The organism is Acinetobacter sp. KH_038 (assembly GCF_057839405.1).
The window spans coordinates 1,383,744-1,441,414 of the sequence record NZ_CM174489.1; the positions used below are offsets into that span (position 1 = coordinate 1,383,744).

Annotated in this window: 55 protein-coding genes and 1 riboswitch (2 of these 56 cut by a window edge); of the genes, 30 read left to right on the plus strand and 25 right to left on the minus strand. The window is 44.7% G+C overall.

The features are described from left to right. Positions 1 to 209, minus strand: partial view of an ABC transporter ATP-binding protein gene (locus AC3IT7_RS06525; protein ID WP_489249811.1) — the start only. The gene continues 1,645 nt to the left of window position 1, outside the view; 209 of the gene's 1,854 nt are visible here — the first part of the coding sequence; it begins with the start codon at positions 207 to 209; the stop codon falls past the left edge of the window. A 207-nt stretch (positions 210 to 416) separates the two neighbouring features. Between AC3IT7_RS06525 and AC3IT7_RS06530 the strand changes: the two genes are divergently transcribed. After that, positions 417 to 1,073: a division plane positioning ATPase MipZ gene (locus AC3IT7_RS06530; RefSeq protein WP_489249812.1), complete on the plus strand. Its 657-nt coding sequence runs from the start codon at positions 417 to 419 to the stop codon at positions 1,071 to 1,073. Positions 1,074 to 1,204: 131 nt separating this feature from the next. Here the strand turns inward: AC3IT7_RS06530 and AC3IT7_RS06535 are convergent, their stop codons facing one another. The 6 genes from AC3IT7_RS06535 to AC3IT7_RS06560 form a co-directional block, all read right to left on the minus strand. Further along, positions 1,205 to 2,443: a mechanosensitive ion channel family protein gene (locus tag AC3IT7_RS06535; RefSeq protein ID WP_489249813.1), complete on the minus strand. Its 1,239-nt coding sequence runs from the start codon at positions 2,441 to 2,443 to the stop codon at positions 1,205 to 1,207. Between the two features lie 187 nt (positions 2,444 to 2,630). Then, on the minus strand, positions 2,631 to 3,167 hold the full coding sequence (locus AC3IT7_RS06540) for a DUF2058 domain-containing protein (RefSeq protein ID WP_180191437.1): 537 nt from the start codon (positions 3,165 to 3,167) through the stop codon (positions 2,631 to 2,633). A 15-nt stretch (positions 3,168 to 3,182) separates the two neighbouring features. After that, positions 3,183 to 3,857 (minus strand): YoaK family protein, encoded by a 675-nt coding sequence (locus AC3IT7_RS06545; protein WP_489249814.1) that lies wholly within the window; start codon positions 3,855 to 3,857, stop codon positions 3,183 to 3,185. A gap of 41 nt (positions 3,858 to 3,898) precedes the next feature. Further along, on the minus strand, positions 3,899 to 5,095 hold the full coding sequence (gene sstT / locus AC3IT7_RS06550) for a serine/threonine transporter SstT (protein WP_489249815.1): 1,197 nt from the start codon (positions 5,093 to 5,095) through the stop codon (positions 3,899 to 3,901). A 324-nt stretch (positions 5,096 to 5,419) separates the two neighbouring features. Further along, positions 5,420 to 7,168, minus strand: coding sequence for a SulP family inorganic anion transporter (locus tag AC3IT7_RS06555; RefSeq protein WP_489249816.1), 1,749 nt, complete (start codon positions 7,166 to 7,168; stop codon positions 5,420 to 5,422). Between the two features lie 224 nt (positions 7,169 to 7,392). Then, entirely contained in the window at positions 7,393 to 7,710 is a 318-nt protein-coding gene (locus tag AC3IT7_RS06560) for an ArsR/SmtB family transcription factor (protein ID WP_489249817.1), read from the minus strand. A gap of 280 nt (positions 7,711 to 7,990) precedes the next feature. Here AC3IT7_RS06560 and cysK point away from each other — a divergent pair, with 280 nt between their 5' ends. The 4 genes from cysK (at position 7,991) to AC3IT7_RS06580 (ending at position 12,549) form a co-directional block, all read left to right on the plus strand. Then, positions 7,991 to 8,989, plus strand: coding sequence for a cysteine synthase A (cysK, locus tag AC3IT7_RS06565; protein ID WP_475653738.1), 999 nt, complete (start codon positions 7,991 to 7,993; stop codon positions 8,987 to 8,989). Positions 8,990 to 9,170: 181 nt separating this feature from the next. Next, the gene (locus tag AC3IT7_RS06570) at positions 9,171 to 11,870 is read left to right on the plus strand and encodes a heavy metal translocating P-type ATPase (protein WP_489249818.1); all 2,700 of its coding nucleotides are present in this window, start codon (positions 9,171 to 9,173) and stop codon (positions 11,868 to 11,870) included. Next, positions 11,870 to 12,277 carry a Cu(I)-responsive transcriptional regulator gene (gene cueR, locus AC3IT7_RS06575; protein WP_489249819.1) on the plus strand — a complete coding sequence of 136 codons (408 nt, stop codon included), beginning with the start codon at positions 11,870 to 11,872 and terminating at the stop codon, positions 12,275 to 12,277. The genes AC3IT7_RS06570 and cueR overlap by 1 nt, the downstream gene beginning before the upstream one ends. Positions 12,278 to 12,354: 77 nt before the next feature. Then, on the plus strand, positions 12,355 to 12,549 hold the full coding sequence (locus AC3IT7_RS06580; RefSeq protein WP_475653735.1) for a heavy-metal-associated domain-containing protein: 195 nt from the start codon (positions 12,355 to 12,357) through the stop codon (positions 12,547 to 12,549). A gap of 61 nt (positions 12,550 to 12,610) precedes the next feature. Here AC3IT7_RS06580 and AC3IT7_RS06585 read toward each other — a convergent pair whose 3' ends face one another. Next, the gene (locus tag AC3IT7_RS06585) at positions 12,611 to 13,219 is read right to left on the minus strand and encodes a TetR/AcrR family transcriptional regulator (protein ID WP_475653757.1); all 609 of its coding nucleotides are present in this window, start codon (positions 13,217 to 13,219) and stop codon (positions 12,611 to 12,613) included. Positions 13,220 to 13,704: 485 nt separating this feature from the next. Here AC3IT7_RS06585 and AC3IT7_RS06590 point away from each other — a divergent pair, with 485 nt between their 5' ends. Then, positions 13,705 to 14,880, plus strand: coding sequence for a thiolase family protein (locus AC3IT7_RS06590; RefSeq protein WP_489249985.1), 1,176 nt, complete (start codon positions 13,705 to 13,707; stop codon positions 14,878 to 14,880). A gap of 277 nt (positions 14,881 to 15,157) precedes the next feature. On the opposite strand, the gene AC3IT7_RS06595 is transcribed toward AC3IT7_RS06590, so the two are convergent. Then, the gene (locus AC3IT7_RS06595) at positions 15,158 to 16,225 is read right to left on the minus strand and encodes a zinc-binding metallopeptidase family protein (protein ID WP_489249820.1); all 1,068 of its coding nucleotides are present in this window, start codon (positions 16,223 to 16,225) and stop codon (positions 15,158 to 15,160) included. Positions 16,226 to 16,501: 276 nt separating this feature from the next. Here AC3IT7_RS06595 and AC3IT7_RS06600 point away from each other — a divergent pair, with 276 nt between their 5' ends. The 11 genes from AC3IT7_RS06600 to AC3IT7_RS06650 all read left to right on the plus strand — a co-directional run bounded on the left by AC3IT7_RS06600 (position 16,502) and on the right by AC3IT7_RS06650 (position 25,566). After that, positions 16,502 to 16,945: a GNAT family N-acetyltransferase gene (locus AC3IT7_RS06600; RefSeq protein ID WP_489249821.1), complete on the plus strand. Its 444-nt coding sequence runs from the start codon at positions 16,502 to 16,504 to the stop codon at positions 16,943 to 16,945. A gap of 303 nt (positions 16,946 to 17,248) precedes the next feature. Further along, a complete protein-coding gene (locus tag AC3IT7_RS06605) occupies positions 17,249 to 18,133 on the plus strand; it encodes a SphA family protein (protein WP_489249822.1) in 885 nt (294 codons plus the stop codon). A 33-nt stretch (positions 18,134 to 18,166) separates the two neighbouring features. Beyond that, entirely contained in the window at positions 18,167 to 19,501 is a 1,335-nt protein-coding gene (locus AC3IT7_RS06610; RefSeq protein ID WP_489249823.1) for an acetamidase/formamidase family protein, read from the plus strand. An 89-nt stretch (positions 19,502 to 19,590) separates the two neighbouring features. After that, positions 19,591 to 20,793 (plus strand): aromatic ring-hydroxylating oxygenase subunit alpha, encoded by a 1,203-nt coding sequence (locus AC3IT7_RS06615; RefSeq protein ID WP_489249824.1) that lies wholly within the window; start codon positions 19,591 to 19,593, stop codon positions 20,791 to 20,793. 11 nt (positions 20,794 to 20,804) lie between these two features. Next, entirely contained in the window at positions 20,805 to 21,158 is a 354-nt protein-coding gene (locus tag AC3IT7_RS06620) for a hypothetical protein (RefSeq protein ID WP_489249825.1), read from the plus strand. A 12-nt stretch (positions 21,159 to 21,170) separates the two neighbouring features. Next, positions 21,171 to 21,632: a nuclear transport factor 2 family protein gene (locus AC3IT7_RS06625; protein WP_489249826.1), complete on the plus strand. Its 462-nt coding sequence runs from the start codon at positions 21,171 to 21,173 to the stop codon at positions 21,630 to 21,632. 56 nt (positions 21,633 to 21,688) lie between these two features. Continuing rightward, positions 21,689 to 22,960 carry a styrene monooxygenase/indole monooxygenase family protein gene (locus AC3IT7_RS06630; protein ID WP_489249827.1) on the plus strand — a complete coding sequence of 424 codons (1,272 nt, stop codon included), beginning with the start codon at positions 21,689 to 21,691 and terminating at the stop codon, positions 22,958 to 22,960. After that, entirely contained in the window at positions 22,947 to 23,471 is a 525-nt protein-coding gene (locus tag AC3IT7_RS06635) for a flavin reductase family protein (RefSeq protein ID WP_489249828.1), read from the plus strand. Before AC3IT7_RS06630 ends, AC3IT7_RS06635 begins: the two co-directional genes overlap by 14 nt. After that, positions 23,468 to 24,238 (plus strand): SDR family oxidoreductase, encoded by a 771-nt coding sequence (locus tag AC3IT7_RS06640; RefSeq protein ID WP_489249829.1) that lies wholly within the window; start codon positions 23,468 to 23,470, stop codon positions 24,236 to 24,238. Before AC3IT7_RS06635 ends, AC3IT7_RS06640 begins: the two co-directional genes overlap by 4 nt. Continuing rightward, on the plus strand, positions 24,235 to 24,567 hold the full coding sequence (locus AC3IT7_RS06645) for a non-heme iron oxygenase ferredoxin subunit (protein WP_489249830.1): 333 nt from the start codon (positions 24,235 to 24,237) through the stop codon (positions 24,565 to 24,567). The genes AC3IT7_RS06640 and AC3IT7_RS06645 overlap by 4 nt, the downstream gene beginning before the upstream one ends. Positions 24,568 to 24,573: 6 nt before the next feature. Beyond that, positions 24,574 to 25,566 (plus strand): 2Fe-2S iron-sulfur cluster-binding protein, encoded by a 993-nt coding sequence (locus AC3IT7_RS06650; protein WP_489249831.1) that lies wholly within the window; start codon positions 24,574 to 24,576, stop codon positions 25,564 to 25,566. Positions 25,567 to 25,596: 30 nt separating this feature from the next. Here the strand turns inward: AC3IT7_RS06650 and AC3IT7_RS06655 are convergent, their stop codons facing one another. Together AC3IT7_RS06655 and AC3IT7_RS06660 are read right to left on the minus strand one after the other, a co-directional pair. Next, positions 25,597 to 26,244: a response regulator transcription factor gene (locus tag AC3IT7_RS06655; protein ID WP_489249832.1), complete on the minus strand. Its 648-nt coding sequence runs from the start codon at positions 26,242 to 26,244 to the stop codon at positions 25,597 to 25,599. Then, positions 26,235 to 27,716, minus strand: a complete 1,482-nt coding sequence (locus AC3IT7_RS06660; RefSeq protein WP_489249833.1) for a PAS domain S-box protein — start codon at positions 27,714 to 27,716, stop codon at positions 26,235 to 26,237. The genes AC3IT7_RS06655 and AC3IT7_RS06660 overlap by 10 nt, the downstream gene beginning before the upstream one ends. Before the next feature lie 376 nt (positions 27,717 to 28,092). Here AC3IT7_RS06660 and AC3IT7_RS06665 point away from each other — a divergent pair, with 376 nt between their 5' ends. Continuing rightward, complete coding sequence (locus tag AC3IT7_RS06665; protein WP_489249834.1) at positions 28,093 to 28,980, plus strand: EamA family transporter; 888 nt, start codon at positions 28,093 to 28,095, stop codon at positions 28,978 to 28,980. Positions 28,981 to 29,043: 63 nt separating this feature from the next. Here AC3IT7_RS06665 and pcaD read toward each other — a convergent pair whose 3' ends face one another. The 12 genes from pcaD to AC3IT7_RS06725 form a co-directional block, all read right to left on the minus strand. Next, positions 29,044 to 29,823, minus strand: a complete 780-nt coding sequence (pcaD, locus tag AC3IT7_RS06670; RefSeq protein ID WP_489249835.1) for a 3-oxoadipate enol-lactonase — start codon at positions 29,821 to 29,823, stop codon at positions 29,044 to 29,046. A gap of 70 nt (positions 29,824 to 29,893) precedes the next feature. Then, positions 29,894 to 31,099, minus strand: a complete 1,206-nt coding sequence (gene pcaF / locus AC3IT7_RS06675) for a 3-oxoadipyl-CoA thiolase (RefSeq protein WP_489249836.1) — start codon at positions 31,097 to 31,099, stop codon at positions 29,894 to 29,896. 130 nt (positions 31,100 to 31,229) lie between these two features. Further along, positions 31,230 to 31,883 carry a 3-oxoacid CoA-transferase subunit B gene (locus AC3IT7_RS06680; protein WP_489249837.1) on the minus strand — a complete coding sequence of 218 codons (654 nt, stop codon included), beginning with the start codon at positions 31,881 to 31,883 and terminating at the stop codon, positions 31,230 to 31,232. 19 nt (positions 31,884 to 31,902) lie between these two features. Then, positions 31,903 to 32,574: a 3-oxoacid CoA-transferase subunit A gene (locus AC3IT7_RS06685; protein WP_489249838.1), complete on the minus strand. Its 672-nt coding sequence runs from the start codon at positions 32,572 to 32,574 to the stop codon at positions 31,903 to 31,905. Between the two features lie 43 nt (positions 32,575 to 32,617). Continuing rightward, complete coding sequence (benE, locus tag AC3IT7_RS06690) at positions 32,618 to 33,832, minus strand: benzoate/H(+) symporter BenE (protein ID WP_489249839.1); 1,215 nt, start codon at positions 33,830 to 33,832, stop codon at positions 32,618 to 32,620. Between the two features lie 58 nt (positions 33,833 to 33,890). Continuing rightward, positions 33,891 to 34,676, minus strand: a complete 786-nt coding sequence (benD, locus tag AC3IT7_RS06695; protein WP_489249840.1) for a benzoate diol dehydrogenase BenD — start codon at positions 34,674 to 34,676, stop codon at positions 33,891 to 33,893. 24 nt (positions 34,677 to 34,700) lie between these two features. After that, positions 34,701 to 35,717 carry a benzoate 1,2-dioxygenase electron transfer component BenC gene (gene benC / locus AC3IT7_RS06700; RefSeq protein ID WP_489249841.1) on the minus strand — a complete coding sequence of 339 codons (1,017 nt, stop codon included), beginning with the start codon at positions 35,715 to 35,717 and terminating at the stop codon, positions 34,701 to 34,703. 90 nt (positions 35,718 to 35,807) lie between these two features. Then, a complete protein-coding gene (benB, locus tag AC3IT7_RS06705; protein ID WP_313390233.1) occupies positions 35,808 to 36,299 on the minus strand; it encodes a benzoate 1,2-dioxygenase small subunit in 492 nt (163 codons plus the stop codon). Continuing rightward, positions 36,296 to 37,684, minus strand: a complete 1,389-nt coding sequence (gene benA, locus AC3IT7_RS06710) for a benzoate 1,2-dioxygenase large subunit (RefSeq protein ID WP_489249842.1) — start codon at positions 37,682 to 37,684, stop codon at positions 36,296 to 36,298. The genes benB and benA overlap by 4 nt, the downstream gene beginning before the upstream one ends. Positions 37,685 to 37,756: 72 nt before the next feature. After that, entirely contained in the window at positions 37,757 to 38,677 is a 921-nt protein-coding gene (catA, locus tag AC3IT7_RS06715) for a catechol 1,2-dioxygenase (protein ID WP_489249843.1), read from the minus strand. A 157-nt stretch (positions 38,678 to 38,834) separates the two neighbouring features. Next, positions 38,835 to 39,125, minus strand: coding sequence for a muconolactone Delta-isomerase (gene catC / locus AC3IT7_RS06720; RefSeq protein ID WP_489249844.1), 291 nt, complete (start codon positions 39,123 to 39,125; stop codon positions 38,835 to 38,837). Between the two features lie 15 nt (positions 39,126 to 39,140). Then, on the minus strand, positions 39,141 to 40,250 hold the full coding sequence (locus AC3IT7_RS06725; RefSeq protein WP_218209013.1) for a muconate/chloromuconate family cycloisomerase: 1,110 nt from the start codon (positions 40,248 to 40,250) through the stop codon (positions 39,141 to 39,143). 115 nt (positions 40,251 to 40,365) lie between these two features. Here AC3IT7_RS06725 and AC3IT7_RS06730 point away from each other — a divergent pair, with 115 nt between their 5' ends. From AC3IT7_RS06730 to AC3IT7_RS06740, 3 genes are all read left to right on the plus strand, one after another. Next, on the plus strand, positions 40,366 to 41,277 hold the full coding sequence (locus AC3IT7_RS06730; RefSeq protein ID WP_218209012.1) for a LysR family transcriptional regulator: 912 nt from the start codon (positions 40,366 to 40,368) through the stop codon (positions 41,275 to 41,277). Between the two features lie 230 nt (positions 41,278 to 41,507). Beyond that, positions 41,508 to 42,881: an aromatic acid/H+ symport family MFS transporter gene (locus AC3IT7_RS06735; protein ID WP_180076334.1), complete on the plus strand. Its 1,374-nt coding sequence runs from the start codon at positions 41,508 to 41,510 to the stop codon at positions 42,879 to 42,881. A 108-nt stretch (positions 42,882 to 42,989) separates the two neighbouring features. Next, positions 42,990 to 44,324: a DcaP family trimeric outer membrane transporter gene (locus tag AC3IT7_RS06740; protein ID WP_489249845.1), complete on the plus strand. Its 1,335-nt coding sequence runs from the start codon at positions 42,990 to 42,992 to the stop codon at positions 44,322 to 44,324. A gap of 47 nt (positions 44,325 to 44,371) precedes the next feature. On the opposite strand, the gene AC3IT7_RS06745 is transcribed toward AC3IT7_RS06740, so the two are convergent. Further along, a complete protein-coding gene (locus tag AC3IT7_RS06745; RefSeq protein WP_489249846.1) occupies positions 44,372 to 45,793 on the minus strand; it encodes an aminotransferase-like domain-containing protein in 1,422 nt (473 codons plus the stop codon). Positions 45,794 to 45,982: 189 nt separating this feature from the next. Here AC3IT7_RS06745 and AC3IT7_RS06750 point away from each other — a divergent pair, with 189 nt between their 5' ends. The 5 genes from AC3IT7_RS06750 to AC3IT7_RS06770 all read left to right on the plus strand — a co-directional run bounded on the left by AC3IT7_RS06750 (position 45,983) and on the right by AC3IT7_RS06770 (position 51,160). Further along, positions 45,983 to 46,147 (plus strand): hypothetical protein, encoded by a 165-nt coding sequence (locus AC3IT7_RS06750; protein WP_489249847.1) that lies wholly within the window; start codon positions 45,983 to 45,985, stop codon positions 46,145 to 46,147. Positions 46,148 to 46,394: 247 nt separating this feature from the next. Continuing rightward, positions 46,395 to 48,032: a long-chain-fatty-acid--CoA ligase gene (locus AC3IT7_RS06755; RefSeq protein WP_489249848.1), complete on the plus strand. Its 1,638-nt coding sequence runs from the start codon at positions 46,395 to 46,397 to the stop codon at positions 48,030 to 48,032. Between the two features lie 299 nt (positions 48,033 to 48,331). Next, positions 48,332 to 49,354 carry a flavin reductase family protein gene (locus AC3IT7_RS06760; protein ID WP_489249849.1) on the plus strand — a complete coding sequence of 341 codons (1,023 nt, stop codon included), beginning with the start codon at positions 48,332 to 48,334 and terminating at the stop codon, positions 49,352 to 49,354. 30 nt (positions 49,355 to 49,384) lie between these two features. Further along, positions 49,385 to 50,551 carry a fatty acid desaturase family protein gene (locus AC3IT7_RS06765; protein WP_489249850.1) on the plus strand — a complete coding sequence of 389 codons (1,167 nt, stop codon included), beginning with the start codon at positions 49,385 to 49,387 and terminating at the stop codon, positions 50,549 to 50,551. 258 nt (positions 50,552 to 50,809) lie between these two features. Continuing rightward, positions 50,810 to 51,160, plus strand: a complete 351-nt coding sequence (locus AC3IT7_RS06770) for a hypothetical protein (protein WP_489249851.1) — start codon at positions 50,810 to 50,812, stop codon at positions 51,158 to 51,160. 65 nt (positions 51,161 to 51,225) lie between these two features. Here AC3IT7_RS06770 and AC3IT7_RS06775 read toward each other — a convergent pair whose 3' ends face one another. Beyond that, positions 51,226 to 51,936, minus strand: a complete 711-nt coding sequence (locus AC3IT7_RS06775; protein WP_489249852.1) for an HAD family hydrolase — start codon at positions 51,934 to 51,936, stop codon at positions 51,226 to 51,228. A 284-nt stretch (positions 51,937 to 52,220) separates the two neighbouring features. On the opposite strand from AC3IT7_RS06775, the gene AC3IT7_RS06780 reads away from it, so the two are divergent. From AC3IT7_RS06780 to uca, 4 genes are all read left to right on the plus strand, one after another. After that, a complete protein-coding gene (locus AC3IT7_RS06780; RefSeq protein WP_475655359.1) occupies positions 52,221 to 53,114 on the plus strand; it encodes a LysR family transcriptional regulator in 894 nt (297 codons plus the stop codon). A gap of 203 nt (positions 53,115 to 53,317) precedes the next feature. Further along, a riboswitch (guanidine-I (ykkC/yxkD leader) is annotated at positions 53,318 to 53,434 on the plus strand. Positions 53,435 to 53,464: 30 nt separating this feature from the next. Next, positions 53,465 to 54,202 (plus strand): urea amidolyase associated protein UAAP1, encoded by a 738-nt coding sequence (locus AC3IT7_RS06785; RefSeq protein ID WP_489249853.1) that lies wholly within the window; start codon positions 53,465 to 53,467, stop codon positions 54,200 to 54,202. A gap of 13 nt (positions 54,203 to 54,215) precedes the next feature. Then, on the plus strand, positions 54,216 to 54,878 hold the full coding sequence (locus tag AC3IT7_RS06790) for an urea amidolyase associated protein UAAP2 (protein WP_489249854.1): 663 nt from the start codon (positions 54,216 to 54,218) through the stop codon (positions 54,876 to 54,878). 3 nt (positions 54,879 to 54,881) lie between these two features. Beyond that, positions 54,882 to 57,671, plus strand: partial view of an urea carboxylase gene (gene uca / locus AC3IT7_RS06795; RefSeq protein WP_489249855.1) — the 5' portion only. Its footprint extends 831 nt past the window's final position; the window shows 2,790 of its 3,621 coding nt (coding positions 1-2,790); its start codon is at positions 54,882 to 54,884; the stop codon falls past the right edge of the window.

A 57,671-nucleotide genomic window follows, 5' to 3' on the forward strand; every position in this document is an offset into this window, starting at 1 on the left:
TTACTGAGCCAATTGACCAGATCGCCAATTTTTGAGTAGAGTAAGGCCTCAAAGCTGGCGGCACCGGCCGTACACAGCACCAGAATCAGTAAATAACGGCGTACACCATAGGCGGCCTGCCAGACAAATGGAAAAAACTTGGTCGGTAAAGGTTGATTCAGGTTTTTGGTGGGATAGGGATCAACCAGTCTTTCAAGCCATCGAAACATCATCGTACTCTTATCAGGTATTTTGCTTTGTGGTGATTATAAAGGATTGAATTTTTTTAAGCCCGGGATTAGATGAAATCGCCACAAAATTATTATCAAAACCAGACTTTACTTTTCATGCCGGATAGGTAATTCTAAATCCATAATTATATTAAGGTTTAAACCGTTCTTCATAATTACAATGATCAGAAACGAGAGAAATGAGAGATGAGTATTTGGGTAGTGGCCAGCCGTAAACGAGGCTCAGGAAAAACCACGATTGCGATGTATATTACGGCATTATTACGTGAGAAAGGCGCTACCTTACTGATTGATGCCAATCTGGAGCCGAATGGCTATGAATGGGCAAACCTGAAAAATAAACAGTTTTCTTTCGAGCATCTGGATATCTTCAAACAAGACGTTCATAGTCTGGATCAGCGTCTGGACAGGCTCAAACAGCAGTTTAGCTACATTATTGTTGATATTGACGGGCAGGATACACCTGCCTTGCGTTCAGTCCTGAAACACGCAGATAAGCTGATTATTCCCAGTTCCATCCATCCGCAAGATGTCCAGCTTGAAACCGAACTGGTGCAATTGGCGATTGGCATTGCACAATATAATACTCAACTAAAAATTTATACGGTATTGAATAAGATGCCTGAACAGCAGCAACTTGCGGAAATACAACAGACACAGAATCTGCTCAAGAATATTTCCGGGACGCAGTTTCTGAACACGGTGATTTATGCGCATCAAAGCTGTCATCATTTATTATTAAACGGTGAAAGGGTCGGTGAAGAGCAGTTCGAATCAGCACATGATTTTTATAAAATGCTCCAAGAGCTGCTGGGACAGCAATCGTCTACACTCGCAGTCTGAGCATCTTCATGCCATATCCGATAGTGATTTAAATTCTGTTTTTTGATTTTTTTATTCAAACAGACCCCTAAAAAAGCCTGAAAATTATTCAAGTTTCAGGCTTGCTTTATTTAGCGACTGTGGCGGGATTTTCAGGAAACGCTAAAGGATTCCTTGAGATCGAAACCTGAAGGTGCCTGATACACTTTTAGGCCAAATTCAGGAATGATTGCCAGCAGGTGATCCAATATATCGGACTGGATATTTTCATATTCCGACCAGACCGTGGTATTGGTAAACGCATAAATTTCCAGAGGTAAACCTTCACTGGTCGGCTGTAACTGACGCACCATCAGTGAGTGATTTTTACTGATACCCGGATGCTGTTGCAGATAAAATTCTACATAGGCACGGAACGTCCCCAGATTGGTCAGACGGCGCTGGTTATATTGCGAATGATGACTCAATTGCAGGTTAAACTGCTCCAGTTCTTCGGTTTTAGTATTCAGATATTGATCCAGCAGAATAAAATCTTTCAGCTTGTTCTGTTCATCAGCCGACATGAAATGTACGCTGCTCTGGTCAATCTGAATGGAACGTTTAATCCGACGCGCACCGGCTTCCTGCATGCCACGCCAGTTTTTAAAGGTATCTGTCACCAGTTTGTTGGTCGGAATCGTGGTGACTGTTTTATCAAAGTTCTGCACGGTAATGGTATGCAATGACATATCAATTACATCGCCGTCCGCATTTAATGATGGCATTTCGATCCAGTCGCCAATGCGGACCATGTCATAAGATGAAATCTGAACTGACGCCACCAGTGACAAAATGGTATTTTGGAACACCAGCATCAGTACCGCAGCCATGGCACCAAAACCGGCCAGCAGGGTAAAGACGTCTTTTTTCAGGAAAGTGCCCAGAATCATCAGACCACAGACGATGAAGATAATCAGCTTGACCAGTTGCAAATAACCTTTAATCGGTTTGTTGCGTGACTTGGGATTGCGCTGATAAATCAGGTTGAAAATATTTAGCAATTCACCAATTGCCAGAGCAATGGTCAGGAAGATAAAGGCTTGTGCACCCATCTGGATAAAGGTTTCGACCTTGTCAGATAAATGCGGAACGGTGGTAATTCCGTTCATAATCACAATTGCTGGTACAATATTGGCGATACGGCGAATGACGCTATGCTCGGCAACAATTTCATTATGGGTAAAAGGCATTTTGGAAATCAGTTTGCGAATTCCACGAACAACGACTTGTTTGGCAAATAGATTTGCAATAATTGCCAGTAAAATCACGATGCTCAATGAAGAGAACATTTCTAGCCAGGGATACTGATCAGCCCATACTTGTATATTCTGGACAACCTTAAACTGTTCCAACTTAACTTTTCTCGCACTATTAAAATTGTTAAAGAGTTTATAGCTTTAACTTGGGTTTTTTAATTTTAATTAAACTTTTAATACATATCTTTGGGAAATATTGATCGGAAACCTGATTTGAATGAGTGTCTGGCATTAAAAAAACCGGCCTGAGCCGGTTTAATAACATGTTGAAGTTAAAAATAAATTACCACATCAGGTCATCTGGAATCACATACGCTGCATATGGATCTTCTTCATCGGTGATTTCTTCATTTTTCTCTGAATTATTCACAATGATAAAGCCCTGCATTTTAGCATTAATACGATCTCCCAGAGCTTTGGGCAAGAACACATAACTGTCATTTTCACGCGCAATCACCAGACTGCCTGCCACCAGCGCATTATAGATCTGCTGGTTCAGATAAACTTTCTTGATCTTGCTGTCATCAATAAACTGATATACCGCATCGCCATCCGTATCGCGGATTTTGTGCTGGTTAATCATCTGGATGATTGCTGCTTTCAGTTCTTTTTCCTGTAAAGCCGCTTTTTTCTCTAACTCGATGGCTTGATCTTTGGCCAGTTTCTGCTGCTTGTCTTGCTCGATTTTCGCCTTGATTTCAGCATCGGTGCTGTCACCGGTACGTTTTTCATGCACAGCCTGTTTAGACAGTTTTTTGGCTTTTTTATTATCGACCAAACCTGCCTTTAACAATTGTGCCTGCAATGCATTTTTAACCATGAGAATGTCCAGAAATTAATCGTGTTGATGTCGATAACGTAAATAAATCACCCAGTAGGTCAGGCTGAGAATCAGGCTCAGCACTGCCGGGATCAGGAATGCATTTAATTTTAAATAAGGATAAAGCCAGCTGGCAAGAATACCACCGCTTAAGAAACCGAGCAAAATAAGTAAATGTAAGACGACTCGTCGTGGCTCTACATCTAAGCCACGCAAACGATAGCCCAGCGCCAGGCCAAGGTCGGTCAGTACACCAGATAAATGCGTGGTGCGAATAATGGCACCTTTATAATGGCTGACCATGGCGTTTTGCACACCCATCGCAACACAGGCCCATAACAGGGCATAGCGTGGAAAATAGGGCAACAATAACCAGCAGATCAGAATAAAAAAAGCCACCAGGCTTAAAGGGTAACCATAAAGTCGTCCCAAGCGAAAGTGACTATTTCCAAGAATCAGCCCGCTATAGAGAGAGCCAATGACATAACAGAGGGTGACCAGCGTCAGATACAGCATCATGTCCGGTTGCCAGTCCAGCAGCGCCATCGCCAGCATGCTGACATTGCCGGTCATATGTGACACAGACTGGTGTAATACCGTCACCAGACCCAGGACGTTAATCATGCCGGCATTGACCGCAAGAAAGAACGCCCCCAATTGCACCCAGGTAGGTAAACGCTGTAATGGCATAACAACATCATTGGCAAAAATATTGATTATTCAATATAAAATCAATTTGATGCGCGGTCTACTGCTGCAGTAAATAAAACATCAGTCGATGAGTTTAAAGCAGTTTCGGTAGAATCCTGCAATACACTGATTACCATACCAATGGCAACGACTTGCATGGCGATATCTGAAGAAATCCCAAACAGACCACATGCCACAGGAATCAGCAATAATGAACCACCGGCAACCCCTGAGGCACCACAGGCCGAGATGGTGGCGACTACCGAAAGAATCAGCATGGTGGTGAAATCGACGCTGATACCCAAGGTATTTACCGTAGCCAAGGCCAATACGGTAATGGTGACAGATGCCCCAGCCATATTGATCGCAGCACCAAGTGGAATGGCGATACTTGAGGTAGATTCCTTGACACCCAGACGTTTGGCCAAGTCCAGGTTGACTGGGATGTTGGCTGCCGAACTACGGGTAAAGAAGGCGGTAATGCCACTTTCACGCAAGCAGGTAAAGACCAGTGGATACGGGTTATGACGTGTCACCACAGCAACCAGAATCGGGTTGACCACCAGTGCAACAAAAGCCATCGTACCTAATAATACTGCAAGTAAATGTGCATAACTGGTCAGTGTGTCCAGACCAGATTCAGCAAAAGTCACGGCAACCAGACCAAAAATACCGACAGGTGCAAAATTGATCACCAAGCGAATCACATAATTGACTGCAAAGGCGGCATCATTCAACAGTGTTTTGGTGCTGTCGGATGCATGACGAAAAGCGATTCCCAATGCCACTGACCAGGCCAGAATGCCAATAAAGTTTGCTTCAGCAATGGCAACCACGGGATTGGCGACAAAGCTGAGCAGTAAATTCTTCAGAATTTCTACCAGACTGCCAGGCGGCTGCAAATCGGCTTGTGCGGCAATATCCAGGAACAGCGTACTTGGAAATAAGGTACTTGAAATCACGGCACTGAGTGCAGCAAGGAACATCCCTGCCGCATACATCAGCATAATCGGTTTGATGGCAGTGTTGGATTGACCTACTTTAAAATTCGCGATAGAAGCTAATACTAAAATGAAAACCAGAATTGGTGCGACAGACTTTAGGGCCTTAATAAACAGGTCGCCTAATAGGCTTAATGAGGGAGTTGCTTGCGGAAATACCACAGCCACAGCCACACCTAAAATAATGGCGATGATGATTCGGGATACTAAGCTTATACGCGAAAGGGCAGAAAACATAAGGTTGCCTTGTGAAAATTACGAGGGCTAAATTCGGGAAAAAGTTGCGCTATTTTATACTTAATTTAAACCGGGCTTAAAATATATTTTTATATAAAAAATAAGTCGCTGAAAATCATTGTATTTAACAAGATTTGCACTTTTAAAACCAGAGTTTTAGTCGCTTAAAAAAGTTAAAAATGTGGAATAAAACAGCAAATTTTAAATTTCATTCATGAAATAAATATCAAATTTAAAAGTATAAATTGATATTATATTTCAAGCTGAAAAAGACCAGTATGGCCAGTTTGAAATGCCAGCCATAAGTCTTATCAACTGCTTTGTTTAAATTGCATAATCTTTATGCTGCTCAAAGATTTCTGGAGCCAGGTCCCGAATTGCCTGAAAATGAGTCAGATAAATCCGGCCACTCAGATGAGTCATTAGCTTCGAGGCGTGCAGTTTATCCATAACCGGTCCTTTCACTTCGGCAAAATGCAGTCGAATGTCCAGTTTGGCCAGTTCTGCATTCAGATCTTCCAGCATTTCCAGGGCGCTTAAATCAATGGCACTGATGCTGGAGCAATTCAAAATCACATGTTGCAGCTGCTCATTCAGGCTAATCTGATTGATCAGATAACCTTTGAAGCTATTGGCATTGAGAAAAGTCAGATTTTCATCAATCCGCAGTGAAAGCACCCGATCAGATGTGCTGACCTGGTGACGCTGAATATTGCGAAAATGCTGTGTGCCTTCGACCAGTCCCACCACTGCAATATGTGGACGGCTAATTCGCCATAACATTAGAATGAAGGTCGAGATGATCCCAATAATCAGGCCGGTGGAAATATCAATCAGTACCACGCCAAAGAAGGTAATCCACATGGCAATACCATCGGCCTTGGAATAACGCCAGGCATCAAAAAAAGGCCGGAAATCGACCAGTTTCCAGATTGAGACAATAATTGTAGCAGCCAGAATTGTCAGTGGCAGGTCTTCAAAAAAGCCGGTAAAGAACAGGCTCACAAAAATAATCAGGATCGAAGACAAAACACCGGCCATCGGCGATTTGGCACCGGCATCGGCATTGACCACGGTTCGTGACAGGCTGCCAGTGACCGGAAAGGCTGAACTGACACCTGCACTGATATTGGCAATCCCCAAGGCAATCAATTCCTGATTACTGTTTAAATGACTGCGTTGCTGTAAAGCGGTGGCCTGAGCAATTGACAGTGACTCCACAAAACTGATCATGGCGATCATGCTGGCGCCGGGCAACAGGGTCAGCACCAGTTCCCAGTTCCAGTGTGGAAAGGATAAGGGCGGGAAACCGGAAGGAATTTCTCCCACGGTTTTAATGCCCTGAAGCTTCAAATCCAGTACTACAATTGCCGCAATTCCGAGACAGACGAGAATGAGAGGCACCGCCCGTACCAGAAAATCTGTAGAGCCAATCCGGCTTTGTACTGCCTGAGATTTCAACAGCTTGGGCAGATAGACCAGTAAAGCGATAGACAGTAAGCCAAATACCAGACTCGGCAAATGCAAGAGCGGCAGATAGTGCAGAAGACTTGCAGCAAACTCTGGAATATTGTTGGCTTTTAGAGGGAGGTCAACCAAGAACTTCAATTGCCCAAAAGCAATCAATAAGGCAGAAGCAATAATGAAGCTCTGGATGACTGGATGACTGATCAGCTGGATCAAAAAACCAAAGCGGAATAAACCCAAGAGCAGGGAAATAATGCCGACCATGAGTGCCAATAAAGTTGCAGCTTCGATATAGACGGGTGAACCGACTTCAAATAATGGATTTAAAGTGGCAAAAGTCATCATGGAAATGATCGCCACCGGGCCAATCGACAAGGTAGAACTGCCGCCGAGCATGGCATAAATGATCATGGGCAGAATGCTGGCATACAGCCCCATCATCGGTGGCAAACCGGCCAGCATCGCATAGGCCATCCCTTGCGGTACCAGCATCGCTACCACGATCAAGGCAGCCAATACATCCGATTTGAATTTGACCGGCGTATATTGGCTTAACCATGCCCAGGCAGGCAGTCTATGTAGAAGTTTAGACTTGGAATTTGGCATACAAGAATCTAAATCACAAATATAGATATATTATGCACAAATTCTGCTAAGAAATCTTGAGTGATCGATTCAGTGATGATTCAATCTTTTAAAATAAATCATCAAAGTCAGGCATGCACTTGCATAACGCAAGTGATCACTCTCGTTTAAAAGACCGTTATTTATGCCAGACCAACAGCATAGAGAAGTGTATGGGGGGTATTAAATCGTTATTAAAAAATGAACTATTTAATTTTAGCTTTACAATACAGTTGATAAAGAGTGGTTAACACCACAATCAAATTTTGATCCTTAATCGAATAATAGATCTGTTTTCCATCACGACGGGTATTCACCACATCACTTTTACGCAGCATCATCAGTTGCTGGGAAAGCGTGGGCTGTTTGATGTCGGTAATTTCTTCAATTTGTGAAACATTCAGCTCAGCTTGAGAGAGGTGACATAAAATGAGAAGACGGTCGGTATTGGCCAGAGATTTTAAAATGCCGACGACTTGTTCTGCTGAATCGCGCATAGTCGTAATTTCAAAATCGGTTTTCATTTCATGTTTCCATTATAAAATTACAGCCCGCCAATTATACGGGTCTCGGGTATTAATACATTGATAAAATATTTAAATATAATCGTGTTTCATTTAGGTTAAATATTAACTAAAGTTATATTTTAATTATTGATAAATAATAAAAATATGTTAAATTTTTAAAAAAATGTTTTGGTTTAAATTAATGCTATCAAGTGCAAATTCCATCAAATATCTACAAACGAAAAAAATGCTTGTATGATGTTGAAGCACTTGAGCAAATCACATCAGGGATATCATTATGAGTACAGATGCAGCTTTTCCAACACCAAATAATTTAGGGATTGCGGTTTATAGTAATAATGCAGAGGCAATTGGAAATACACCACTTGTTCGTATTAATCGTGTAATTTCAACTCCCGCGACTGTACTTGCCAAAATTGAAAGCCGAAATCCGGCCTTTTCAGTCAAATGCCGGATTGGTGCAGCATTAATTGATGATGCTGAAAAATCCGGAAAACTTAAGCCGGGCATGCATATTGTCGAGCCAACCAGTGGCAATACCGGCATTGCTTTGGCTTTTGTCGCGGCAGCCAAAGGTTATGCTATTACTTTGACCATGCCGTCAAGTATGAGTATTGAGCGCCGTAAGGTCGTGAAAGCATTAGGGGCCAATCTGGTCCTGACTGATCCGGCCAAAGGCATGAAAGGTGCAGTTCAAGAAGCTGAACGTTTGTTAAATGAAAATCCTGAACAGTATTTCCTGCCGCAACAGTTTGAAAACCCGGCCAATCCTAAAATCCATCAAGAAACCACAGGTCCAGAAATCTGGGAAGCGACTGCGGGCAATGTCGACATTCTGGTGGCGGGTGTAGGAACGGGCGGCACTATTACCGGTATTTCACGTTACTTTGAGCAAGTTAGAAACAAGCCTTTATATTCTGTTGCAGTAGAACCTGCTGAATCGGCCATTATTGCCCAGGCCAAGCGCGGTGAAACACTGACGCCAGGCCCACATAAAATTCAGGGTATCGGTGCTAACTTCATTCCGGGCAATCTGGATCTGGATCTGGTGGATGAAGTGATTGCAATCAACAGTGCTGATGCTGTGGAATGGGCCCGTAAAACTGCAGCTCAAGAGGGAATTCTGGTTGGTATTTCAAGTGGCGCGGCCATGGCAGCAGCCGCACAATTGGCAGCCCGTCCTGAAAATGCCGGTAAAAATATTGTGGTGATTTTGCCAGATGGTGGTGAACGCTACCTGTCTTCAATCCTGTTCGAAGATATTTCTGCCGACTAAGCCCGTTAAATACACAGTTTCATGCCTATAAAAAAGCCCGAATTCAACTTCGGGCTTTTTTATCTGCTTTTCTTGAGTTGTAAACCAGTCTCAAATTTTTAAAATTTTCAATCGAAAGACTTGACCTTGCCATAATGGGAATGTTTAAGCTATTGCATCAGCACTGAGTTGATACATGGAGATGAGCGTGGCAGAACAAGACAGCATCCGGTTATATGAGCAGCAGCTACAGATTGATGGCATGACCTGTGCTTCCTGTGTCGCGCGTGTCGAAAAGGCCTTGAAAAAACTTGAAGGGGTGGTCGAAGCATCCGTCAACTTATCGACTGAAAAAGCTTTTATCCAAAGCCGGCAGCCAATTTCAGCCGCTGTACTGGTTCAAGCAATCGAAAAAACAGGTTTTGCTGTCGCTACTCAATCATTCGATTTGAACATTCAAGGCATGAGCTGTGCCTCCTGCGTTGCGCGGGTAGAAAAAGCTCTCAAAAAAGTTGATCAGGTGCTGGAGGCACAGGTCAATCTGGCAACCGAAAAAGCCCATGTGCTAGCAATCAGTCCACTACAATTGTCCAGCCTGATTCAGGCGGTACAAAAATCTGGTTTTGATGTTCAAACTGACCAGATTGAACTGGCCATTGAAGGAATGACTTGTGCTTCTTGTGTGGCGCGGGTTGAAAAGGCTTTATTAAAAGTAGAAGGTGTCAGTAGCGCACAGGTTAATCTGGCGACTGAAACTGCTTCGGTCAGTGTCTCTCAGCAGCAGATTGCAGCATTGATCGCTGCTGTAGAAAAAGCCGGTTATAAGGCTACGGTAAAATCTGGTAAGTCTCTCTCGGCAGATGGCCATAGTGCTTTTCAGGAAAAGAAAGCCCAGGAAACCGCGCAACTGAAACGGGATCTGTGGCTGGCTTTGATATTGGCCGTTCCTGTTTTTATTCTGGAAATGGGTTCGCATCTGATTCCGGCCTTTCATCATTTTATTGCACAGACGCTGGGTACACAAAATAGCTGGTATCTGCAATTTGTGCTGACGACACTGGTATTGATATTTCCGGGACGGCGTTTTTATCAGCATGGGATTCCGGCGTTATTACGCTTTGCACCGGATATGAACTCACTGGTGGCAGTCGGCACCATTGCTGCTTATGGCTTTTCCTGTATTTCCACGTTCTTTCCGCAGTTATTGCCTCAGTCTACCGTGCATGTGTATTTTGAAGCCGCTGCGGTCATTGTGGCGCTGATTTTATTGGGCCGTTATCTGGAAGCCCAGGCCAAAGGTAAAACCTCGCAAGCCATTCAGTATCTGGTCGGTTTACAACCCAAGACAGCCAGAGTTCAACAACATGAGCGCTGGATTGATCTGGACATTGCCGAGGTGCAGCAAGGCATGTTGATTGAAATCCGTCCGGGCGAGAAAGTCGCTGTCGATGGTGAAGTCGTTGCCGGGCAGAGTTATATTGATGAAGCGATGATTAGCGGGGAACCTTTACCCGTGGCCAAACAGACCGGCGATCAGGTGGTGGGCGGTACGGTCAACCAGAATGGCACCTTGCAAATCAAGGCCACTGCGGTTGGGCAGGATTCGGTACTGGCACAGATTATTCAGATGGTGGAGCAGGCACAAGGCTCAAAACTGCCCATTCAGGCCATGGTTGATAAAGTCACTTTATGGTTTGTACCTGCTGTGATGGCACTGGCTGCCCTGACTTTTATGATCTGGTTTTTTCTGGGGCCAGAGCCAAATTTGACCTATGCCTTGGTGAACGCCGTAGCAGTACTGATTATTGCCTGTCCGTGTGCGATGGGACTGGCGACACCCACCTCGATTATGGTTGGAACTGGTCGTGCAGCAGAGCTCGGGGTATTATTCCGTAAGGGCGAAGCCTTACAACTGTTGCAGCAAACCAAAGTCGTGGCTCTGGATAAAACAGGAACTTTAACTGAAGGTAAACCCTTGCTGACGGACTTCGATGTGACAGCCGGTTTTAAGCAGCAGGAAGTATTGCAGCTGGTCGCTTCAGTCGAGGCCAAATCTGAACATCCGATTGCCCATGCCATTGTGGAAGCGGCGAAATCCCGACAACTGCCTTTGCTTGATGTCAGCGATTTTGATTCCATTACCGGCGCTGGGGTCAAAGCACAGGTATCCGGTCAGCAAGTACACATTGGAGCAGAACGCCTGATGCAGGATTTGGGTTTAAATATCGACCTATTTGCTACGACTGCACAATGCTTAGGTGAACAAGGTCGTAGTCCTTTATATGTGGCGATTAATCAAAAACTGGCGGCAATTATTGCTGTAGCTGATCCGATCAAGGCAACCACTTATAGCGCGATTCAGGCCTTACATGATCAGGGTTTAACGATCGCGATGATTACCGGCGATAACCAGCATACTGCGCAGGCCATTGCCAGACAGTTGAAGATCGACCATGTCATTGCTGAAGTGTTACCCAATGAAAAAGTCGATGCAGTGCGTCAACTCCAGCAGCAACATGCTGTGGTGACCTTTGTTGGGGACGGGATTAATGATGCCCCGGCACTGGCACAGGCCGATGTCGGCATGGCGATTGGTACCGGCACCGATGTCGCCATTGAAGCAGCCGATGTGGTGTTGATGTCTGGTAATTTACAGCATGTGGCGACGGGTATTGCTTTAAGTCAGGCAACCATGCGCAATATCCGGCAGAACCTGTTCTGGGCCTTTGTCTATAATATTGCCTTGATTCCAATTGCAGCCGGCATACTCTATCCATTCTGGGGCATCCTGTTATCACCGATGTTTGCCGCAGGAGCGATGGCACTGTCTTCTGTATTTGTAGTGAGTAATGCCTTGAGATTAAAAGCTTTTCAGCCAGTGCAGTTCAAGGAGGTAATCTGATGAATATTGGGCAGGCAGCAAAACGTTCCGGGATTTCGGCGAAAATGATTCGCTATTATGAAGACATTGGTTTATTGCCCAGTCCGAAACGCAGTGACGCCGGCTATCGGGTTTATAATGATGCCGATATTAAAAGCTTAAGTTTTATTCAGCATGCGCGTGAACTGGGTTTTTCTTCAGAGCAAATGAAGGAATTACTGGGTTTATGGCTAGACCATTCACGCCAGAGCAGTGAGGTGAAACAGTTGGCGCAGAAGCATATCCTGTTTTTACAACAGAAAATTGCCGATATGCAGCAGATGCTGGTGATCTTGCAGCAATCGGTTGAACAGTGTGCCGGTAATGAACAATCCGATTGCCAGATTTTAAAACAGATCGAGCAGGGTGTGGTCACTGAACAGCGCTGACATGGTCTGCCGGAAAAATCCGGTGAAATATAGCCGGCTCACCCAAACAAATTTTAAACCCATCCAAAGGAGCTAAAATGAAATTCCGTATTGAAAATATGACCTGTGGTGGTTGTGCGCGCAGTGTAACTGCCACGATTAAAGATCTGGATGCAAATGCCAGCGTCAATATTGATGTTGCAACCAAACTGGTAGAAGTTGAATCTACCTTGAGTGAAGCTGAGATTGTCGCGGCATTAACTGAAGATGGTTTTCCGCCTGTTGCTGCCTGATATTCCTGAAGGAATGACATCAAATAAAATGCCTGAGTGAATCAGGCATTTTTTATTATATTCAGGAGATAGACGATATTTTATCTGGCGTCATCAATGCCTGATTAATATACAGTTTAATCAGGCGTTCGCGTGAACCAATCGCTTTTTGGTAGTGAGTCGAATTTAATAATAGGGACGCTCCATAAGTCACCGTCCAGATATAGGATAAATAATCCCGAATCGACATGGCACTTTCTAAAGCGAGCAGATAATCATGGGTCATGTCTTTAATCCGCATAATCCGTTCTTCACGAATGCGATAAAGCTCCTGAAATAAATCTTTCAGATTCTTTTCATTATTGGTTAAACGCTCCTCAATGACATGCAACAGGATGGTGCGATTGGAATTGAGCATGTGATAGAGCATATATTGCGAAACATAATTTTTAATATCGCTATTATATTTTTTTGAAATTTCCAGAATTCTTTTTTCATTCAGAATAATTAATTCGAGATATAACTGGTTTTTGCTCTTGAAATGCTTGTAGATCGTACCTTTCGCGATATCCAGTTCACTGGCAAGCTCACTGAGGGTAATGTCCTGATTATTGTCCAGTAGCAGGCTTTCGGCCATGCTCAGGATCTTCTCTTTACGAAGAAGAAAGTTCTGCTGTCTTACAGTCGTCATCTTCTTGGTCCATGCTTTTCGAAAAAGAATCTTTCAAGAATATTCAATTTTTCAGGCGCTGGCTATAAAACTAAGGTCGTGATATTTATCTGATTTGTATACTTATACAGTAGGGACTAAGTTAAAGAAAATCTTCTGGCGCTGCATTGAAAATATTGTCAAGAAAATTGAACCCTTGAGATCAACTTTGCTAATTAAAATTCCATTTGTAGGATAATTATTTTATTGTTTTAGTGCATGCAGCTCATGCATTTTCTACTTTAAGCCCGTTAGGCACAGGGTGATCATGATGAGTATAGATTTTTAAGGGGCGGATATCGCTTATGAAAGAGCAATTCAGCTTTCTAGATGCTATACATAATGACGAAGATGCTGTCTCTGAAAGCTATTTCAGTGCGCAGGCTTAAACCGGCAAGTGTTAGGAAGGACAACCACTGCAACGCTTTTATTGTGCAGTGTGGATCATAATGATGAAAAAGGAAGAGATTAAAATGATTGTAATTGTAGATGCTGTACGTACTGCAATGGGCGGTTTTCAAGGTTCGCTTTCGAACTGTACGGCACCGGATTTGGGAGCTGTGGCGATTAAAGAAGTCGTAGCCCGTGCAGGTTTGGCAGCCAGCGATATTGATGAAGTCATTATGGGCTGTGTACTTCCTGCAGGTTTAAAACAGGGCCCGGCACGTCAAGCCATGCGTCAGGCCGGTTTGCCGGATTCAACGGGTGCCACCACCATTAATAAAATTTGCGGTTCAGGCATGAAAGCGGTGATGCAGGCAGCAGATGCGATCAAGGCCGGTTCTGCAGAGATCGTGATTGCTGGCGGAATGGAATCTATGTCCAATGCTCCATATTTAATGGACAAGGCACGTGCCGGTTTCCGTATGGGACATGGCAAGGTGACCGATCACATGCTCCAGGAAGGTCTGGAAGATGCTGAAACAGGTCTGTCGATGGGCATTCTGGCACAGGAAATGGCCGATAAGAAAGCTTATACCCGTGAGCAGCAAGACAATTATGCAATTGGTTCATTACATAAAGCCGTCACTGCGGTGCAGCAAGGTTTCTTTAAAGATGAAATCGTACCCGTGACTGTCAGCAGCCGTAAAGGCGACATCGTGGTGGAGCAGGATGAACAGCCTTTAAATGCCAAAGCTGACAAGATTCCAAGCTTGCGTCCGGCATTTAAAAAAGATGGCACCATTACCGCAGCAAATGCCAGCTCAATTTCGGATGGTGCTTCTGCGCTGGTGATTACTTCAAGTGAAATTGCTGCGCAGCGCAACTTAAAACCGCTGGCCAATATTCTGGCCTATGCCAGCCATTCCCAACATCCGTCAGAATTTACCATTGCACCAGTAGGTGCGATTGAAAAAGTCCTGAAAAAAACCGGTTGGGATGCTCAAGAGGTAGACCTTTGGGAAATCAACGAAGCGTTTGCCATGGTGACCATGTTAGCCATTGATGGTTTTAAACTTGATCCAGCAAAAGTGAACATCAATGGCGGTGCTTGTGCGCTCGGTCATCCACTGGGTTCTTCTGGTTCCCGTATTATTGTGACCTTGATTCATGCGCTGAAACGTACCGGCGGCAAAAAAGGTATTGCTGCGCTCTGTATTGGTGGTGGGGAAGCAACTGCGATTGCAGTAGAACTGATTTAAATCAGCCTATATCTAATACCTAAGTCGTAAAATCAATATTGACTGATTCAGACTATGCTGCTCCTGCTGCGCCAGGAGCAGCAGGCAGTAATGAAGTTAAAATCATAGTTTTAAATCGAGTCCTGCTTCAGACAGGTCTGGATCATGTTTTTATCTCTCTTATATGAGCGTCAATTAAAAAATAAAGATCAGCCAGTCTCTTCACTGACCTCAACTATATATTGCACCAACTTTGCTGATTTCATTTACGATATTGCTGTGCTCTAAAAGCGCTACATTATTTAAAAACTTTTTCCAGTACATGCCGATGAATAAATCGTAGCTTCTCTTTTACCGCTTCGGTGAGTTTGAAGGGGTAGGCATCTTCCAGACCCATGCAACGGTTTAATGCATTTAAATTAAAGGTTAAGGTGACCCAGTTTTCCAGAATATGTTCAACGTCTTGTCCACCAATTGGACATTCTTTAAAATCCATGCTGGCCAGATAGCTGCCATTACCAATAACACGCATTCCCGCATAATAAGCAGTTTCCAGTGTTTCCATCATATGCAGATAATGCGCCCAGGTCTCTGCCCAGTCTTCCCAAGGGTGGGCAGTGGCATAGGCACTGATATATCGTTCCTGCCAGTTGATTGGGGCACCGTCATTATAATAAGTCTGCAGGGCCTCACTATAATTTTGCCGTTCATCGCCAAAATAATGCCGAAATTCTTCGAGCAGTTCCGGGTGTAGGTGCTGCATCAGTGCAAAATAATAATGTCCGCTTTCATGACGAAAATGACCCAATAAAGTCCGGTAGTTTTCTCCCATATTCACACGGGTTGTTTCACGATAGACCACATCAGCTTCAATCGCGTTTAAGGTAATGACACCATTGGCATGCCCAATCAAAACCGGTTTATCATCTTCAGGCAATAAAAAATCAAAACGCAGGCCGAATGGATCATCTTCAGATTTTTTCGGTCGCGGCATCATGTTCATACGCTGCGCCAAATAAAGAAAACGGCGTTTGGCTTCTTCCAGCCGAAACCAGTAAATCAGGTTTTCTGGATTTTCCAGATCAGGAATCACATGAGTGAGCTGACAGGATTCACAAAAATCTTCATCGTCACTGCTGGGAATCATCCAGTTACACACCTGATAGTGCGTATAGTTATGACAGGGTTTATAGCTGGCGTGCTGGTAATTTTTGGAGACCGGAATCCATTGGTCAGCACTCTGCTTTTTAAATGAGCACAGTTCTTTTTCCGAGGCGACATAGCCGATCGGTGACATGCAATGATCACAGACTGATTTGTAAAAAAACAGCTGTTGCTGGCAGACGGCGCATTCAAAATGTTTCATCTCAACTCCCTGCAGGGAAGCGAACCGTCTAGAATATTTATCAAAAATAAATACAAGAAGTTCAGAATGCCTACCTAAATTTCATCCTATTGAAATAACATCATAAAAATTTTGGGAAAAACTCTATATGGCGGAATTGTAAATATAGAATGATTGATATTATAGTCTCAGCCAAATAACGCTTTATTTTTAATAGAAAAGATGACTAAGAAAAGTATAAATTGATGGATGGAGTTTTTTACAGCCTAGCCAGGTTAAAAGGAAATTTTAAAGGATATGAAAATTAGAAAAGCGAGGATTCAGGATACCTCTGCGATTGTAGAAGTTATTGCGCCATTTGTAGATGCTGTCACTACGACAGAGCAGGGACGCTTACATTTTAAAGCTGAAGCAATTCAAACCATCTTTGAGCGGACAGATATTCATTATTATGTGGCTGAAATTGACTGCAAAGTAGTCGGGGTGGTGGCTTATATGGAACCTGCACATTTCATGCATTTTTTCTTGAATAAAGCTTACCAGGGTCAGGGATTTGGTCGCCAAATGTGGCACTTTTTAGAGCATGAGATCCGCCGTCACGGTCATTGCAGTATTACAGTGAAATCCAGTATTTATGCCCGGGATATTTACAAACAGTTTGGTTTTGTTGAAACAGGAAACTATACAGAAGAATATGGAATCCGTTTTATTCCGATGCGAAAGGGTTATCCGGATTGTTAAAAGCGAAATGAAAGGGCGCCAGGCATAATTTTATCTTGCAAAATTTTTCCAAAAAAAATGGCCATTTTCTGGCTAATTTATAGGTATTTTCACCTATAACAATGTGCCATTTAGCTAAATTTTCTCCAGACAAACACCTAGCGTACTGCGCAGTTTCAGCTAGTTATCTCCAGGTTTTGCCTATCTAAACACAGATTCGTCCTTATATTTCCCTGCCATGTTTCAGGTCTAGATTAAGTCATGCGCTTGAGGCTTCGAAAGCCCTGCAAATAACGACTTTAAAGACTTGGGGGAAAGCTGTAAATGCTAAGCAAATATCTGAAATCAGTGGTACTCACCACAAGCCTGATCAGCTGTGCACCGTTCGCATTTGCAGCTGAAAATGGCGGTAGTGCCTATCCGGATGGCACAGAAAGTTTCTTCGCTGGTGCAATGCCACCGCCCGGTACTTATCTGGTGAGCTACAACCAGTTTTATTCAGCAGACAAATTCAAAAATGATCATCTGGTATTTGATGATTTCAAACTGGATACTTTTGCCACTGTTGCGCGTGGTGTGTATGTCAGTGACAAGACCTTTCTAGGTGCGACATGGGGTATGCACGCATTTCTGGTCTATGCCAATGCCGACATCACTTTGGGCGGTGGGCAAGATGAAAAAACTGCACTTGGTGATGTAATTATTGATCCATTCCTGCTGGGCTGGCATAAAGGCAACTGGCATGTGGCAACGGGTGTCGATTTCTATATTCCAGTGGGTTCATACAACAAAAACCGCTTAGCCAATATTGGCCGTAATTACTACACCATTCAACCGATTATTTCTACGACTTATCTAAACCAGCAAGGCATCGAAGTCAGCACCAAGTGGATGTATGACATCAACTTTGAAAACAAAGATACCAATTATGAATCAGGTAATGCCTTACATGTGGACTACATCGTAGTCAAACATATGGGGCCTTTGGCAGTGGGTCTAGGTGGTTATGTACATCGCCAGCTTGAAGGTGACTCCGGTGAAGGCGCAATCCTCGGCGACTTCAAAGCCAAAGCAGCCAGTATTGGCCCACAAGTACGTTATCAATTTCCAAAAGGTATCGCAGTCGCTGCCAAATACCAAAAAGAATTTGATGTAGAAAACCGGCCTGAAGGTCAGAAGTTTGCACTCGATCTCACCATTCCATTTTAAAAATCCCAATAATTCAATACATAGGGGCACATGATGAAAATTGAAAATCAAGATTATGCAGCAGGCAGCAGCAACGCAGTAGACTATCTGCTGGTCAATGAATTTTCGGGCGGGATCGTTGGTCCAAGCCAACGTATGCTGGGCCCACTAAAAAATGGTGGAACACTGAAAACCGGTACACCGCCAGGCTGCTGGGGACCCATGATTACGCCTGCATTTCAGGGCGGTCATGAAGTGACATTGCCTGTGTTTATTGAAGATGCCGAAGTGGGCGATGCGGTTGCCCTGAAAATCAAGAAAATGAAAGTGACTTCGATTGCAACTTCTTCAGGGGTTATGAGCTTTGTTGAAGGGCGTTACCACGGTGACCCGTTTGTGGCGAAATATTGTAGTGCATGTGGTACCGAACAGCCAGCAAGCTATGTTGAGGGCATTGGGGCAGATGCCATCCGTTGCAAAAACTGTGATGCAGAAGTCAGTGCTTTTGAATTTTCACACGGCTATGTGATTGTTCTGGATGAAGAAAATAAAGTCAGCCTGACGGTAAATCAAGAAATTGCCAACAAACTGGCTGGCAATGCCAATGAACTTTCGGCACTTCCTGAGCATGCAGCACAGCACTCTATTCTGTCACTGGCGCGTGCCGATATGCCAGGTGTCGCAGCGCATATGCGTCCGTTCCTCGGCAACATTGGTACCACACCTTCACGCGACTTACCTGACTCACATAACTGTCATGACTTTGGTCAGTACCTGATTAATGCACCGCACAAATTTGGCATGACGGAAGAAGAACTGGTTGCAGCAAAAACTGATGGCCACATGGACACCAACTCGATTCGTCCGGGTTGTATCTTGATCTGTCCAGTGAAAGTTCCCGGTGCTGGTGTGTACATGGGTGACATGCATGCGCAGCAAGGTAATGGAGAAATTGCCGGTCACGCAACCGATGTATCTGGTGAAACCGAACTGCAAGTAGAAGTAATTAAAGGCTTAACTATTGATGGTCCAATCCTGTTGCAGGCACCAGATGATCTTCCACCCATGGCCCGTCCCTTTACCAAAGAAGAAAAAGAGAAAGTGAAGGCACTCGGCGAACGCTGGGGCCAGACCGAAATCGAAGAAAGCGGTCCAATTACCTTCATGGGTACCGGAAAAAACCTGAATGATGCGACTGAAAATGCACTGAACCGTGCGGCTAAAACTACGGCTTTGAGCTATGACGAAGTCATGAACCGCTGCACCATTACCGGTTCGATTGAAATCAGCCGTTTGCCGGGTATGGTACGCGCCACGTTCCTGTGTCCAATGCCAATTCTGGAAAAACTTGGCATTGCAGATCTAGTGCGCGAACACTATCAACTTTAATCAAAACTGGATTTAACAACAGCTGCAGTGGTGGCCACGCTACTGCCTATTGAAAGTAAAGAACTTAAAAACTTGAACAGGAATGTCATATGAACAGTAATTCTAAACTCCGTTGGGGCGAACTTTATCCTGAACTCGGTATTGAACCTATTCCAACCGAGCCATGTATTTCACCGGAAATCTATCAGGAAGAAATCGACAAGGTATTTTCTAAAGTCTGGCTAAAAGTCGGTCGTGTTGAAGAAATTCCAAAGAAAGGAGATTACAAGGTCAAACGTCTGGATTTTGCTAAAACTTCCGTGATTCTTATGCATGGCAAAGACGGCGAGATCCGCGGCTTCCACAACATCTGTTCGCATCGGGGCAACAAGGTTGTGGTAGAAACCGACAACGAAACTTTCGGTTCAAACAAAGCTGCAGTCGTGACCTGCCGTTTCCACGGCTGGGTCTATGATGTCAAAGGTGATCTGGTCAACGTGCCAGAAGAAGAAAAGTTCACTTCCTGCTTTGACAAAGGCCATAACGGTCTGGCACCAGTGCGCACCGAAGTCTGGGAAGGCTTTATTTTTGTGAATCTGGATAATGAAGGCACTCAAGGTGTAGAAGAATTCTTGGGTGGCATGGGTACACATTTAGGCGGTTATCCCTTCCATGAAATGGAAGAATGTTTTGCCTATAACACGGTGCTGAACTGTAACTGGAAAGTCGCGCATGATGCCTTTGCGGAAGCTTATCACGTAGCCACCATCCATGCCGGCTCATTCCCAAATGTATTTGCATCGGGCCTGCAAGAAGTACAACTGTTTGGTGATCACCGTACCTGTGCAGTCTGCCTCACTAAAAATGCTAATCCAAAACCGGCTGCGGCGCTTTCCGGGGAAATTACCGGAGCATCACTGGTCAATCACTACGAACGTACACAGTTACCGAAGTCAGTGAATCCGAATGACCGTGATGATTTTTCATTCGAGCTTTCTGTTATTTTCCCGAACATTCTGGTGCATGTGACAGAAGGCGTATGGTTTACCCACCAGTTCTGGCCAGTCGGTCACAACAAAACCCGTTGGGAAGGCCGTTACTACCTGCCTAAAGCGAAAACCTATTCAGAGCGCTGGGCACAGGAATTTGCTCAGGTACTGCAGCGTAATGCCTGGTTAGAAGATACCGCAACCATGGAAGATACCCAAGAGGCACTAGAATCAAAAGCCAAGAAAGTCATGCATTTACAGGATGAAGAAATCCTGATTCGTCATGGCTACCACGTTCTTGAACAATACCTGAATCGCGCCTAAGGAGAATGCACATGTCAAATATCATTTCACAACTGCCGGCTGACTTTACTGCTCTGGAACCTTTTGTAGCGAAGTGGGCACTTGGAAGCTCTAAACAACGTCATCTGGCCCGTCTGAACTCCACCAAAGAAGAGCTGCAGGCATTTTATGATGCGATTCTGCCGGAAATGCGTAACCTGCTGGCGGCATTAGACCAATATCCATTGGGCTCATTGCCGGAAGAGTTACACAAGCTGTACTGGCTCAGCCTGAGTTTTGCAGAAATTGCACCTCATATCGAACTGTATAAAGGTTCAGTGGGTGTGCCATACGCCTTTACAGAAACCCGTTTTGTCTATGAAAGCGGTGACGTGGTCAACGTTTAAAAGGAAATCAAGATGGACCAGCACAATCTGGAAACGCGTTTGCATTATCTGGAAAGCTGCGAAGCCATTCGCAGCCTAGTCGGCCGTTACGCAACCGCAGCGGACCAGCGCAACAACCCGGTCATTATGCGACATCTGTTTCATGAAGATGCGGTCTGGTGTGCCAAAGGTTTTGGTGAATATCAGGGCCGGCAAAACATTCTGGATGCGCTGTCTGGCATTGCTGAAGCGCAGGTGCTATGGAGCCTGCACATTATGGCCATGCCGGATATCGAAGTGCTGGATCAACAGCATGCCGAAGTCAGCTGGATGCTTTGGGAAGTCTGCAACCTTGCCAAGAAAGGCATGCAGGCCACCACCAGGTGTCTGGGCGGATTTTATAGCGCCAGTGTCCGGCAGGATGAAGACCGGCTCTGGAAATTTGACCGCGTGGAACTGAACCTGACGTTTAATCAGCCGTATCCGACAACTTGAGCGCATATGGAGCGACAACTGCTGCATCAGACACGGCCCAAAGAGGAATTAAAAAGATGAGAAAAATTGCAATTATTGGTGGTGGGCAGGCAGGTTTATTACTGGCATTCTCATTACTCGAACACAAATATGACGTCACTGTATATGTCGATCGTCCGGCTGATGAACTGTTACATGGCCGAATGGTCAGTACCACTATGTTCTTCGCTAATACCCTGGATGTGGAACGCAAACTGGGCCTGAATTTCTGGGATGGCAAGGCACATCATGGAGAGGTGATTCATGTCGACTTCCGTGCGCCAGACGGTACGGTTGCACTGCCTTTAACCGGTTTCCTGCATGAAAATAAAGGTATTGCCATGGACCAGCGCACCAAATACCACCGCTGGCTAGAAGAATATCCACGCCGTGGTGGCAAACTAGTCATTCAAAATGTCAGTCCTGAAGATCTGGAAGTGATTTCTGCTGAAAATGATCTGACGATTCTTGCTGCCGGCAAGGGCAATATCACCAGCCTGTTTAAGCGCAATGAATCCCGCTCAGTGCATCAGGCACCCCCGCGTAAACTGGCCGCAGCTTTGGTGGTAGGTGATGACTTGTGCGGACTAGACAGCTGGCAGGGGCAGCCATCACAAACCTTGCACTTTAACTTTATTGCCGGTGCAGGCGAATATTTCAGCATGCCATTCTATAGCCATACCCATGGCCCATGCCGTAGCTTCCTGTTCGAATGCGTACCCAATGGTCCGATAGATATCTTTGATGACGTGACTAACGGTGACGAAATGCTGCAACGCATGAAAGAAGCAGTAGCCAAAGTGACGCCAGACCAGAGCTTCCGTATGGTAGACAATATGGAACTGAGTGATCCGAATGCCTGGCTGAAAGGGGCATTCCGTCCGGAAGTTCGTTATCCGGTCGCGACTCTAGACAATGGTGCTGCAATCTGGGGCATCGGCGATACAGTGATGGTCAATGACCCGATTGCCGGACAGGGAGCCAATAATGCCACCCGCATGGTGGAGCACTATTTGCAGGCCATTCTGGCGCATGGTGATGAAGCCTTTACTGCCGAATGGATGACGCAAGTCTTTGAAGAATTCTGGGAATATTCAGGTCGCTATACCACTGAATTTACTAACCTGTTGCTGAATCCACCAAGTGAAAGCCTGCTTCAGGTCTTGGGTGCTGCATCTCAAAAACAGGCCATTGCTGATGATTTTATGGGGCACTTCAACCATCCACGTGGTTTCTGGCCAGCAGTCGATGGTGCGGAAGGTGCAAAAAAATATCTGTCCCGCAAGGAGTTTAATCATGCAGCTGCCTGAAGTAATGTGGCAGGACGTTGACCTGTCTGAAGCGAAATCGCTTCGGCAGGCCTTCGGAGGTTTTGCCACAGGTGTCGCGATTGTCACCTGTCTGGATCAACAGCAACAACCTGTCGGACTGACTATTAATTCCTTTAGTTCCGTGTCATTAGATCCTGCGCTGGTGCTATGGAGTCTGGTGAATCATTCACCAAGCCGTACGGTTTTTGAAAATGCAGAATACTTTGCCATCAATATTCTGGGAGCAGACCAGCAAGATATCGGGCTAAATTTTGCCAAGCCGATTTCCGATAAATTCCAGCATGGTGTGTGGAATATTGAACCATCTAAAGCGCCCGTATTGGAAGGGTGTGTGGTGCAGTTCGTTTGTAAAAATGAAAAGCAGATTGAAGCCGGTGATCACCAGATTTTCCTTGGAAAAATTGAGCAATGCCGTCACAGCAATCAGCGTCCATTGCTGTTTTGCAAAGGACAGTTTACTGAATGGCCGCAATATCAGGAGGTCTCATGAGCGATCTCAAGAATAAAGTTGTTTTAGTAACAGGTGGTGCAACCCATATTGGCCAGGCTGTTGTCAAAGAATTAAAAGGTCTGGATGCCGACGTCATTATTGCTGATATTAATCAGGAACAAGGCCAACAGGTCGCGAATGAAACCCAAAGTCGCTTTGAATATCTGGATCTATCAAGCGATAACAGCATTCAGGCCTTAGTGGGCAAGCTGACACAAGTGGATATTCTGGTGAATCTGGCCTGTCTGTATGAAGACCATGGATCTGAGTCGACCCGTCAAGATTGGCAAAATACTTTCAATGTCACGGTGTTTGGTCATGTTGCATTGGTACAGGCCTGCCGCCCATTGCTGAAAGCGAGTTCAGATGCTGCAGTGATCAATATCAGTAGTGTCAGTGCCCGTATTGCCCAGAAAGAGCGCTGGGTTTATCCGGCATCAAAAGCCGCGCTGGAACAGCTAACCAAAAGTATGGCACTCGATTTAGCCACTGATAATATCCGCGTGCATGCTCTGTCTTTGGGCTGGACCTGGTCTGTGCCAATGCAGATGATTTCAGGCAATGACCGTCCGAAAACTGATCGTGTTGCGGGTCGTTTCCATGTACTGGGCCGTATTGCCGATGCCGAAGAAGTGGCGGAGGCCTTAAGCCTACTTTGCAGTCCAAAAGCCAAATTGCTCACCGGTAGCACTATCCATGCCGATGGCGGTTATCACACTCTGGGGCCGGAAGCGACGGATTCACCGATTGAGGAGTTGAGCACATGAATATTCAAGTGAACAATATTGCTGAAAAATTTCTTTGCCTCACCTCGGATATTGAACAGGGGGCAGGCTTACAGGTTATTATCGACAGTTATCCACCACTAGCGGTGTTCCATCTGGAAGATGGTGGATTCTATGTCACCGATGATACATGTACCCATGGGGATGCTTCTTTGGCTGATGGTGAGGTTGATGGCTGCGAAGTGGAATGTCCGTTTCATGCCGGCGCTTTCGATATCAAGACCGGTGAGCCGTGTGGTGCACCCTGCAGTATTCCACTTAAAACCTATACCTCATTTGTACGTGATGGTCAGGTCTATTTGGTAGGGTAAAGCGCTATGTATAAAATCCAGATTGAAGGACAGGGGCAATTTCACTGTGCAGCAGACGATGTTCTGCTGCGTGGCGGTTTGCGTGAAGGTTTAGGTTTGCCTTATGAATGTAATGCCGGTGGTTGCGGAACCTGTAAAATTGAAGTGTTGTCAGGTGCGGTAGAAAATTTGTGGGAAGACGCACCTGGGTTGTCTGATCGCGATAAACGTAAGGGACGTGTATTGGCTTGCCAGTGCCGGCCAAAATCGGACTGTATGATCAAGGTTCGTTTAGATGAACAGTGCACGCCTAAAATTTTGCCAAAACAGCAAGCCGTGAAGCTCAAGCATGTGCAACCGATTACTCATGATATTCTAGAAATTCATTTACAGTCGGATGAACCAGCCCAATTTATTCCAGGGCAATATGCGCTGCTCTGGGTAAATCAGGAATTACTGCGTGCCTATTCGATGTCGAATTTGCCGAATGACGAAGGGCTATGGGTGTTCCAGATTCGCCGTGTGCCGAATGGCAAAATGACCGATTTGCTGTTCGATGAGCAGCAGCGACAACATGCTCTAATTCAGATTGATGGGCCTTATGGTCTGGCGCATTTGCAGGAACAGCCACGTCCGATTATCTGTGTTGCCGGTGGCTCAGGTCTTGCGCCAATGCTGGCGATTGCGCGTGGTGTGGCGGCTAATCCGCGCTTGCAACATCAGAAGGTCTGGTTCTTCCACGGTGGACGTGAACAACGTGATTTGTTGACTGAAAATAAGCTCAGGGACTGGACCGAATTGGGTGAACGTCTCAATTACGTGCCTGCTACGTCTGCAGAACTGATAGACGATATCCGTTCCGGTTTTATTCATGAGGTAATCAATGATGTGCTGGGCGAGCAATTACTTGAACATGAGATTTACTGTGCCGGGCCACCGCCGATGGTGAAATCCATTGAACAGATGGCCCATCAGGCGGGCATTCCACCACAACAGATTCACTTTGACCGCTTTTTCTAAGTTAAGCTGAATAAAATGATCAGGCGATGGTTAACTCATCGCCTGAATGCTTTTTCCCCGGCACATCAGCACCATGTTCACAATCTGTGCAATCGACTCCGTCCCGAGTTTCTGACGGATATGAGTACGATGAATCTCGACAGTTTTATGACTGATATTCAGCATCTGCGCTATATGTTTACTGGATAGGCCATCGACCAGTAAATTAAGAATCTCATTTTCACGTGGTGACAAGGATTTCAGTTTCAGCAATTGCTGTCTGCGATTTTCACCTGCGACAAAGTCCTGCTCGGCCTGTTGTAGGCAGGCCTGAATCTGGTTCAGCATATGCTGCGGATTAAAAGGTTTTTCCAGAAAATCAAAAGCCCCGGCTTTCATGGCATTTACTGACATGGGAATATCACCATGGCCGGTCATAAAAATAATCGGAATATAGGCTTTTTGCTGATTAAGTTGTTGCTGTAACTGCAAGCCACTCATACCGCGCATACGAATATCCAGAATCAGGCAGGCTGGGGTATTCGGCCGTGGATAATTTAAAAACTCGGTTGCACTGCTAAATGTTTTAGTTTCCAGCTGAACGGAGTCCAGCAACCAGGTTAGTGAGTTTCGGATATCCTGATCGTCATCAATGACGTAGACAATGGGTTCGGGAACATGAGAATTATTTAAATACATTTAGCACGCTCCTGTGCAAATAATGAAATATTAAAAATTGCGCCAGATTCACCCTGGCAGACCCATAAATAACCCTGATGGTTTTCAATAATGCTACGCGATAAAGTCAATCCGATACCCATGCTGTCTTTCTTGCTCGAATAAAAAGACTCGAACAGCTGTTCCGGATTTTGTCCTTGCAATCCCGGACCATTGTCTGCAATGGCAATTCGGGCATGCTGGTTATACTGCCAGGTTCGGATATAGATATCACGCTGACCTTCAGGATTGCGTTGTAACGCATCCACCGCATTAAAGACCAGATTAATCATCACCTGACTGAACAGGGTTTCATCAGAAGAAATATAAACCGGCGTCACACTTAGCTCATAATGAATGGTACAGCCTCCCTGATCGGCTTTCAGTCCAATCAGGGGATGCAGGTCCTGAATCAGTTTATTGAGGGAATGAATCTGAAAATTGGCTTCGCCTTTGCGCAAAAAGCTGCGCATACTGTGGATAATCTGGTTGACCCGTTTAGTCTGATCCAGTGCGGCATTCATGGCATCCAGCGTTTCAGTGGTATTGGCCAGGCCGTTGTGAATACGGATAATGCTACCCCCGACATAATTATTGAGTGCAGCTAAGGGCTGATTCAGTTCATGTGCCAGTGCGGTCGCAAGTTCCCCCATGGTTTTGCAGCGTGACATATGCCCTAATTGACGTTCCCGAGCCCGTGCCATTTCTTCTGCTTCAATCCGTTCGCTAATATCGCGGTAATTGATCAGAATTCCCTGAATATCCGGATGGTCGAGCAGGTTGCGATAGGTCGCCTCATGGTACCGCCACTTACCATTATGGTGCAGAATCTTGTAGTGCAGCACTCCAATCGACTGTTCAGCCGGTTTTTTAAATAACAGTTGCCGGACTTTGATGCGGTCATCCGGATGAATGACACTCAACACATTTTTATTCAAAACAAAGCGGTCACGATAACCCAAAATACGTTGTAGGGAAGGGCTGGCATACAGCAGTTTGCCTTGCAGGTCCAGAATCGCGATGCCATCGCCCGAGTTTTCCAGCAGCATCTTGAAATACTGATCTTTAGACTGCAGCTGATACTGATATTTCTTAATTTCACTAATGTTGCGCACCAAAGCCAGTAGCTTGGGCTGATGTTCAATTTCGACCGTTTTCAGGCAAACTTCCACGGGAATCTGCTGTTGATTCTGTGCCTGAATAATCCATTCAAATGTAATTGCTTCATGGCTGGCAGCTTGTTGCACCTTTTTTAAGGCATGGTGAAAATCAAAACCATGGTTATGTGCACTGATTTTTTCTACACTCATGCTAGTTAATTCAGATTTGCTGTAACCGGTCAGGGCTTCAGCAGCCTCATTGACGTCCATGAATTCGACACTGCCGATATCATGCACAAAAATGGCATCACCCGCCTTATCAAAGATGGTTTGATAATAATTTAAACTGGTCATTTTCATTCCTTACCTGAGATAGCATCCGGCAATCTGGTACAGGGGATATTCGCCTTCAATGACAAATACTTATTATTTTGTATTTCATATTGAAGCAAAGTAAAAAAGAGTGCAATTACACTTCAGGTTTAATTGCATACTTTAAACATATAAAATAAATCAACATTACATCTATCAGCCTAGCTAGATTGGATAAGCAAAATTAGTACCATTTTCACGTTTTAAAATGACTGGCAGATCATATTGTATTTTTTCAGCAGGCTTCTTTCCTAATTAAGCCAAACTTTCTGCTATTAGCCTTCATTCCATTTTTAATTAGTCATGCATTGTATGAAAGCTTAGAATTGATTCACTTTTGTTGTAATGGCGATGATTTATGGCAATCAGCTGGATCTTCTTCACCTTAATGGCTGCATTTATGCAGGCATGGCGTAATGCATTTCAAAAACAGCTAAGCACTACAGTCGATGTTTGGGGTGTCACGCTTGCACGGTTTATCTTTGCCTTACCTTTTGCCCTGGTCTATCTATACAGTCTGTATTACTTCAAGCCCGTTGCCAGTATCGTTCATTTTACTCCCAGATTTTGGGTCTATATTGTGATTGCCGGTTCGAGCCAGATTTTAGCAACTGCCTTGATGGTGAAGCTGTTTCAACAAAAAAATTATGCAATAGGAGTAGGGCTGGCTAAAAGTGAAGCCATTCTTGCCGCCGTCATTGGTGTCGTATTTTTAGCAGATCATTTATCGCTACTGGCCTGGATTGGGGTGGTGCTTGGTGGCTATGCAGTATTTTTGCTGAGTAAGGGCCAGCAGATCAGCGGATTTTCTGCCAAAACCTTAGCAATTGGAATCGGCAGTGGTTTGAGCTTTGCGATTACCTCACTCTTGGTCAGAGAGGCGAGTCTGGAATTAAGCGCATTGCCAACTGTACATCGGGCTGCATGGGTACTGCTGATGGTGATCAGTTTTCAGTGCATCAGTATGCTGATCTATCTGAGTCTATTTAGCCGCCAGACTTTAATGGCTATGTGGCAACGCTTGGGATTAACGTTTAAAGTCAGTGTATGCAGCTTTATGGCATCGTTGGGCTGGTTTACTGCCATGAGTATGATGAGTGTGCCAATCGTCAAAACGCTAGGTCAAATTGAGATTCTGTTTAGCATGCTGATTTCCGCATATTTCTTTAAGGAAAAACTGGCACGTGCCGAACATTGGGGACTAGGCCTGGTGGTGTTCGCTGCTATTTTAGTGATCTGGGCTTAATTTTTATTTGAGCTAAAAAAAAGCCACTGATGATCAGTGGCTTTTTCTGTTTTTTTGAGAAGTTTAAGCTGCAATAAATGCCTGAACTGCCTGATTGAACGCTTCAGCCTGTTCCACACTTGAAATATGTGATGCATTGATTTCAAACAGTTGGCTGTTGGCAATGCTGTCTTGCATTGACTGACCATCAGCTACAGTTGTTACCGGGTCTTGTTGACCTGCAATAATCAGTACCGGAACTGAAATAGTCTTTAACTGTTCACGTAAATCCGCTTTAGCCAAAGCTTCACAGCAACTCGCATAACCTTCCGGGCTGCCAGCACCAAGGTCGTTTGAAAGTTGTGCAACAATTGCTGCGTTGCTTTGAATAAAGGGTTCGGTAAACCAGCGTGATGCTGCAGTTGCTGCAATCGGTGCTAAGCCTTGCTCGCGTACCAGTGCAGCACGTTCCAGCCAGGCCTGTTCCTGACCGATTTTCGCTGCTGTATTGCAAACAATCACGTGGTTAAAACGTTCAGGTGCATGAATAGCCAGCCATTGGCCAGTCAAACCACCCATGGAAATGCCACAAAAAGCAGCTTTCTGGATATCTAAATGATCCAGTAAATTCACCACATCTTGACCCAGTTGATCCAGTGTATATGGTCCTTGTGGAGCGCTCGAAGCGCCATGACCACGGGTGTCATAACATACTACAAAATAATCTTTCTGGAAAAAATCAATTTGTGGTTGCCACATGCTGAATTTGGTGCCCAATGAATTGGAAAATACCAAAGCAGGTTTTGCTGCATCACCAAAAGTCTGGTAATTAATTTGTGCATCATTTGATGTAAATGTTGGCATTTTTTTTAAATCCTTAATCTTATAAATCCCCCTAAATCCCCCTTTATGAAAGGGGGACTTTGAATGAGGATTAAACGCGTTCAATAATCAAAGCGATACCTTGACCGACACCAATACACATAGAGCATAGTGCATATTTGCCACCAGTCTGTTCAAGCTGGTTCAAGGCAGTGGTCACCAGACGTGCACCAGATGCACCGAGTGGATGACCCAAGGCAATCGCACCGCCGTTCGGATTGACTTTTTCCGAGCCATCTTCAATACCTAGGTCACGGGTACATGCCAGTGCTTGGGCAGCAAAAGCTTCATTCAGCTCGATGACATCCATTTGCTCTAGCGTTAAGCCGGTTTGAGCAAGCAGCTTTTTGATGGCTGGCGCAGGACCAAAGCCCATGATGCGCGGTTCAACACCGACCACGGTTGAGCCAATGATTTTGGCACGTGGTTTTAAGCCGTATTGTGCAATGGCGTCATCAGATGCAATCAACAGTGCTGCTGCACCATCGTTAATGCCTGATGCATTACCTGCTGTGACGGTACCGTCTGCTTTTACCACAGGTTTCAGTTTCGCCAACGCTTCTGCAGTGGTAGACGCACGTGGATGTTCATCTTTATCCACGACCACCGGATCGCCTTTACGTTGTGGAATAACCACCGGAATGATTTCTTTATCAAAGAAACCTTTGGCTTGCGCTGCAGCTGTACGTTGCTGGCTGGTCAGGGCAAATTTGTCCTGATCGGCACGGTTAATCCCGAACTGTTCAGCGACATTTTCAGCCGTTTGCGGCATGGTTTCTACGCCGTACATTTCTTTGAGTTTCGGATTAATGAAACGCCAGCCCATGGTGGTGTCTTCAATCTTCTGGCTACGACCATAAGCCGTTTCTGACTTGCCCATGACGAAAGGTGCGCGAGACATTGACTCGACACCACCAGCAATGATCAAGTGGGCTTCACCGGCTTTAATCGCACGCGCAGCCATGGAGATGGTATCTAGCGATGAACCACACAGGCGATTGACTGTGGTTGCAGGCACCTGATAAGGCACACCTGCAAGCAGCGCTGACATACGGGCAACGTTACGGTTATCTTCACCAGCCTGGTTGGCACAGCCATAGATCACGTCATCAACCTGTTCCCAGTTCACTGATGGATTACGTTCCATCAAGGCCTTGATAGGAAGTGCACCGAGATCATCAGTACGGACAGGAGCGAGACCACCTGCATAACGGCCGAATGGGGTACGGATGGCATCAACGATATATGCGTTTTTCATTGTCTTTTCCTTTTACCTCCCTTAATCCCTCCTGAAAGGAGGGAGACTTTACACTCAGTTTAAATTTCTTTTGTGTGAAGTCCCCCTTTGAAAAAGGGGGATATAGGGGGATTTTATCTTTTGAAACTACTTAAGCTTGAGTCGCATCAATCAACTTGGCGCCAGTCAATGACTGCAATTCTTCAAATGACAGACCTTCGACTTTCTCAATCACTTTCATACCTTCGTTGGTCACATCAATCACGCACAGGTCGGTATAGATACGATCGACACATTTCAGGCCAGTCGCCGGATAGGAAAGCTCAGCCACGATTTTTGGCTCGCCTTTTTTGGTCACGTGGTCGGTGGTGATGAAAACTTTCTTGGCACCGACAGCCAGATCCATTGCACCGCCAACCGCCGGAATCGCATCCGGTGCGCCAGTATGCCAGTTGGCCAGGTCACCATTTTCAGCCACCTGGAACGCGCCCAGTACGGCGATGTCTAAATGACCGCCACGCATCATCGCGAAAGAATCACCATGATGGAAGAATGAGCCGCCTTCAAGTAAGGTGACGAATTCTTTACCTGCATTGATCAGCTCCGGATCACGGTCTTCTTCAGCAGGAGGAGGACCGAAAGCCAGCAGGCCATTTTCAGAGTGCAGGAATACATCTTTGTCTGAAGGCAGGTAGCTGGAAATCTTGGTTGGCAAGCCGATGCCCAGGTTAACATAAGCACCATCAGGAATGTCTTGTGCCACACGTTCAGCGATCTGGTCACGGGTCAGTTTGCTATAGCTCATTATATATCTCCGATGCCAATTATTGTGCAGGTTTAACTTGTACAACGTGTTGAACAAAAATTCCCGGGGTGATGATATGTTCAGGGTCCAGCGTACCCAGTTCCACTACTTCAGAAACCTGAGCAATGGTGATATCTGCGGCCATCGCCATAATCGGGCCAAAGTTACGCGCAGACTTGCGATACACCAGATTGCCCCAGCGGTCACCCTTAGAGGCTTTGATTAAAGCAAAGTCAGCTTTGATTGGATTTTCTAACACGAAGTCTTTGCCTTCGTAATTTAAAGTTGGTTTGCCTTCGGCCAGCAAGGTACCAAAACCAGTCGGGGTGTAGATTGGACCCAGACCCATACCTGCAGCCTGGATACGGCAAGCCAGGTTGCCTTGAGGAACCAGTTCAAGTTCGATTTTACCGGCACGGTAAAGTTCATCGAATACCCATGAATCAGACTGACGCGGGAAAGAACAGATGATTTTACGCACTGCACCGGCTTTTAACAGTTTTGCCAAACCGTAGTCGCCATTGCCGGCATTATTGTTGACGATAATTAAGTCTTTGATACCCAATTCGATCAGACCATCAATCAGTTCAGCAGGCTGGCCTGCTGTACCGAAACCACCGATCATGATGGTTGAACCATCTTTGATCTGGGAGAGTGCTTCTTTCAATGATAATGAACTTTTATCTATCATAATCTGGTCCTTTCATATCCTAAACTTATGGATGTCTTTAAACTCATTTTGAATCTGATGCTGCAATTGGAACTGCGTTACGGTCTTTCTGTGACAATAGAAAATGTGCCACTAATCCAATACAGATCCCCCAAAAGACTGAACTCAGTCCCAGGAACTGCATACCCGATGCAGTCGCTAAAAAGGTGATCAGGGCAGCATCACGTTGTGATTCCTTGCCCATTGCAACGGAAATATTGGTGGCAATCGCACCGAGTAATGCCAGTCCTGCCAAAGCTGCAATAAGTTCTTTGGGCATCAGGCTGAACAGCATCACGATGCTGCCGGCAAATAAACCGCCTAAAATATAGAAGAGTCCATTTGCAATCCCGGCGATATAACGCTTTTCTTTCAACTCATGTGCATCTTTGCCCAAACATAACGCAGCCGTAATCGATGCCAGTACAATGGTGATACCGCCTACACAGGCCACTGCAAGCGAGGCGATACTGGTGGCACTGATGATCGGTTTGGCGGGCATGTCATAACCGCTAAGCTTGATAATCGCCATACCGGGTAAGAATTGCCCCGAGAGACTGACCAAAATGAGCGGTAATGCCAGATTCAGGGTGGAATTCCAGGTCCATTCTGGTGCAATAAATTGCGGAATCGCCAGACTGAAATTGGTGCTGACCGGGTTGATTTTGCCCAGTAACAGGCTTAAAACTACACCCGCGACTAACACCCAGACCATGGCATAACGTGGGCTGAAGCGTTTTGCCAGCAAAAATACCGCTAACATTCCAAACACAATGTAGGGCATGGTATCGGTAGCCGTAAACAGACCCAAGCCAAACTGTAACAGAATACCGGCCATCATCCCGGCAGCGACTTCCTGGGGAATCCAGGACAGCAGTTTGTCGAAATAACCGGTAATCCCAATTAAAAAAATCACCACAGCAGAGGTGATGTAGGCAGCGACTGCTTCATTGAGTGAAATATCGGGGAAAAGCGTAACTAATAAAGCAGTTCCGGGAGCAGACCAGGCAGTTACTACAGGTATTTTATATTTAATTGATAAAAAAATACCTGCAAGTGCAGCGCCAATAGAAATTCCCCAAATCCATGAAATCATCATGTCTGGGGAAACCTGGGCTTGCTGTGCTGCCTGGAAAAAAATGATCAGTGGACCTGAATAGGAAATCAGGACTGCTAGAAATCCTGCAACAGTCGCTGAAATTGACCAATCATTTTTTAAAGTTTGAAACAGGTTATTCATTGGTGATGTGCCTCCTTGCGCCGAACCATGATCCTGTTGAAAATTTTATGATCAGGACTTAGCCCTGATCACCACCACCGACAGGTACCACGGTACCGGTCATATACGATGACTCGTCAGAAGCCAGGAATACAATGGCATTGACCTGTTCCTGAATTGTGCCGTAGCGTCCCATAAAAGTACGATCAATGGTCTGATCAACCACTTGCTGCATCCACTCTTTTTCAGATTCGCTCAGCGGGTTGGCATTACGTGGCACTTTACGTGGTGGTGCTTCGGTACCGCCAGTGGCAATGGCATTGACCCGGATTCCATCTTTGGCATGTTCAAAGGCGAGGGAAGCCGTCAGACCGTTCACACCACCTTTAGATGCTGAATATGGAACACGATTAATACCACGCGTGGCAATAGAAGATACGTTTACAATTGTACCTTTCTGATTCTTAATCATTTCCGGTAATACTGCGCGGCAGCACCACATGGTTGGGAATAATGAACGATTCACTTCCTTGATAATTTCTTCTTCAGAAAATTCTTCGAAAGGTTTCATCCAGATGGCACCGCCCACATTGTTGATCAGGGCATCAACACGGCCATAGGTTTCCAGTGCCTTTTCAACCACGGACTGGGCACCCGCAAATGTTTCCAGATTGGCTTTAACGGTAATTGCATCACCGCCAGTCGCTTCAATTTCAGCCAGTACTTCTTCCACATAAGGGGAAAGGTCGGCCATGACCACTTGAGCACCTTCGCTTGCGACTTGCAGCGCGACACCGCGCCCGATGCCTTGGGCGGCACCAGTCACAATGACAACTTTATTTTCAAATCTTTTTGCACGATTCATTCTATTCTCCGACTCAGTCTGAACTTAGTTTGCAGAGAATTTTTCAAACAGGAAGCTTGCCGGTTTAACGCCTTCAGCATCTAACCAGCCGCGAACTGCTTCTACCATTGGTACCGGACCACACAGGTAGACATCAACATCACCGCCATTTAGCCATTCGTTTTCGATATGGCTGGTTACATAACCTTTACGCTCATGAGCAGATTCAGGGTTAGCCACCACAGTGCGGTATTCGAACCAGGAGAATTTTTCTTGAAGTTCGTTCAGTTTCTCAATCGCCACCAGGTCAAAGTCATTGGTCACACCAAACACCAGACGCACTGGATGTTCTGAACCTTTTTCTTCGAGGACTTGCAGCATTGACATAAACGGTGCGATCCCTGTACCACCAGCCAGCATCAATACTGGACGGGTCACAGGACGCAGGTAGAAGCTGCCAAATGGGCCAGTAAAGGTCATTTTGTCGCCAGCTTGGGCATTGGCGCTCAAGAATTCACTCATTTTACCATTTGGCACGTTACGTACCACGAAACCGGTTAAACGATTACCTGGTTTTGAACTGAATGAATAAGAACGGGTTTCAGTCGTGCCCGGAATGCCGACATTGACATATTGACCGGCAAGGAAGTGAATGTCCGGTTGACCTTCGTCTAACTGAATGTCAAAGGTAATGGTCGAGTCAGATAGGTTTTCTACACGTGCCAAAGTACCCTGGAACGCGTGAATTTCAGTTTTACAAACTTCTGATGAAGCTTGAATCTGGAAAACTGCGTCTGAAGTCGGTTTACACTGACAGGCCAGAATATAGCCTTCTGCAGCTTCTTCAGGTGTTAATGCATCTTCAATATAAGTTTCTTCAGGCATGTCAAACGAACCTGATTCACAAAACGCACGACACGTTCCACAAGCACCATCACGGCAGTCCAAAGGAATATTGATCTTTTGACGGTAAGCTGCGTCTGACAGGGTTTCTCCGTCAGAAACAGAAATAAAACGTGTAACGCCATCTTCAAATTGAAGTGCAACATTGTGGTTTGACATGGCTGAATATCCTATATAAATCTTTGTAACTAAGCCTTTCAGTCAATTTTCCATATGACTGAAAGGCTTGACCTAGCTGTAAAAACAGTCTTAGAGGTGATAAATGTCGATGACCTGGTTGATGTAATCGTTTTTCAATACCACGTATTTGCTTAAAATTTGTGGTTTATCGCCTGAAAAATCGATTTCATAACGTGACATACCGAAGTAGCTGTAGCTGTTTTTGTAACGGAAACTCAAGGTATTCCAGTTAAAACGTACAGTAACCTTGTCGCCATCACGTTCAACAATTTCAATATTGCTGATGTTATGGCAGGTACGGGTGTCCGGCATGGTTGCAGATGAGCGTTCAGTCTTGATACGGAACACACGGTCTTCTAAACCTTGACGGTCTGGATAGTAAATCAACGAGATTTCAGACTGTGGATCTGTCGTCAGTTGGTCATCATCATCCCAAGCCGGCATCCAGAAAGAAGCAGTCGGGGCATAACAGGTTAACCAGTCGTCCCATTGCTCATCATCTAAAAAGCGTGCTTCCTGATACAGGAACTGAGCAATATTTTCTAAAGTGATGTCGCTCATGCGTTTTCTCCTTCAGTAGATGCTGCAATTTCTTTCTCAGTCGCAATACCTTTTTTGATCAGTTCTAACCAGTACTGATGTTGAGCCAGGTATAGACCTTCGTCTTCTGTTTTAACACCAGACAGTTTTGGTTTTAAACCGATTTCATTTGCCGCATCATCCGGCCCATGGATCCAGTGTTTTGAACCGCGGCACATATCGTTCCATTCCAGCGCGATACCGGCATAACCAGCCTGACATGCACGGAATTCTTCAAGATCGTCTGGCGTTGCCATACCTGATGCATTAAAGAAATCTTCATACTGACGGATACGACGTGTACGTGCTTCCGGCTCTTCACCTACAGGCGCGATACAGTAAATCGTCACTTCAGTCTTATCGACAGAAATCGGGCGCAGTACACGGATTTGTGAACCGAACTGATCCATGAAATACACGTTTGGATAGATACACAGGTTACGTGAACGTTCAATCATCCACTTCGCCATGGCTTCGCCATATTGCTCGGTGTATTCGTCTTTTTTGGCAAAGTTAGGACGGTCTTCCGGGTTAGCCCATTGCGTCCAAAGCAACATGTGACCATGTTCAAAGCCGTAAGAACCACCGCCTTGTTTGCCCCATGAACCTGCGCTCATGGCACGGATATTGTCACCCGCCTGTTTTTCTTTACGTTGCTGAGTGGTTGCAGCATAGTTCCAGTGTACAGCAGATACATGGTAACCATCGGCACCGTTTTCAGCAGTCAACTTCCAGTTACCTTCATAGGTATAAGTCGAAGCACCACGTAATACTTCCAGACCTTGCTCAGACTGGCCCACGATCATGTCAATGATCTTGGTCGCTTCACCCAGGTATTCTTCAAGAGAAGGAACGTCCGGATTCAAGCTGCCAAACAGGAAGCCTTTGTAGTTTTCAAAACGCGCTACTTTTTTCAGGTCGTGAGAACCGTCTTTATTAAAACAGTCTGAATAACCTGCTTCAGCCGGATCTTTGACTTTCAATAACTTACCAGAGTTATTGAACGTCCAACCATGGAATGGGCAAGTATAGGTCGCTTTATTGCCTTTCTTGTTACGGCACAATTGTGCACCGCGATGTGAACAGGCATTGATCATTGCATTCAGTTCACCTTGACGGTTACGTGCAATGATAATTGGCTGACGGCCAATATAGGTGGTATAGAAATCGTTGTTGTTTGGAATCTGGCTTTCATGTGCCAGATAAACCCAGTTGCCTTCGAAGATGTATTTCATCTCCAGGTCAAACAGGGCCTGATCTGTAAATACTGAACGGTGCAGTTTAAATTCACCAGATTCAAAATCATCCACCAGTAGTTCGTCAATACGATCCAGATGGCTGGTGTTAATTACGGGAATACGAGGCATGTCCTTTCTCCGACTTTCCAGGGGGAAGTCAGCGGGATATATCTAGAAATATACCCCGCCTCTTTAATTGTATTAAGCGCTAGCGCGGCGACGATCAACTTCAGTCGTTGGTGCAGCAGCATGTTCTTTTACAAGTTCGATATCGAACTGAATGTGTTTGAAAGGACCATTCAGGCCACGTTTTGCAATTTCAGCTTCGTCAGTCACGTCAACGGCAGTTGCAACCAGACCATCACGCGTAGCGAATGCAAAGTCATCCCACAGGTACTGGTCGCCTTCGATGTTGAACTGAGTGGTTAGCTTGCGATAGCCCGGTGCAGATACAAAGTAATGCACATGTGATGGACGGTTACCGTGACGGCCTAATTTGTCCAGTACAAACTGGGTTGTACCTTCTGGAGGGCAGCCATAACCTACAGGCATCGTTGTCAATGCAACGTATTTACCATCCTGGTCACTGAAAATAGAGCGACGCAAGTTGAAATCAGACTGTGACTTGTCAAAGAATGAATAGTTACCCAGGCTGTTGGCATGCCAAACTTCAACTTTAGCACCTTCAATGATGTTGCCTTCAGTATCTTTTACTGTGCCTTCAATGATCAAAGTCGGGATTTTACCTTCTTCTGAACCATCATCCATACGCGCAAAGCCAACTGATTCTGGTGCGCCAGCAACGTATAAAGGACCTTCAATAGTACGTGGCGTACCACCAGTAATACCTGCTTTGGCATCTGCTTCGTCAGCACGTAGGTCCAAATAATGCTCCAGACCCAAACCTGCAGCCAATAGACCTAGCTCATTGGCTTGGCCTGCATCAGTAAAGTACTCAAGACCTTTCCACAATTCTGATTGTGAAATATCCAGATCTTCGATAGCCTGAAAAAGGTCACCCAACAAACGTACAGTGATTTGTTGTACACGTTCATCTACAGGACCTGTCGCAGTATCGACATTCATTTTCTTTACTAATGCATCAATTTCTTGGCGATTCATACTATTACTCCTCAGTATGTCTACATTTTTTTATGTGGCGTGCCGTTTAGCTTGCTCGGGCTGGCTAAATCTTGCTGGCCACAATCCTTGTTTAATTACCCTCTGGTTTTCCTGGCTGGGAAGGGAATAACGTTATTCCCAACTCCCATATTCCGTCTTAGCTGTCGTCATCTCGAACTGAAGATGGGTGACGGTTTAATGCCATCACTTCGATCTTCATATAAGGATAGAGTGGCAAACCTTGCAGCAGGCTGTGCAATTCTTCATTGCTTTCAACATCAAAAATACTGATGTTTGAATACTGGCCAGTGATTCGCCAGATATGACGCCATTTACCCTGACGCTGTAAGTCATGGGAATAGGCTTTTTCAACAGCCTTGATTTCGTTGGCCTGTTCCACTGGCATATCCTGTGGAATGTTTACGTCCATCCGTACATGGAAAAGCATAGGTTTCTCCTCGAGTTATTGACGACGCAAGTTGTCAATCTTGTTTTCATCCAACTCAATTCCCAGACCAGATCCTTTCGGAATTTCCAGTTCAAAGTTTTGATAGTTGAGTGGGGTTTTTAAAATATCTTCAGTCAGTAGCAATGGCCCAAACAGTTCGGTGCCGTAGGCAAGGTTTTCAAAGGTAGAGAAAACATGTGCCGACGCAATCGTGCCGACCGGACCTTCCAGCATGGTACCGCCATACAGGTCGATTCCTGCCAGTTTGGCAATTTTTCCGACTTCACAGCCTTCAATCAGGCCACCTGACTGGGCAACTTTGACTGCAAAAACAGATGAACCGTTTTGTTTCGCAATTTCATAAGCTGAATGTGGGCCCATTAAAGATTCGTCCGCCATGATAGCAATATCAAAACGGCGGGTTAAACGGCGCATGGCAGCCAGGTTGTCAATTGCACATGGCTGTTCAATCAGGTCAACGCCACCATCTTGCAGCAACTGTATTCCTTTAATGGCTTCCAGTTCTGACCAGGCACGGTTAACATCCACACGAATCGAAATGTCTTTGCCCAAGGCTTTTTTAATCGCGAGAACATGTTCTACATCTTCTTCAACTGCACGTGAACCGATTTTGAGTTTGAAAATGTTATGGCGTTTAGCCGCAATCATTTTCTGTGCTTCAGCAATATCTTTTTCTGTATTGCCAGAAGCCAATACCCAAAGAACCGGAATGCTGTCACGTAAGCGGCCACCCAGGATTTCGCTCAGCGGCTGCTGCATGCGCTGTGCCTGAATGTCCAAAAGGGCAGTCTGAATCGCGCACTTGGCAAAGCGGTTACCATTAATATTCTTTTTAATTGCTTGTAATGTCTGTGCAACATTTAAGCCGGATAATGTTTTCAAAAGGGGCGCGAAATAAGTTTCAATATTGACTTTAACGCTTTCCGGGCTTTCATCACCATAACCTAAGCCGCCGATCGTCGTTGCCTCACCCCAACCGATATAACCATCTTCAGTGGTGATTTTAACTAGGACCAGGGTCTGGGTTTGCATCGTTGCCACTGCCATCTTGTGAGGGCGAATGGTTGGAATTTCTACCAGCAAGGTTTCAACTGACTTATACATAATACGGATTCACATTCTTGCTTTAATGCTTCGATTTGATATACCTTAAAAGAATAATGTTGATTGGTCTAAGATCGAATTAGCATTTTTTTATACTTTAAAGGTATTCTATATCATGGAACTTAGACATTTACGCTATTTTGTTGCAGTAGTGGAAGAGCAGAGTTTTACCAAGGCGGCAGAAAAACTATTTATTGCCCAACCGCCTTTAAGCCGGCAGATCCAGAACCTTGAAGCAGAGCTGGATATACAGTTATTTGAGCGTGGAAGCCGTCCATTAAAGACCACAGAGGCAGGTCAATTCTTCTACCAGCATGCTGTTAAACTTTTGTCTAATGCCGAAGAGATTAAGTCGATGACCAAGCGTATTGGTATCGCAGATCGTACCATTACTATTGGCTTTGTTGGTTCTTTATTGTTCGGTTTATTGTCACGAATTCTATTTTTATTTAAACAGCAGCATCCTTATCTCAAGATCGAGATGATGGAAATGAATACTTATGAACAGATTCAGGCGCTCAAAGAAGGCCGGATCGATGTAGGTTTCGGCCGTCTAAGAATCTCGGATCCGGCAGTAAAACGGGTCTTGTTGCGTGAAGAGCGTTTGGTGGTGGCGGCGCATGCCAGTCATGTTTTGGCGCAACGCGAGAGTCTGCATTTATCTGAACTGGTCGACCAGCAACTGTTTTTATATCCCAATACGGGCAAGGCAAATTTTGCCACCCAGGTTCGTGGCATATTTTCCGAGTATGGATTGGAACCTAAAAACCTGCGGGTGGTACGTGAACTGCAGTTGGCGCTTGGCTTTGTTGCAGCGGGAGAGGGTGTCTGTATCGCACCGGAAAGTGCACAAAATATTAAATTGGCGCATTTAAACTTTATACCTTTAGCAGATGCATTCGCAGTAAGTCCTGTCTTTATGGCCATACGCAATATGGATGAAAGCGAATACATCCGCTACCTGTTTGATGCGGTATATCAAGTCTATGATCTTGAAGCATTAAAATATGATCGTTCGGTATTTTAAAACTGATAAACCACTCAAATATGCACAAACATGAACCGGATTTTTACAGGATGATGACTACTGATCGAAAAATAATTCATGATTAAATAATATATTTTCCAGTTAATTTAACGGTTTAGCTTGAATCAGACTTTATAGGTATAAAGGCATGCCTATTCAGTTTTGGACATTATCGTGCATCTTCTTCATTGTGGCTTTCATAAATTGAACTTCACAATCTGGAGGTGGAGATGTCTACAAATAAAGTGAATATAAATACGCTGATTGATGAAGCAAAGTTTACGCCCTTTCACTGGGGCGTATTGATCTGGTGCTTGCTGATCATTATTTTTGATGGCTATGATCTGGTGATCTATGGGGTCGCGTTGCCTTTACTGATGCAAGAATGGTCATTAACTACAGTGCAAGCAGGTATGCTAGCGAGTACTGCACTGTTTGGTATGATGTTCGGTGCCATGACTTTCGGAACCTTGTCCGACAAGTTAGGCCGTAAAAAAACCATTATGATTTGTGTGGCTATTTTTAGCGGCTTTACCTTTATAGGTGCTTTTGCGACTTCACCGGTTGAATTCGGAATCTTGCGCTTCTTGGCTGGATTGGGGATTGGCGGCGTCATGCCAAACGTAGTGGCCTTGATGACCGAATATGCGCCCAAGCGTATCCGTAGCACCTTGGTTGCCTTAATGTTTAGTGGCTATGCGATTGGTGGTATGACCTCGGCACTGTTGGGTGCATGGCTGGTACCGCAATATGGCTGGAAAATCATGTTCCTGTTAGCCGGTATTCCACTGTTGCTTTTGCCAGTGATCTGGAAATACTTGCCAGAATCGCTGATGTACCTGACCAACAAAAATCAGACTTCCCAAGCGCACGATATTATTCAAAAAATATCTCCGGAACAGGTCATTACCCATGATACTCAATTTGTACTGAATGAAGTGCAGAAAGGTGATGAAGCGCCATTAAAAGCACTTTTCCAACAGGGCCGCAGTTTCAGTACATTCATGTTCTGGCTGGCGTTCTTTATGTGCCTGTTAATGGTATACGCATTGGGCAGCTGGTTGCCAAAACTGATGATTCAGGCCGGTTACTCGCTTGGTGCCAGCATGATCTTCCTGTTTGCCTTGAATATTGGTGGCATGATCGGTGCAATCGGTGGTGGATACCTGGCAGATCGCTTCCATATCAAGAAAGTACTGACCATCATGTTCTTGTGTGGTGCGCTGGCCCTGATTCTGCTTGGCTTTAACAGTCCGCAATTCGTCCTATACACCCTGATTGCTGTGGCGGGTGCTGCAACGATTGGCTCGCAAATTCTACTCTATACCTTTGTTGCACAATATTATCCATCGACTGTACGTTCTACAGGCATGGGCTGGGCATCAGGTATTGGACGTATTGGTGCGATTGTTGGTCCGGTATTGACTGGTGCTTTATTAACCATGAATTTACCGCATCAAATGAACTTCTTTGCTATTGCGATTCCTGGTGTGATTGCTGCACTTGCGATTTTCCTGGTCAACTTAAAGACCTCAGTAGATGCGCAAGCCCTTGCAAGATCTAGCATGAAGCCAAATCCTGTGGCTGAGAACGCAACCCAATAAGTTAAACTTTAATTAATCAATATAATATCGTCAATGATATAGATCGCCATCGTAACCGGTGGTGATCTGTTGCTAAAATCTGATCGGACAATAAAAAGCGAGTTTAGGATGAACACGACACTATTAACCACAACAATCAATAAGCCAACATTAAAACGTACATTATTGATGAGTATGATTGCCATGAGTATGGGGGGCATGAGCTTATCTGCTCAGGCACAAACTGCACCAAACAGTCAGCAAGAAATTGAACAGCTCCGTCAGGAAGTGCAGGCCCTGCGTGCACTGGTTGAGCAACAGCAAAAACAGACCACGACGTTAAATACTGCGGTACAGACTCAGCAGGCAGCAGCGGCATCTGCCAAACCTGTCATGAGAATTGGCAGTGGTGCTGAATTCAATCTTTACGGAAATGTCCGTGCCGATGCGTCTTATCAGGCGGAAGGCGGTGCAGCAGCACGTATGTATAACCAGATTAATGCTGTTCCACTTGAAGGTGCGGGCGAGCGCAGTGATGAGTTCAAATCGACACTTTCTGCTACCCGTTTAGGCATGGACTTTAAAGCGCCAGTCGGTGCGGGCGACAAAGCCCTGAGCGGTAAAGTCGAGGTAGATTTCCTCGGTGGTGCAGGTCTGGATAATTTGCGTATCCGTCATGCTTATATGAACTATGCCAACTGGTTAATTGGTCAAACCTGGTCAAACTTTGCAGTACCTGATTATCTGCCAGAAACTGTCGATGCTTTGGCTTATGCTGGCGGTTCGATTAAACGGACTCCGCAAGTCCGCTATACCAGCACCTTCAGTCCGGTAACCAATCTTGTACTGGCAGTGGAAGATCCGAAAGATCCAAATCCGGGCATAAAACAGCGCTTACCTGCGTTAACTGCACGTTTAAATCATAAATTTGCCGATAATTTTGCAGTCAGCGCACGTGCCATGGGGCATGAAAAACGTGTCAATGAAGATGAAGAAATGGCATGGGGCGTAGGTCTAGGTGCAAAATATGATGTGGTACCAGGCACGACTTTAAAAGCCGACTACTATCATGTTAAGGGTGATAGCAGCTTTGTTTCTTATGCCAATACGGGTGTAGTGGCAGCAGGTGGCAATCTGTATCAAAGCGAATTCGATTCGATTTCAGTCGGCTTAACCCAGCAGTTTAATGACAAATTGCGTGGTACTTTAGGTTATGGTTATATGAATTTTGATCAGGATGCGGGTTATTTAGCTGCTGCTACTGCTGCTGGTTCGAATCTAACTACAGTTAACAAAGATCTGTGGCAGGCTTGGGCCAATGTGTTCTATAGCCCAACCAAGCCTTTAAGTTTTGGTCTGGAATATGTGTATGGTGAACGTGAGGCAGTAGCTGCCGCCACACCAAATGGAAGTACTAAAGGTGAAGACAACCGAATCAATGCGGTTGCCATTTATAGCTTCTAACATATTGCTTAAGCAAACGATTTAAAGCTCAGAAAAGCGTGGATGAATTAATCCGCGCTTTTTCTATTTTGCAGAATCGTATCTGCTAAAAGATTCACTGCATTTTCTATCTCGGCAGTCCATTCAAAAGAACAATTCAGCCGGATATAATGCTGGTTGGCATGATCCGGTTTGAACAATAGTGCAGGGGCGATTGAAATCTTTTTCTGAATCATTTGCTCATAAAGCAGCTGTCCATCGAGTCCGTTTGGTAACTCGATCCAGAGAAAATAACCACTAGAATAATAGTAAATTTTACATGTGGCCGCTAAGCGGTTTTTCAGTTCCTGATAAAACCTCTTTTTATATTTTTCCAGATTATGCCGTAACTGACGCAAATGTTTTTCATAATGATGATGTGAAATAAACTCCACCAGCGTATTTTGCAGTAGCGGGCTGACGGTTAAAGTGCTCATGAGCTGTAAATGCTGAATGGCATCGGAAAATGGCCCGGCATAGACCCAACCAACGCGTGCACCCATGCCCAGTGTTTTGGAAAATGACGCACAGTGCAGTACCATCTGATACTGATCAAAATATTTCACTGACAAGGGCTTATAAGAGCCGTAGTTCAATTCCTGATACACATCATCTTCAATCAAATAGACCTGATATTCATGCAAAAGTTCGGCAACTCTCTGTTTGATTTCTGAATTGACGGTAAAACCGATTGGGTTATGCACGTTCAGCATTAACCAGCACACCTTGATTGGATACTGTTTCAAGGCCTGTTCAAAAGATTCCAGATCAAAGCCAAATTGCGGATGCTCAGGGATGGTGATGACTTGTAAACCCAGACGCTCGGCAGCCTGCCAGGCACCATAAAAAATGGTTTGCTGCAACAGAATAAAATCACCGGGTTGGGTCAAGGCCTGCAAGGAAAGATTAAGTGCTTCTAAGGCGCCGGATGTAATGACAATGTCATCTGCATTACATGCAATGCCTTGCAGCTGGTAACGATGGGCGATCAGTTGCCGTAAATTTTTATTGCCGGGTGGCATGTGATTCTGATTGTTATAACTGCTTTTTCTTTTGGCTTGCTGCGCCAGAATCTGCATAAATTTGGCGTTATAGAGCAGCTCTGCATTTGGAAATGCCGAACCAAAAGGCACAGTTTCTGCAGACTGAATTGACTTTAAATAGTTAAAAACCACCGAGTTGATTTGGACTTTCGGGCTTAAACTAATCTGAACAGGCTGTTTGCTGTGAACCAGATCGGGAGAATGTTCTGCAACATAATAGCCGGATTTATCTTTGGCATAGACCAGACCTTGGGCTTCAAGTTCCTGATAGGCATTCAGTACGGTCATCAGGCTATAACCGGATAATTGGGTCTGTTCGCGTAGAGAAGGCAGTTTATCATGTGTCTTCCATACACCGTTTTCAATCATCTGCCGGATATTTTGCGCCAGTTTTTCAGACTTATACATATGCTATTCTTGAACTAGACTGTTCTAATCAATGCTATTTATAACATGTCTTAACTTATTTAATATAACAAAAACCCAAACTGCCAGGCTTGCTGTTATATTTTTTAAAGTTTGAATTGTATCTATAGCATTTACTGTTATTCCAAAATAATCATGCAATACAGTTTCTACATTGGAACGGGTAATTGCATGAATCCACAAGAGCAAAATAAAGCCCCAAAATACGCAGACAGCAGTATTTCGGATGCCACTTTTAAGAAAATGATTTTCTGGTTTGCACTCTATGCCGGATTGTTCTGTGTTGGGGTGATTGTTGTGGTAAATGCCGACAAGTTCATGATTGGTGGATTATAGAACTTAAAAATGCACAAGCTGCTTTGGGGATTTTCATCGCAGTTTAAGTTGAGCCTTACTTCTTTCAAGCAAGTTGTATTTCAGCATATTTAATTTGTCACAATTCGATACTTACAAACTCTGATTTCCTTGCTAAATTTAGTCCACATGATGATAAAAATCAGGTCATGCTTTTAGACCGGGCCATCATGCCATTATAACAACGATACAAATCTACGGACCAATAACAAGTACACAGGAGTGAATAATGCTTGGAAATATGATGTTCCAGCCTTTACTGATCAGCAGCATGATTGAACATGCAGGACGCTATCATGCCGATACCGAAGTAATTTCTAAAAATACCGATAGCAGTATCAAAGTCACCAATTGGGGCGAAATTCAGCAAAATTCCAAACGTTTCGCCAATGCCTTACAACAACTTGGCTTGGCACAGGGAGATCGGGTCGCAACCATTGCCTGGAATAATCACCGCCATTTAGAGTCCTGGTATGCCATTTCCGGCAATGGCCTGGTTTGTCATACCATTAATCCGCGCCTATTTCCGGAACAGCTGGTTTTTATCATGAATGATGCTGTGGATCGTGTGGTGCTGTTCGATAAAACATTTGTTCCTTTAATTAAAGCGGTAAAACCGCTATTGGGCTCAGTTGAGCATTTTATCTGTCTGGATGCGGCTGACCCTGCAGTAACTGAAGCCATTCCAGAAGTCCAGTTTTATGATGATCTGATTGCTGCTCAGAATGCAGACTTTGAATGGCCAGTGCTTGACGAAAACTCGGCAAGTTCTTTGTGTTATACCTCCGGAACCACGGGCAATCCCAAAGGTGTGCTGTTTAGCCATCGCTCTACGGTACTACACAGCTATGCCATCATTTTACCAGATTCACTCAATGTCTCGGCGACCGACATCATGCTGCCCGTTGTGCCGATGTTCCATGTCAATGCATGGGGCACACCCTATGCTGCCGCGATGGTCGGATGCACCTTGGTTCTTCCAGGCCCGGGTCTGGATGGGGCCAGTCTGGTAAATCTGATTGATACCTATCAGGTTTCAGTGGCGCTTGGTGTTCCAACCATCTGGCAAGGTTTGATTGCTGCTGCAAATCAGGCAGCTTCCAAGCTGGAAAGTCTGAAACGTAATGTGGTTGGCGGATCGGCATGCCCACCAGCCATGCTAAGAGCATTTAAAGAACAGTTTAATTGTGAAACGATTCATGCCTGGGGCATGACGGAAATCAGCCCACTGGGCACGGCAAATCAGCTCAAGAGCAAACATCTGCATCTGTCTGATGAAGAAAAATTACAGATTCGCCTGTCTCAAGGCCGCCCGCCATTCGGAGTGGATTTACGTTTGACGGATGCGGAAAAAGGTACGCATGAAATTGAACGTGATGGTCAGACCACAGGAAATTTACAGGTCAAAGGGCATTGGGTCATCAGCCATTATTTCGGCAAGGAAGAGTCTGCACTGACGGACGATGGCTGGTTTGATACTGGAGATATTGCCACACTCAATCAAGATGGCTTTATGAAGCTCAGTGACCGCTCCAAAGATTTGATCAAGTCCGGTGGCGAATGGATTTCCTCTGTCGAGCTGGAAAATATCGCAATGGGGCATCCGGAAATTGCGATGGCAGCGGTGATTGCCGCCCAGCATCCCAAATGGGATGAACGCCCGGTATTGATTGCCATCAAAAAACCAGAGAGTCAAATTGGTGAGGCTGATCTGCTCGCTTATTATGCAGAAAAAGTGGCCAAATGGCAGGTTCCAGACAAAGTCGTGTTTGTTGATGCGATTCCACTCAGCGGTACAGGTAAAATGCTGAAAAAAGATTTACGGGAATTATATGGATCTATTTTGCTGGAACAGGCGGCAGGTTAAGATTTGGGATTAAATCTTGCGATCTTCAGCTGATGATTAAAAACTGACTTCTATACAGGAGTCAGTTTTTTATATACAGTTACCAGAATTAACAGATATAGAAACTCGGTTTTCCTAAAAACTATAGTTTTGGCAGATGCTCTTGCTTAATATTGTCCGACAAAACGCTCTATTATGTTTGTTCAGCATATAATTTGACCTGTATTGATATGGTCTGAATTATAAAACGCTTTATGCTGACAACATAATAAATAGACAGTTGTACATTAATGTTGCTGTCTGCGGATAAGGGGATAAAAATGACAAGCATGCCAACCTATCAGCCGCATTGGGTTCGTGAAGATTTCATTGATTTTATTGGTGAAAAAATCCACCCAACCTGGGCATTTAAGAAAGTCAAAGCTGCGATTGTGAGCATTCAAGCGATCAGCCCTGATTTTTTCAAGATTCAGTTACGTCCGAATCATAATTTTAAAGCCAATTCATTTCAGGCCGGTCAAAATATTGCGCTGACACTCAAACTCGATGGCGTACGTCATCAGCGGCATTATTCTGTGGTGACTGTGTTAAACAACGGTGATCTGATTATTGCAGTTAAACAGCAAGGTAAGGTTTCACGTGCTTTAAGCCTGATGCAGAACGGTGCTGTGGTTGAGATCTCGCAGCCGCAAGGCAACTTTATTCTGAAAAAATCTACCCAGCCTATTTTATTTCTGGCATCCGGCAGCGGTATTACCGCGATTTATTCCTTGCTGCAAAAAGCGGTCATCCAGTCGTTGGAACAGATTGACCTGATTTATTTCACCCGGGATGATGCCTTTCATGCTGAACTGAAAACCCTGGCTTTAATGCATCCAAATCTGAAATATCATCATTTCAATACACAGGAACATCAGCAGCATCTGACCCAGACTTTAGTACAAAAACTGGTGCCGGACTTTGCAGAGCGAAAAATATATGCCTGTGGCTCAGCCGGAATGATGAAGGCTGCACTGAGAATCGTAGAAAAACTGGATTTGAGATCCAACTTTCATTCGGAATATTTTCAGATTGTGGTGGATGAAAAAATTAAGGCACAGCCGGTACAGTTTTTAAGATCTCAGCAAGCGTTTCAGGCTCAGTCTAATTTACTGGAAAGCGCCGAAAAATCTGGCTTGCGTCCGGCACATGGTTGCCGAATGGGTATCTGTAATACCTGTTCCTGCACCAAAGTGAGTGGCTCGGTGCGTAATGTTCTGACCGGTGAAGTTGATCATGGTCACAATACCCAGATTAAACTGTGTATTTCCCAGGCGATGAGTCCAGTCGTTATTAATTTATAAATCAATATCAAACAATAAAAAGGTGCTCCCATGAACATGCAAATTGATTTTAAACGACACAGCAAATCCCAATTTCTCAGTCCTGAACAGATTGAGGAGTTCGGTGCCAAGGTCGATGCGATCCGCCGCGAGGTCATGGATGATCTGGGTGAAAAAGACGCCGAGTATATTTATAAAATTCGTAATTTCGTCCGCTATAGTGAAATTGCCTCCCGCGGTATGCTGATGTTTGCCGGCTGGTTACCCCCGGTCTGGCTGGTGGGTACGGGGCTGCTTGGCATTTCCAAAATCGTGGAAAATATGGAGCTTGGACATAATGTGATGCACGGTCAGTTCGACTGGATGAATGATCCGACTCTGAACGGAACAACCTATGACTGGGATACGATTTCCACGGGGGATGACTGGAAATATACCCATAATTATATTCATCATACCTATACCAATATTGTCGGGATGGATCATGATGTCGGTTATGGCCTGATCCGGGTCAGTGAATCGCAAAAATGGGAACCCCGTTTCCTGTTCAATATTCCACTCGGCATTCAGTTAATGGTGTTCTTTGAGTGGTATGTCGGTCTGCAGCGTCTGCATCTGGAAGATGTGATTGCCTATAAAACCAAAACCTGGAAGGAGGTCTGGAAAGAGGCGGCTCCTTTGCGTCAAAAAATGCGCCGTCAGGTATTGAAAGATTATGTATTTTTTCCAGTGATTGCCGGCCCGAATGCCATTCCGGTATTTGCCGGAAATGCCGTAGCCAATGTAATTCGTAGTCTGTGGGCATCTGCGGTCATCTTTAACGGTCATTTCACTGAAGATGCTGAAACTTTTGAGATGGACAATACCGACAATGAAACCCGTGCAGAATGGTATTTGCGCCAGATTCGTGGTTCGAGCAATTTTAGCGGGACGACCTGGCTACATATTCTGAGTGGTAATTTGAGCCATCAAATTGAGCATCATCTGTTTCCGGACATGCCGGCCAATCGCTATGCGCAGGTTGCGCCAAAAGTCAAAGCACTATGTGCTGAATATGGCATTCATTATAACGAAGCGAGTTTCATCAAGCAGTTTTCTACCGTTTGGGTACGTCTGGCGAAATGTTCATTGCCGAATCACTGGACCCAGCAGATTGTAGAAAAAACACATACTGCCCAATCGGTATTGAATTATTTCAAGAGCAAAATCCTGCCTTAATTTTTTGAGATTCTGTATTCACCAGTTTGGTACTCCTCAATAGCTCTGGATGGTCTATTGGGGACTTTTTTTGCCAAGTGCCAAATGAATAACAGCGGAATTCAGGATTTGATGAACGAAGTGTGGAGAGCTATTTCAAAATAATCACCAAAGCAAAACAGATGCACTACTGCTGAAACGCTTGAGCTACAACAACTAGCTTCAGCTCATGAATGGTGTCTTTATAATGGCCGCGTCGTTAGATTCTAGGTCTCAATTTTGAAATATCTTCAATATTTTTTAGCAATCCCATTATTACTGCTTTTAACTGCCTGTAACATCACTGAAGCACCGGCGCTAGATTATCAGGGAAACTGGAAAAATACGCTGGAAAATCCAAAATTTGAAAATATCTTGGTGGTTTCAAAAAATGGTGAAAATTACTTTATTACCAATAGCATAAAAGATAAAGAAACCGGTAAAACCGAGAAGAAAAACCCGATGCCAGCCTCAGTAAATGAAAATGGCCTGCTTCAGCTAAATGCCGGAGCCGGTATGGTGGATTTTGCAATTGATGAAAAAACCGGAAATCTGGTCGGTTCGGGTTCAGTCTATACGAAAACCAAATAACGTTCTCATCTCAAGTCAGAGATCAGCAGAAAAATGCCATGAAACCGCATATTCATGGCATTTTTTTATTGAGCCAGATCTAATAATTCCGCAAAATCTTCTGCAAAGTAATTTGCTTTGGCTTTGACCATATCGATTTCATGCGCAGAGTATGGGTCATAAACTGCAAGTACCTCGATCCCTGCATGGTTGGCTGCTTCAACACCAATTAATGAATCTTCAATAATCAGGCAATCTTCGGGCTTAAGCTGAAAATGCTGTAGAACATTCAAATAGACTTCTGGATGTGGCTTGATATTTTCCACATTTTCACGGGTTAATATAATGTCGAAGTCATTGTTAAAGTTAATTTTAGTATTGATGTTTAGATTATTATCCTGATAACGCTGGATATTTGACAAGCTGGTGGTTGTGGTCAGGGCAAGCTGCATCCCTTGTCGTTGCAAGGCTTGAATGAACCGTTCCGCGTGTGGTTTTAGCTCAACGATATGATCGAGAAAATGCCGTGAAATAGCATAACGGCGTATTTTTACCTCTTCCTTGCTTATCGCAAATCCATATTTTTCTTTTAAATAAGCACAATATTCCAGATAGGGATCAGGCATATGTTGAGAGACTTTAAGCTGAAGATCACGTTGCTGCTGAACCTGATTTAAATCGACCTGGATGCCGGATAGCTCCTGAATCAGCGCAGCATCGACCTGATTCCAGATGCCGACAGAATCAATCAAGGTGCCATCCAAATCAAAACACACCAGCTTTTTGCCCTGAAACATATGATATTTCTCTTTACTTCTACAGTCTATTCCGTGCGCTTGAGTATATAACATGAGACTTGAGTATTTCAGCAAGCTGAGAAAAAAGCAGGAGCGGTGCCTGGAAATAAAGCTACATTTAAGAATCTTTCCAGGTCAGATAAAAGTGATTTTTAATACCCGATAGCAATTGATTGGTCCCCGGAATAGTTGCAAAGTGTTATATTTGAATATTGGCAATTGATGAGATTACATCGATGATACACCTGTCAAAATTATTAAAAAGTTAAAGGAAATGTGTTTCTGTGTTCGAACTTGACTGTAAATTGCTCAGCATTTTTTATTATGTTTACAAATTTAAGAATGTCTCACAAGCAGCTGATCATCTGGATATGAGCCAGCCGGCAGTCAGTAATCTGCTGAATAAAATTCGCCAACATTATGCTGATCCCTTGTTTTTGCGTATTGGTAATGAAATGCTGCCGACAGACTTGTCTAAGCAATTGTTTCCATTGGTCAGTGAAGCACTCAGCAAAGTTGAAGCGATTAATAATTTCACCATCGATTTTGATCAGATGACTTCGCAGCAACGTTTTACCTTGGCCATGACCGATGTATCCCACTTGGTGCTGCTACCAAAGATTTCACAGTATTTGAAACAGCATGCCTCACATATCCGTTTAAATGTGCGTCCGATTACTTCTGAAACCAGTTATCAGATGGCCAATGGGGAAATTGATTTGGCTTTGGGCTTTTTGCCCAATCTGGAAAATGGCTTTTATCAGCAGAAACTGTTTGAACAGTATTATGTGGTGATTGCAGCCAAAGATCATCCACGCCTGACAGGCGATATCATGACCACAGAAGATTATTTACGTGAAGCGCATATTGATATTGATGCCGGGATGGGGCATTACCATATTGAAAATGAGCTGCTGAATCTGGAATTAAAACGCGATATCCTGATGCGCCTGCCGAGCTATTTAGGTGTGGGACTGGTGGTGCAGGAAACCGATGCGATTGCCACGGTGCCTTATTATTTAAGTGAGGTGCTCCTGTCTCGCGGCAATCTCAAAATTTTTGATGCACCGATTGTGTTCCCGACCTATTCGGTAAAGCAGTATTGGCACATGTCCTGTCATCATAAGACCAGCCATCAGTGGTTACGCAATATGCTACATGAAATTTTAAGCAAATAATCCTACAGCTGATAGATTCTGACTGATTTCTCATCTATAGATTTTACAATCCCGGCCTAGGCTGGGATTTTTTGTTTTGGTGCATCTTGATGCCTTTTTCATAGCTTTGCACCTGAATTGATCAGTAAAAATCCAAAAGAGTATTACTAAGTGGAAAAATAGTATTACTAATTTGGCACAGCCTTTGCATCTACCTAATCAATCATAAAGTGATCTAGGGTTCCGGCAGTCATTTTTTTAAAGACTGTGTCTGAGACCGAGAGTTCACGGCTAGGTTTGTTAAAACCAAAGCTACACGGAGGGATAAAAGCCCGGGAGGTAAACCGTATAAGTTAGATGCAGAGGCTGTTATGAGCACAACTATTTATCACGAAGATTCCGCACTGTGGACTGAACTTTTACCGGGTGGCCATCACTGGTCTGCGCGCATTCAACGTGGCGCAGTATTACAACTTAAATCCTTGGGCACAAATGCTAATGTTTCTCTGTTCTGTGTCAATGCAGAAGATAAGCTTGAAGCCTATAACATGCCAGATAGCCTAAAAGGGCAACATACGGCATTTTTAAGCACAGGTCATATTTTAGCGTCTGATCTTGGGCGTGCGATGGTGTCAATTATCAAAGATGATCACGGTTGGAACGATGCTTTTTGTGCGCCAAGTACCGCAAAGCAAATTGAAGATCAATTCGGTTCTAAAACCTTCCAAGATGCGCGTAACGACATGTACCGCAATGGCAAAGACAGTTTATTGCTTGAGATGACCAAATTTGGTTTATCCGCGACTGACCTAAGCAGTACTTTAAATCTCTTTTCTAAAGTTCAACCTGATGACAACGGCAATTTAAGCTATGTGCCATCTGACAATACCGATCAGGTGATTGAGCTGCGTTTTGAAATGGATTGCTTGGTATTTTTATCAAGTGCGCCCCATGCCTTAGATAACAGCCCTGCCTATGCACCTGTCGATGTTCAGCTTTCACTTTTTAAAGCATTACCTTTAGGCGACACCGATGTTTGCCGTGATTCATGCCCGCAAAATCAGCGTGCTTTCCAAAACAACAATCGTTATTACGCTTTAAGCGCCTAATTGGGGAATGATCATGACTACACTCGTAAACCCAACACAAAATCATGAAAAATCAGTACTCAGTGAAGTGTGTCCTGCCGGTGAAGCGTGGATGTGCGAAGTGAAAAAAGGACAATATTTCCGTATCGTTGACCTTGAAGGCAACCAGGCGGTAGATACTTTATTTATTTCCGTACATAACCCTGAAGAGCGTTACAGCGCAACCGATACTTTGGCGATGAATCGTCAAATTTATCTCGAAAAAGGCACCACTTTATATACCAATTTTGGCAATAAAATCGCCACGATTCATGATGACAATTGTGGTCGTCACGACACATTAGGCGGTGCATGTTCATGTGAAAGCAACACGGTACGTTATAGCTTAGATAAATTCCCAATGCACAGTTGCCGTAACAACTTCATGATTGCGCTGTCACAACATCCAATTGCCAAAAAGCATGGTTTAAACGTACGTCATATTGGTCCAAACATTAACTTCTTTATGAATGTACCTGTGACATCGGAGGGCCATCTGAAATTTGATGATGGTATTTCCGCACCGGGCAAATATGTCGAGATTAAAGCAGAGATGGATCTCATCGTCCTCATTTCAAACTGCCCACAACTGAATAACCCATGTAATGCCTATAACCCAACCAAAATTCAACTGATTGTCCGTGACGGCGAGGTATAAGCGATGTCTACAAAATATGGGTTTAATAAAGTTCTCATCGCTAACCGTGGTGCAATTGCATGTCGTGTCATTCGGTCCCTTAAAAAATTAGGCATTCAATCTGTGGTGGTCTATTCAGAAGCCGACTGTGATTCATTGCATGTCACTTTAGCCGATGAAGCCGTGTATATCGGTGATGCGCCTGCGAGCCAAAGCTATTTAAATGTCGATAAAATTCTAGAAGTTGCTAAACAAACAGGTGCACAAGCGATTCATCCGGGTTATGGATTCCTCTCTGAAAATGCGGAATTTTGTGATCTATGTGAAGCACAAGGCATTGTGTTCCTAGGGCCAAATGCCGAGCAGATGAAAGCCTTTGGTTTAAAACACACCGCGCGTGAACTCGCAATTCAAGCCAATGTGCCTTTACTTCCGGGCAGTCAGTTATTGGCAGACGAAGCTGAAGCATTATTGGAAGCAAATCGTATTGGTTATCCAGTCATGCTGAAAAGTACCGCAGGCGGTGGTGGCATTGGTATGCGCCTGGTCTGGAATGCTGACGAGCTGAAAGATGCCTATGCAACCGTATCTTATTTAGCACAAGCCAATTTTAAAGATGCAGGTTTGTACTTAGAGAAATTCGTCCAAAATGCCCGTCATATCGAAGTGCAAATCTTTGGTGATGGCAGGGGTTTAGTTTTAGCGTTAGGCGAACGTGATTGTTCGGTGCAGCGCCGTAACCAAAAAGTGATTGAGGAAACACCTGCACCGCATTTGAATGATACGCAACGTGCCTATATCCAAGATGTTGCAATCCAACTGATGCAATCGGTGAATTACCGCTCGGCAGGAACCGTTGAATTCGTGATGGATACCGACACGCAAGAGTTCTATTTCTTAGAAGTAAACACACGTTTGCAAGTTGAACATGGTGTAACGGAACAAGTCTTTAGTGTGGACTTGGTCGAATGGATGGTGACTTTAGGCAGCGGTGACTGGATACCACCAACATCTACTTTGGAATCTAAAGGTCATTCAATTCAAGTGCGTTTATATGCTGAAGACCCGATTAAAAACTTCCAACCCAGTGCAGGGCTTTTAACCCATGTTGAGTTTGATGCCAATGCCCGTAATGAAACGTGGGTAGAAACTGGCTCAAATGTATCGTCCTTCTATGATCCAATGATTGCCAAAATCATTGTGACCAGCGAGACCCGTGAATCTGCGATTCAAGCCATGAATGACACGCTGGCTAAAACGCAAGTGGCGGGTATTGAAACCAACCTTGAATATCTGCAAAACATTATTGACTGCGATGTATTTAAAGCGGGTACGCAAACCACTCGTTTCTTAAATACCTTTGAGTGGAAAACTCAGAAAATTGAAGTGTTACAAGCGGGTATTCAAACCGCCGTGCAAGATGTGACAGGCCGTTTGGGCTATTGGGATGTCGGTGTGCCGCCATCAGGTGCGATTGATCCGCTTTCATTAAATGTGGCAAATCAACTGTTGAGCAATGCACCCAATACCGCAGGTCTAGAATGTACGCTACAAGGCCCAAGCTTAAAATTCCATTGCGATAGCCAGATTGTATTAGCAGGTGGCGATATGGCATCAACTTTGGATGGGGTTGCCGTTCCAATGTGGCAAACCGTGAATGTCCGTAAAGGTCAAATTTTAAAATGTGGCAAGATCGCCACAGGTTGCCGTACCTACATCGGGATTAAAGGCGGTCTGAATGTACCTGAATATTTAGGCTCACAAGCGACCTTTACCTTAGGTCAGTTTGGCGGTCATGCAGGGCGTAACTTACTGATTGGCGATATGCTTCCAATCACGGCATTTACATCGACTGAAACTAAAGCGCTAGCACCTGAACAAATTCCGACATTTAGTCAGGAATGGGAAATTGCGGTGATGTATGGTCCGCATGGCGCGCCGGATTTCTTTACCAAAAACGACATTGATACTTTCTTTGCCAACGAGTTTGAAATTCACTTTAACTCCAGCCGTACCGGTATCCGTTTGATTGGTCCAAAACCTGAATGGACACGTGAAGATGGTGGTGAAGCAGGTTTGCATCCATCCAACATTCATGACAATGCCTATGCCATTGGTGCGATTGATTTCACCGGAGATATGCCGATTATTTTGGGTCCAGATGGTCCAAGCCTTGGTGGTTTCGTATGTCCTGCGGTGGTGATTAATTCTGAACTGTGGAAACTCGGTCAACTCAAAGCCGGCGATAAAGTCAAATTTGTACCTGTGAGTTATCATCAAGCCAAATTGCTAAATGAAAAATATCATGCGCAATTGGTATCAAAGGATACACAAGATGTGACTTTTGATGAAGCGTTCTATCCTGAAATCAGCACGCTGAAATCTGCCATTTTAGATACTTTAAAAGGTCAAAATGGCACGCCTGATGTGGTGTATCGTCCTGCTGGCAACAATTATATGTTGGTAGAATATGGCGAATTGGTACTAGATTTAAACTTACGCTTCCGTATCCATGCGCTGATGCAATGGGTCAAAGATCAAAACATTCAAGGAATTATTGACCTGACACCGGGTATTCGTTCACTGCAAATTCATTTTGATTCGACCCAGCTCGATCAGATTGATTTATTGCGTATGCTGCAAGTGGCGGAAGAACAACTGCCTGATGTGACCGAGATGCAAGTGCCTTCACGTACTGTTTATTTGCCACTGACTTGGGAAGATTCACAAACTCAGCTTGCAACCGAGCGTTATATGCAAACGGTACGCCCTGATGCGCCGTGGTGTCCGGACAATATCGAATTTATCCGTCGT

Bases quoted from the DNA above. Each gene is read 5' to 3' on its own strand.
- AC3IT7_RS06530 (WP_489249812.1), top strand. From the start codon at position 417: ATGAGTATTTGGGTAGTGGCCAGCCGTAAACGAGGCTCAGGAAAAACC.
- AC3IT7_RS06540 (WP_180191437.1), bottom strand. From the start codon at position 3,167: ATGGTTAAAAATGCATTGCAGGCACAATTGTTAAAGGCAGGTTTGGTC.
- AC3IT7_RS06545 (WP_489249814.1), bottom strand. From the start codon at position 3,857: ATGCCATTACAGCGTTTACCTACCTGGGTGCAATTGGGGGCGTTCTTT.
- sstT (WP_489249815.1), bottom strand. From the start codon at position 5,095: ATGTTTTCTGCCCTTTCGCGTATAAGCTTAGTATCCCGAATCATCATC.
- AC3IT7_RS06555 (WP_489249816.1), bottom strand. From the start codon at position 7,168: ATGCCAAATTCCAAGTCTAAACTTCTACATAGACTGCCTGCCTGGGCA.
- AC3IT7_RS06560 (WP_489249817.1), bottom strand. From the start codon at position 7,710: ATGAAAACCGATTTTGAAATTACGACTATGCGCGATTCAGCAGAACAA.
- cysK (WP_475653738.1), top strand. From the start codon at position 7,991: ATGAGTACAGATGCAGCTTTTCCAACACCAAATAATTTAGGGATTGCG.
- AC3IT7_RS06570 (WP_489249818.1), top strand. From the start codon at position 9,171: ATGAGCGTGGCAGAACAAGACAGCATCCGGTTATATGAGCAGCAGCTA.
- cueR (WP_489249819.1), top strand. From the start codon at position 11,870: ATGAATATTGGGCAGGCAGCAAAACGTTCCGGGATTTCGGCGAAAATG.
- AC3IT7_RS06580 (WP_475653735.1), top strand. From the start codon at position 12,355: ATGAAATTCCGTATTGAAAATATGACCTGTGGTGGTTGTGCGCGCAGT.
- AC3IT7_RS06585 (WP_475653757.1), bottom strand. From the start codon at position 13,219: ATGACGACTGTAAGACAGCAGAACTTTCTTCTTCGTAAAGAGAAGATC.
- AC3IT7_RS06595 (WP_489249820.1), bottom strand. From the start codon at position 16,225: ATGAAACATTTTGAATGCGCCGTCTGCCAGCAACAGCTGTTTTTTTAC.
- AC3IT7_RS06600 (WP_489249821.1), top strand. From the start codon at position 16,502: ATGAAAATTAGAAAAGCGAGGATTCAGGATACCTCTGCGATTGTAGAA.
- AC3IT7_RS06605 (WP_489249822.1), top strand. From the start codon at position 17,249: ATGCTAAGCAAATATCTGAAATCAGTGGTACTCACCACAAGCCTGATC.
- AC3IT7_RS06610 (WP_489249823.1), top strand. From the start codon at position 18,167: ATGAAAATTGAAAATCAAGATTATGCAGCAGGCAGCAGCAACGCAGTA.
- AC3IT7_RS06615 (WP_489249824.1), top strand. From the start codon at position 19,591: ATGAACAGTAATTCTAAACTCCGTTGGGGCGAACTTTATCCTGAACTC.
- AC3IT7_RS06620 (WP_489249825.1), top strand. From the start codon at position 20,805: ATGTCAAATATCATTTCACAACTGCCGGCTGACTTTACTGCTCTGGAA.
- AC3IT7_RS06625 (WP_489249826.1), top strand. From the start codon at position 21,171: ATGGACCAGCACAATCTGGAAACGCGTTTGCATTATCTGGAAAGCTGC.
- AC3IT7_RS06630 (WP_489249827.1), top strand. From the start codon at position 21,689: ATGAGAAAAATTGCAATTATTGGTGGTGGGCAGGCAGGTTTATTACTG.
- AC3IT7_RS06635 (WP_489249828.1), top strand. From the start codon at position 22,947: ATGCAGCTGCCTGAAGTAATGTGGCAGGACGTTGACCTGTCTGAAGCG.
- AC3IT7_RS06640 (WP_489249829.1), top strand. From the start codon at position 23,468: ATGAGCGATCTCAAGAATAAAGTTGTTTTAGTAACAGGTGGTGCAACC.
- AC3IT7_RS06645 (WP_489249830.1), top strand. From the start codon at position 24,235: ATGAATATTCAAGTGAACAATATTGCTGAAAAATTTCTTTGCCTCACC.
- AC3IT7_RS06650 (WP_489249831.1), top strand. From the start codon at position 24,574: ATGTATAAAATCCAGATTGAAGGACAGGGGCAATTTCACTGTGCAGCA.
- AC3IT7_RS06655 (WP_489249832.1), bottom strand. From the start codon at position 26,244: ATGTATTTAAATAATTCTCATGTTCCCGAACCCATTGTCTACGTCATT.
- AC3IT7_RS06660 (WP_489249833.1), bottom strand. From the start codon at position 27,716: ATGACCAGTTTAAATTATTATCAAACCATCTTTGATAAGGCGGGTGAT.
- AC3IT7_RS06665 (WP_489249834.1), top strand. From the start codon at position 28,093: ATGGCAATCAGCTGGATCTTCTTCACCTTAATGGCTGCATTTATGCAG.
- pcaD (WP_489249835.1), bottom strand. From the start codon at position 29,823: ATGCCAACATTTACATCAAATGATGCACAAATTAATTACCAGACTTTT.
- pcaF (WP_489249836.1), bottom strand. From the start codon at position 31,099: ATGAAAAACGCATATATCGTTGATGCCATCCGTACCCCATTCGGCCGT.
- AC3IT7_RS06680 (WP_489249837.1), bottom strand. From the start codon at position 31,883: ATGAGCTATAGCAAACTGACCCGTGACCAGATCGCTGAACGTGTGGCA.
- AC3IT7_RS06685 (WP_489249838.1), bottom strand. From the start codon at position 32,574: ATGATAGATAAAAGTTCATTATCATTGAAAGAAGCACTCTCCCAGATC.
- benE (WP_489249839.1), bottom strand. From the start codon at position 33,832: ATGAATAACCTGTTTCAAACTTTAAAAAATGATTGGTCAATTTCAGCG.
- benD (WP_489249840.1), bottom strand. From the start codon at position 34,676: ATGAATCGTGCAAAAAGATTTGAAAATAAAGTTGTCATTGTGACTGGT.
- benC (WP_489249841.1), bottom strand. From the start codon at position 35,717: ATGTCAAACCACAATGTTGCACTTCAATTTGAAGATGGCGTTACACGT.
- benB (WP_313390233.1), bottom strand. From the start codon at position 36,299: ATGAGCGACATCACTTTAGAAAATATTGCTCAGTTCCTGTATCAGGAA.
- benA (WP_489249842.1), bottom strand. From the start codon at position 37,684: ATGCCTCGTATTCCCGTAATTAACACCAGCCATCTGGATCGTATTGAC.
- catA (WP_489249843.1), bottom strand. From the start codon at position 38,677: ATGAATCGCCAAGAAATTGATGCATTAGTAAAGAAAATGAATGTCGAT.
- catC (WP_489249844.1), bottom strand. From the start codon at position 39,125: ATGCTTTTCCATGTACGGATGGACGTAAACATTCCACAGGATATGCCA.
- AC3IT7_RS06725 (WP_218209013.1), bottom strand. From the start codon at position 40,250: ATGTATAAGTCAGTTGAAACCTTGCTGGTAGAAATTCCAACCATTCGC.
- AC3IT7_RS06730 (WP_218209012.1), top strand. From the start codon at position 40,366: ATGGAACTTAGACATTTACGCTATTTTGTTGCAGTAGTGGAAGAGCAG.
- AC3IT7_RS06735 (WP_180076334.1), top strand. From the start codon at position 41,508: ATGTCTACAAATAAAGTGAATATAAATACGCTGATTGATGAAGCAAAG.
- AC3IT7_RS06740 (WP_489249845.1), top strand. From the start codon at position 42,990: ATGAACACGACACTATTAACCACAACAATCAATAAGCCAACATTAAAA.
- AC3IT7_RS06745 (WP_489249846.1), bottom strand. From the start codon at position 45,793: ATGTATAAGTCTGAAAAACTGGCGCAAAATATCCGGCAGATGATTGAA.
- AC3IT7_RS06750 (WP_489249847.1), top strand. From the start codon at position 45,983: ATGAATCCACAAGAGCAAAATAAAGCCCCAAAATACGCAGACAGCAGT.
- AC3IT7_RS06755 (WP_489249848.1), top strand. From the start codon at position 46,395: ATGCTTGGAAATATGATGTTCCAGCCTTTACTGATCAGCAGCATGATT.
- AC3IT7_RS06760 (WP_489249849.1), top strand. From the start codon at position 48,332: ATGACAAGCATGCCAACCTATCAGCCGCATTGGGTTCGTGAAGATTTC.
- AC3IT7_RS06765 (WP_489249850.1), top strand. From the start codon at position 49,385: ATGAACATGCAAATTGATTTTAAACGACACAGCAAATCCCAATTTCTC.
- AC3IT7_RS06775 (WP_489249852.1), bottom strand. From the start codon at position 51,936: ATGTTTCAGGGCAAAAAGCTGGTGTGTTTTGATTTGGATGGCACCTTG.
- AC3IT7_RS06785 (WP_489249853.1), top strand. From the start codon at position 53,465: ATGAGCACAACTATTTATCACGAAGATTCCGCACTGTGGACTGAACTT.
- AC3IT7_RS06790 (WP_489249854.1), top strand. From the start codon at position 54,216: ATGACTACACTCGTAAACCCAACACAAAATCATGAAAAATCAGTACTC.